This is a genomic window from Rhizobium sp. 10PS4, from assembly GCF_032464805.1.
In the GTDB taxonomy this organism is placed as follows: domain Bacteria; phylum Pseudomonadota; class Alphaproteobacteria; order Rhizobiales; family Rhizobiaceae; genus Rhizobium; species Rhizobium laguerreae.
Window position 1 is genome coordinate 1 of the sequence record NZ_JAWDIW010000023.1, and the last position, 55,893, is coordinate 55,893.

54 protein-coding genes and 1 pseudogene are annotated in these 55,893 nt (G+C 57.9%); 29 read left to right on the forward strand and 26 right to left on the reverse strand.

The window, feature by feature from the left end:
* The 7 genes and pseudogenes from RWJ89_RS31805 to RWJ89_RS31835 all read right to left on the reverse strand — a co-directional run.
* Window positions 1-246, reverse strand: a 246-nt coding sequence (locus RWJ89_RS31805; protein ID WP_003542090.1) for a hypothetical protein, incomplete at its 3' end; no start/stop codon positions are given.
* 103 nt (window positions 247-349) lie between these two features.
* Window positions 350-1,057 (reverse strand): TfuA-like protein, encoded by a 708-nt coding sequence (locus RWJ89_RS31810; protein ID WP_131667019.1) that lies wholly within the window; start codon window positions 1,055-1,057, stop codon window positions 350-352.
* Window positions 1,054-2,262, reverse strand: a complete 1,209-nt coding sequence (locus RWJ89_RS31815; protein ID WP_221942856.1) for a YcaO-like family protein — start codon at window positions 2,260-2,262, stop codon at window positions 1,054-1,056. The genes RWJ89_RS31810 and RWJ89_RS31815 overlap by 4 nt, the downstream gene beginning before the upstream one ends.
* A gap of 42 nt (window positions 2,263-2,304) precedes the next feature.
* Window positions 2,305-2,517: a hypothetical protein gene (locus RWJ89_RS31820; protein ID WP_003561841.1), complete on the reverse strand. Its 213-nt coding sequence runs from the start codon at window positions 2,515-2,517 to the stop codon at window positions 2,305-2,307.
* Between the two features lie 20 nt (window positions 2,518-2,537).
* Window positions 2,538-4,385 (reverse strand): peptide antibiotic resistance protein, encoded by a 1,848-nt coding sequence (locus RWJ89_RS31825; protein WP_131667017.1) that lies wholly within the window; start codon window positions 4,383-4,385, stop codon window positions 2,538-2,540.
* A 6-nt stretch (window positions 4,386-4,391) separates the two neighbouring features.
* On the reverse strand, window positions 4,392-4,817 hold the full coding sequence (locus RWJ89_RS31830) for a helix-turn-helix domain-containing protein (RefSeq protein WP_011653108.1): 426 nt from the start codon (window positions 4,815-4,817) through the stop codon (window positions 4,392-4,394).
* Window positions 4,818-4,989: 172 nt separating this feature from the next.
* A pseudogene (locus RWJ89_RS31835) lies at window positions 4,990-5,187 on the reverse strand (class I SAM-dependent methyltransferase); the annotation flags it as partial.
* 124 nt (window positions 5,188-5,311) lie between these two features.
* On the opposite strand from RWJ89_RS31835, the gene RWJ89_RS31840 reads away from it, so the two are divergent.
* A complete protein-coding gene (locus tag RWJ89_RS31840; RefSeq protein ID WP_221943248.1) occupies window positions 5,312-6,202 on the forward strand; it encodes a DUF6030 family protein in 891 nt (296 codons plus the stop codon).
* 30 nt (window positions 6,203-6,232) lie between these two features.
* Here RWJ89_RS31840 and RWJ89_RS31845 read toward each other — a convergent pair whose 3' ends face one another.
* A complete protein-coding gene (locus RWJ89_RS31845; protein WP_221942866.1) occupies window positions 6,233-6,673 on the reverse strand; it encodes a hypothetical protein in 441 nt (146 codons plus the stop codon).
* Window positions 6,674-6,812: 139 nt separating this feature from the next.
* Here RWJ89_RS31845 and RWJ89_RS31850 point away from each other — a divergent pair, with 139 nt between their 5' ends.
* The 14 genes from RWJ89_RS31850 (at window position 6,813) to RWJ89_RS31915 (ending at window position 20,253) form a co-directional block, all read left to right on the forward strand.
* Window positions 6,813-7,886 (forward strand): endo-1,4-beta-xylanase, encoded by a 1,074-nt coding sequence (locus RWJ89_RS31850; protein ID WP_168272591.1) that lies wholly within the window; start codon window positions 6,813-6,815, stop codon window positions 7,884-7,886.
* Between the two features lie 31 nt (window positions 7,887-7,917).
* Entirely contained in the window at window positions 7,918-9,069 is a 1,152-nt protein-coding gene (locus RWJ89_RS31855; protein ID WP_131665158.1) for a glycosyltransferase, read from the forward strand.
* The gene (locus tag RWJ89_RS31860) at window positions 9,069-9,575 is read left to right on the forward strand and encodes an acyltransferase (protein WP_003542119.1); all 507 of its coding nucleotides are present in this window, start codon (window positions 9,069-9,071) and stop codon (window positions 9,573-9,575) included. The genes RWJ89_RS31855 and RWJ89_RS31860 overlap by 1 nt, the downstream gene beginning before the upstream one ends.
* On the forward strand, window positions 9,572-10,474 hold the full coding sequence (gene pssM / locus RWJ89_RS31865) for an exopolysaccharide glucosyl ketal-pyruvate-transferase (protein WP_222062021.1): 903 nt from the start codon (window positions 9,572-9,574) through the stop codon (window positions 10,472-10,474). Before RWJ89_RS31860 ends, pssM begins: the two co-directional genes overlap by 4 nt.
* 151 nt (window positions 10,475-10,625) lie before the next feature.
* On the forward strand, window positions 10,626-12,128 hold the full coding sequence (locus RWJ89_RS31870; protein ID WP_222062019.1) for a lipopolysaccharide biosynthesis protein: 1,503 nt from the start codon (window positions 10,626-10,628) through the stop codon (window positions 12,126-12,128).
* 30 nt (window positions 12,129-12,158) lie between these two features.
* Entirely contained in the window at window positions 12,159-13,190 is a 1,032-nt protein-coding gene (locus tag RWJ89_RS31875) for a polysaccharide pyruvyl transferase family protein (protein ID WP_222062017.1), read from the forward strand.
* A gap of 12 nt (window positions 13,191-13,202) precedes the next feature.
* Window positions 13,203-14,024, forward strand: a complete 822-nt coding sequence (locus RWJ89_RS31880; protein WP_131665162.1) for a galactosyl transferase — start codon at window positions 13,203-13,205, stop codon at window positions 14,022-14,024.
* Between the two features lie 83 nt (window positions 14,025-14,107).
* Window positions 14,108-15,052, forward strand: a complete 945-nt coding sequence (locus RWJ89_RS31885; protein ID WP_221998002.1) for a glycosyltransferase — start codon at window positions 14,108-14,110, stop codon at window positions 15,050-15,052.
* A 167-nt stretch (window positions 15,053-15,219) separates the two neighbouring features.
* Entirely contained in the window at window positions 15,220-16,188 is a 969-nt protein-coding gene (locus RWJ89_RS31890; protein WP_221998004.1) for a glycosyltransferase, read from the forward strand.
* Between the two features lie 91 nt (window positions 16,189-16,279).
* Complete coding sequence (locus RWJ89_RS31895; protein ID WP_222062027.1) at window positions 16,280-17,254, forward strand: glycosyltransferase; 975 nt, start codon at window positions 16,280-16,282, stop codon at window positions 17,252-17,254.
* Entirely contained in the window at window positions 17,251-18,135 is an 885-nt protein-coding gene (locus RWJ89_RS31900) for a glycosyltransferase family 2 protein (protein WP_025395608.1), read from the forward strand. Before RWJ89_RS31895 ends, RWJ89_RS31900 begins: the two co-directional genes overlap by 4 nt.
* A complete protein-coding gene (locus tag RWJ89_RS31905) occupies window positions 18,132-19,112 on the forward strand; it encodes a glycosyltransferase family A protein (protein WP_168284577.1) in 981 nt (326 codons plus the stop codon). The genes RWJ89_RS31900 and RWJ89_RS31905 overlap by 4 nt, the downstream gene beginning before the upstream one ends.
* Before the next feature lie 209 nt (window positions 19,113-19,321).
* Complete coding sequence (locus RWJ89_RS31910; RefSeq protein WP_011653119.1) at window positions 19,322-19,780, forward strand: glucuronosyltransferase; 459 nt, start codon at window positions 19,322-19,324, stop codon at window positions 19,778-19,780.
* The gene (locus tag RWJ89_RS31915) at window positions 19,777-20,253 is read left to right on the forward strand and encodes a glycosyltransferase (RefSeq protein ID WP_017961662.1); all 477 of its coding nucleotides are present in this window, start codon (window positions 19,777-19,779) and stop codon (window positions 20,251-20,253) included. Before RWJ89_RS31910 ends, RWJ89_RS31915 begins: the two co-directional genes overlap by 4 nt.
* A 42-nt stretch (window positions 20,254-20,295) precedes the next feature.
* On the opposite strand, the gene RWJ89_RS31920 is transcribed toward RWJ89_RS31915, so the two are convergent.
* From RWJ89_RS31920 to RWJ89_RS31935, 4 genes are all read right to left on the reverse strand, one after another.
* The gene (locus RWJ89_RS31920; RefSeq protein ID WP_168284611.1) at window positions 20,296-20,991 is read right to left on the reverse strand and encodes an SGNH/GDSL hydrolase family protein; all 696 of its coding nucleotides are present in this window, start codon (window positions 20,989-20,991) and stop codon (window positions 20,296-20,298) included.
* A gap of 147 nt (window positions 20,992-21,138) precedes the next feature.
* Window positions 21,139-22,446, reverse strand: coding sequence for an HlyD family type I secretion periplasmic adaptor subunit (locus RWJ89_RS31925; RefSeq protein WP_131639691.1), 1,308 nt, complete (start codon window positions 22,444-22,446; stop codon window positions 21,139-21,141).
* 15 nt (window positions 22,447-22,461) lie between these two features.
* Window positions 22,462-24,228, reverse strand: coding sequence for a type I secretion system permease/ATPase (locus RWJ89_RS31930; RefSeq protein WP_131665167.1), 1,767 nt, complete (start codon window positions 24,226-24,228; stop codon window positions 22,462-22,464).
* 465 nt (window positions 24,229-24,693) lie between these two features.
* Window positions 24,694-26,304: a right-handed parallel beta-helix repeat-containing protein gene (locus RWJ89_RS31935; RefSeq protein ID WP_165504445.1), complete on the reverse strand. Its 1,611-nt coding sequence runs from the start codon at window positions 26,302-26,304 to the stop codon at window positions 24,694-24,696.
* A gap of 689 nt (window positions 26,305-26,993) precedes the next feature.
* Between RWJ89_RS31935 and RWJ89_RS31940 the strand changes: the two genes are divergently transcribed.
* On the forward strand, window positions 26,994-27,689 hold the full coding sequence (locus tag RWJ89_RS31940; protein ID WP_017961667.1) for an Ig-like domain-containing protein: 696 nt from the start codon (window positions 26,994-26,996) through the stop codon (window positions 27,687-27,689).
* 147 nt (window positions 27,690-27,836) lie between these two features.
* Here the strand turns inward: RWJ89_RS31940 and RWJ89_RS31945 are convergent, their stop codons facing one another.
* The 5 genes from RWJ89_RS31945 to RWJ89_RS31965 all read right to left on the reverse strand — a co-directional run bounded on the left by RWJ89_RS31945 (window position 27,837) and on the right by RWJ89_RS31965 (window position 34,582).
* Complete coding sequence (locus RWJ89_RS31945) at window positions 27,837-28,541, reverse strand: hypothetical protein (protein ID WP_168284579.1); 705 nt, start codon at window positions 28,539-28,541, stop codon at window positions 27,837-27,839.
* A complete protein-coding gene (locus RWJ89_RS31950; RefSeq protein WP_025395618.1) occupies window positions 28,541-30,817 on the reverse strand; it encodes a polysaccharide biosynthesis tyrosine autokinase in 2,277 nt (758 codons plus the stop codon). The genes RWJ89_RS31945 and RWJ89_RS31950 overlap by 1 nt, the downstream gene beginning before the upstream one ends.
* 54 nt (window positions 30,818-30,871) lie before the next feature.
* Entirely contained in the window at window positions 30,872-31,576 is a 705-nt protein-coding gene (locus tag RWJ89_RS31955; RefSeq protein ID WP_043294748.1) for a hypothetical protein, read from the reverse strand.
* An 80-nt stretch (window positions 31,577-31,656) separates the two neighbouring features.
* Window positions 31,657-32,868, reverse strand: coding sequence for a polysaccharide biosynthesis/export family protein (locus RWJ89_RS31960; RefSeq protein ID WP_131665170.1), 1,212 nt, complete (start codon window positions 32,866-32,868; stop codon window positions 31,657-31,659).
* A gap of 289 nt (window positions 32,869-33,157) precedes the next feature.
* Window positions 33,158-34,582, reverse strand: a complete 1,425-nt coding sequence (locus tag RWJ89_RS31965; protein ID WP_131665171.1) for an O-antigen ligase family protein — start codon at window positions 34,580-34,582, stop codon at window positions 33,158-33,160.
* Between the two features lie 307 nt (window positions 34,583-34,889).
* On the opposite strand from RWJ89_RS31965, the gene RWJ89_RS31970 reads away from it, so the two are divergent.
* The gene (locus tag RWJ89_RS31970) at window positions 34,890-35,489 is read left to right on the forward strand and encodes a transglutaminase-like cysteine peptidase (RefSeq protein WP_168284581.1); all 600 of its coding nucleotides are present in this window, start codon (window positions 34,890-34,892) and stop codon (window positions 35,487-35,489) included.
* Window positions 35,490-35,758: 269 nt separating this feature from the next.
* A complete protein-coding gene (locus RWJ89_RS31975; RefSeq protein ID WP_077979043.1) occupies window positions 35,759-37,087 on the forward strand; it encodes a UDP-glucose dehydrogenase family protein in 1,329 nt (442 codons plus the stop codon).
* A gap of 116 nt (window positions 37,088-37,203) precedes the next feature.
* On the opposite strand, the gene RWJ89_RS31980 is transcribed toward RWJ89_RS31975, so the two are convergent.
* Window positions 37,204-37,995 (reverse strand): metallophosphoesterase, encoded by a 792-nt coding sequence (locus RWJ89_RS31980; RefSeq protein ID WP_131665173.1) that lies wholly within the window; start codon window positions 37,993-37,995, stop codon window positions 37,204-37,206.
* Window positions 37,996-38,385, reverse strand: a complete 390-nt coding sequence (locus tag RWJ89_RS31985; protein WP_376776733.1) for a TolC family protein — start codon at window positions 38,383-38,385, stop codon at window positions 37,996-37,998.
* Between the two features lie 283 nt (window positions 38,386-38,668).
* Between RWJ89_RS31985 and RWJ89_RS31990 the strand changes: the two genes are divergently transcribed.
* Entirely contained in the window at window positions 38,669-38,911 is a 243-nt protein-coding gene (locus tag RWJ89_RS31990) for a KTSC domain-containing protein (protein ID WP_003542164.1), read from the forward strand.
* Window positions 38,912-39,015: 104 nt separating this feature from the next.
* Here RWJ89_RS31990 and RWJ89_RS31995 read toward each other — a convergent pair whose 3' ends face one another.
* From RWJ89_RS31995 to ung, 3 genes are all read right to left on the reverse strand, one after another.
* The gene (locus tag RWJ89_RS31995) at window positions 39,016-39,621 is read right to left on the reverse strand and encodes an alpha/beta hydrolase (RefSeq protein ID WP_131665174.1); all 606 of its coding nucleotides are present in this window, start codon (window positions 39,619-39,621) and stop codon (window positions 39,016-39,018) included.
* An 11-nt stretch (window positions 39,622-39,632) separates the two neighbouring features.
* Window positions 39,633-40,565, reverse strand: a complete 933-nt coding sequence (locus RWJ89_RS32000; protein WP_131665175.1) for a VOC family protein — start codon at window positions 40,563-40,565, stop codon at window positions 39,633-39,635.
* Between the two features lie 135 nt (window positions 40,566-40,700).
* On the reverse strand, window positions 40,701-41,402 hold the full coding sequence (ung, locus tag RWJ89_RS32005; protein WP_168284583.1) for a uracil-DNA glycosylase: 702 nt from the start codon (window positions 41,400-41,402) through the stop codon (window positions 40,701-40,703).
* A 239-nt stretch (window positions 41,403-41,641) separates the two neighbouring features.
* Between ung and RWJ89_RS32010 the strand changes: the two genes are divergently transcribed.
* From RWJ89_RS32010 to RWJ89_RS32020, 3 genes are all read left to right on the forward strand, one after another.
* On the forward strand, window positions 41,642-43,066 hold the full coding sequence (locus RWJ89_RS32010; protein WP_168284584.1) for a phosphomannomutase: 1,425 nt from the start codon (window positions 41,642-41,644) through the stop codon (window positions 43,064-43,066).
* A 39-nt stretch (window positions 43,067-43,105) separates the two neighbouring features.
* Window positions 43,106-44,533, forward strand: coding sequence for a mannose-1-phosphate guanylyltransferase/mannose-6-phosphate isomerase (locus RWJ89_RS32015; RefSeq protein ID WP_131665177.1), 1,428 nt, complete (start codon window positions 43,106-43,108; stop codon window positions 44,531-44,533).
* Window positions 44,534-44,651: 118 nt separating this feature from the next.
* The gene (locus RWJ89_RS32020; protein WP_026158824.1) at window positions 44,652-44,957 is read left to right on the forward strand and encodes a hypothetical protein; all 306 of its coding nucleotides are present in this window, start codon (window positions 44,652-44,654) and stop codon (window positions 44,955-44,957) included.
* Window positions 44,958-44,993: 36 nt separating this feature from the next.
* Here RWJ89_RS32020 and RWJ89_RS32025 read toward each other — a convergent pair whose 3' ends face one another.
* Complete coding sequence (locus RWJ89_RS32025) at window positions 44,994-45,950, reverse strand: endonuclease/exonuclease/phosphatase family protein (protein WP_316031976.1); 957 nt, start codon at window positions 45,948-45,950, stop codon at window positions 44,994-44,996.
* 282 nt (window positions 45,951-46,232) lie between these two features.
* Between RWJ89_RS32025 and RWJ89_RS32030 the strand changes: the two genes are divergently transcribed.
* The gene (locus RWJ89_RS32030) at window positions 46,233-47,249 is read left to right on the forward strand and encodes an NAD-dependent epimerase/dehydratase family protein (protein ID WP_168284585.1); all 1,017 of its coding nucleotides are present in this window, start codon (window positions 46,233-46,235) and stop codon (window positions 47,247-47,249) included.
* A 107-nt stretch (window positions 47,250-47,356) separates the two neighbouring features.
* Here the strand turns inward: RWJ89_RS32030 and RWJ89_RS32035 are convergent, their stop codons facing one another.
* Window positions 47,357-47,671 (reverse strand): hypothetical protein, encoded by a 315-nt coding sequence (locus RWJ89_RS32035; RefSeq protein ID WP_221942903.1) that lies wholly within the window; start codon window positions 47,669-47,671, stop codon window positions 47,357-47,359.
* A 260-nt stretch (window positions 47,672-47,931) separates the two neighbouring features.
* The gene (locus RWJ89_RS32040; protein WP_009988813.1) at window positions 47,932-48,084 is read right to left on the reverse strand and encodes a hypothetical protein; all 153 of its coding nucleotides are present in this window, start codon (window positions 48,082-48,084) and stop codon (window positions 47,932-47,934) included.
* Between the two features lie 446 nt (window positions 48,085-48,530).
* Here RWJ89_RS32040 and RWJ89_RS32045 point away from each other — a divergent pair, with 446 nt between their 5' ends.
* From RWJ89_RS32045 to RWJ89_RS32070, 6 genes are all read left to right on the forward strand, one after another.
* Window positions 48,531-49,235 carry a CerR family C-terminal domain-containing protein gene (locus tag RWJ89_RS32045; RefSeq protein WP_168284587.1) on the forward strand — a complete coding sequence of 235 codons (705 nt, stop codon included), beginning with the start codon at window positions 48,531-48,533 and terminating at the stop codon, window positions 49,233-49,235.
* On the forward strand, window positions 49,232-50,245 hold the full coding sequence (gene hlyD, locus RWJ89_RS32050) for a secretion protein HlyD (RefSeq protein WP_168284588.1): 1,014 nt from the start codon (window positions 49,232-49,234) through the stop codon (window positions 50,243-50,245). Before RWJ89_RS32045 ends, hlyD begins: the two co-directional genes overlap by 4 nt.
* On the forward strand, window positions 50,242-51,987 hold the full coding sequence (locus tag RWJ89_RS32055) for an ATP-binding cassette domain-containing protein (protein WP_168284589.1): 1,746 nt from the start codon (window positions 50,242-50,244) through the stop codon (window positions 51,985-51,987). Before hlyD ends, RWJ89_RS32055 begins: the two co-directional genes overlap by 4 nt.
* Window positions 51,984-53,111: an ABC transporter permease gene (locus tag RWJ89_RS32060; RefSeq protein ID WP_168284590.1), complete on the forward strand. Its 1,128-nt coding sequence runs from the start codon at window positions 51,984-51,986 to the stop codon at window positions 53,109-53,111. Before RWJ89_RS32055 ends, RWJ89_RS32060 begins: the two co-directional genes overlap by 4 nt.
* A gap of 1 nt (window position 53,112) precedes the next feature.
* On the forward strand, window positions 53,113-54,222 hold the full coding sequence (locus tag RWJ89_RS32065; RefSeq protein WP_316028702.1) for an ABC transporter permease: 1,110 nt from the start codon (window positions 53,113-53,115) through the stop codon (window positions 54,220-54,222).
* Between the two features lie 130 nt (window positions 54,223-54,352).
* A complete protein-coding gene (locus RWJ89_RS32070; protein WP_017961691.1) occupies window positions 54,353-54,748 on the forward strand; it encodes a DUF1236 domain-containing protein in 396 nt (131 codons plus the stop codon).
* A gap of 93 nt (window positions 54,749-54,841) precedes the next feature.
* Here RWJ89_RS32070 and RWJ89_RS32075 read toward each other — a convergent pair whose 3' ends face one another.
* Entirely contained in the window at window positions 54,842-55,885 is a 1,044-nt protein-coding gene (locus RWJ89_RS32075) for a Gfo/Idh/MocA family protein (protein WP_131665183.1), read from the reverse strand.
* Window positions 55,886-55,893 lie beyond the last annotated feature (8 nt).

Below are 55,893 nucleotides of genomic sequence, written 5' to 3' on the forward strand. Positions count from 1 at the left end.
ATGACTTCTCACACTCACTTGCGGAACCGGAGAACTCAATTCAGCCAGTTCCCTGGTCAAACCCTCCCCCACCTCCTGCTTCACTGCCTCGAGCGCAAGGTCGAGGCAATTCGTCGCGAACGGGAGTTTGACATCCTGAGCGACCTGTCGCGCATAGGCGATCATCCGCGCCAACGCGACGAGCTCTTCCAGACCGTCTTCCGCCCCTTGGTCTGCATCTATCTTGACAACCGATGTCACGCCCATGCCCCATTTCTCCAATGAATTGAAGAAATGATACGCGTGTGGAGGTGATCCAGCCCGTGAAAAAAGCGTGACACAACCCTCGGTGACTATTGCCGATTTCAGTTCACAATGCAGGGCGCGTGGGGAATGAGGTGTTGTGCAGTTTCCAGGGCAGATCGGCAGTCGAGCGAATGTCGCGGACGTCCTGCACCACTTTCAATAATCCCAAGGCATCGATGCGTTTTTGATCGACGGCGTTCGACAGAAGTGTCGCCAGCAGTCGCTGACGATCCGGCTCGGCCAGCCCTGCACACTGCTCGACGACCGCCCGCCACGTTCGCTTCTTGAAGAATATCGCGCTTGCGGCATCGTCGAGCTGTTGGCGCAACCGACTTTCCAGCAGCCCGCGATCCTCCATCGCATCGAGCGTTGCGCTGACATTGACGAGCGGTACCGTCAGTGGCTTGCTGCCCAGCGCGCTCGGCGCGTGCGTGAGCGCGACGGCGGCATCGTCGACCAGCCGGCCGGTGCGATAGTCTTCGAAAATGCGGCCGATTCCGATCATGCCGAACGGATGACATTCGGCAGCGCGCAACGCGCCCATGCTTGCCGCCCCGAGAACCGCGACACCCAACGACAGAGCATGGAGAATTTCCTTGTGCCAGACCGGTGCGGCATATTCGAAGCCGCCGTCGATCAGGCCGATGACATTGGCACCCTGCTCCACCGCGGCCAGGACATCGCCTTGCGTGGCAGGCGGCAAGACGCGTATCCCCTCGCCGGCAAGCGACGCCGCATCGGGAAGACTGGGACCTGCGAAAATGAGCTTCAAAACCCTATTGCCCTGGCAAGCGCCCTCGTTCCAAACCGCCGGGCGCGCTCCCCCTCCGGATTTTCGAGCTCGGGAATGACAATCTTGACAACACTGAACGGAAGCGTGTTCTCGCTGAGGCGCACGGCGATCACCGAAACGATCCGCCTGTTTCTGAGCGCGTCGAGCACATGCTGCAGCAACTGCGCCAGATCCTGTTGCCGATGTCCTACCACCCCGTCACGGCCGATGGCGGCGGCGGGCGGGCCGGCAACCGCATCGAAGGCCTGTCGCAGCAGCGGCGGCAGGCGTCGTGAGAAAGTTACAGGCGAAATATCGTCCCTGGCTCCGCTGATATAGGTCAGACGGGATTGCACGGCTTCCGTCACCGCCCGAATGGCCGCGCGGACAGGAGACGGATGAGCCCCGGTACCGCCGGTCACCTCGACGAGGCGAATGTCCTCAAGCCTAATATCCCCGGCGCCGTGAATATCCCGGGGGCCCAGAAGGGGATTCCCAGGACCCAGCATGGCGGTGAAACAGGGGACCCCGATGTCGCTGGTGATATCGAAGAGCTTGAGCGCCAATCCCGAGGTTTCGATCTTGTCGATCAACCCGTCCAGGGCGCCGTCCTCAAAACCGCGGGGATCGGTGCAGCCGGCATAACGATCCGCTTCCGCGCCCACCTGCCACAACACATGGGCGTCACGCTCGATCCGCTCCAGAACCCCGTGAAAGATTGCCTCCTCGACATTGTTTCCCGAGGCTAGGCCATCCGACGACATCCAGTATCGCGCGTCACGTGTGCGGTCGAGCACCACCGCTTCAAAGGGGATATAGACCTCCTCGCCGTTGAGGATATTGACGCCGCAAACCCATTCCGTCTCCTCGTCCGGTCCGAGATCGGGTTTATGAAGAGCGGTCAGGCAGTTCAGCGCGTCGGTCTTGTGCCCCATTGCCTGCAGACGGGAAGAGGTGCCGCGGACGAGATCGACGGTGGGCTCGCCGGCGACCGCCCGTTCGAGGGCTTCCATGACGGTGGAAACTTTGGCATCGAGATCGGTCAGACCCTTTCCCTGGGCAATCACGATCGAGCGGGAATTCGGGGCGTATGCGCACCAGACCGGGATTCCGATATCATCCAGTCCGGTATGTCGCGCAACCCTGGTGATGCCGAATCCGGCCAAAAGAGGTTCGACGCGGGAAAGGGTTTCCCGCGGCGACATGACCCTGTCGGAATATATGGACCGATGCGTCAGAATGCCGGCTCAGCCGTCGACGTGACCGGAAAGGGCAACCTGCGCCGAGGAAACCGCGACGGCGAGGTCGACGCCCTTCACGAATGTGCCGCCGGCCTTGCGCAGGCCGTTTGCAGTCGCCAATTCCCCCGTCGGATTGAGAGGCTTGACCGTACCCGCGTCGAGATCGGCAAGCCAGAGACCCGCCTCACCAGGTATACCTATAATGACAGCTTTCGCCATGTAATGCCCCTCAGCTATTGTTAAAAACCGGCCTTCAGCAGGCCCTCTCGATAAAGCTCTTTTTGCCACTGTTCCTTGAAGGGAACGATGGCGAGCCACTTCTCGACGTCGAAGACCGGGTTGATGCTTTCGGCTCGTTGCCGATGGAATAGCGCCCGTTTTCGATCGCCGATCATTGCGCAACTGGCCGCGGCGATGCGATGGGCCGGCGCTTTGTCTTTCATCGCCTCGACATAGGCGATGGCCTCCTCGTACTGTTCCAGGAAGAAGCTCGCTCCCGCAGCGCACCAGAGGTAGGCGTCGGGCGCGATCGGATTGAGCAAAATCGCTTTTTTGATCTTAGCGAGCGCATCGCCGGGGCGGGATGCATGCACGAGCGTGTCGGCATGGCTGTAGATGACGTCGGCAAAATGCGGGCTGAGTTGTTCGGCCAGATCAAGTGCGGCGACACTGGCATCGACATCGCCGAGATAGAGTTTGGTGACGCCAAGCTCGCGATGGCCCGCCGCTGATGCCGGATCCCGCTCGATGGCCCGAAGCGCGTTCTGCTCCGCCAGATGCAGCAGCTCATTGTTTCCCTGCGCCGTCACGAGCCACTCGCTGGTGAAAGTTCTCGCCAGCCCGGTAAATGACGGAGAGAAATCCGCCTTGTGCGACAGCGACTGCTTGAAAGCTTTTCGGGCCCGGCGGATATGCGGCAATGTCAATTTGCTCATCAGGCTCGAGCCGACCAGATAGGCGTGATAGGCCTCAGGATTGGCCTCGAAGCGTAAGCGCTCTTCCTCGTTTTCAGCCAGTTCGCGGGCCACAGACATGGTCAACTGCTGCGCAATCAGCCGTCTCTGACGCGGCAATATATCGGGCGTCATCGTAAAGCGATTAGCCCAGATGATCTCGTCCGTGGGAAAATAAACCAGCTGGGCGAACAATCCCTCTTCGGAAAGCCGTGTATCCAGAAGATAGGCGATCGAGTGACGGGCGACCACGGCGGCCTTCTCGGAGTCACGGCGGATCTGGCCGGCCGTATGGGGCGCTACGATGGAAATGTTTCTGAGCGCGCAGAGTTCGATCGTGACGTCTTCGATCAGGGCGTTGGCAAGCGCAAGCCCGGCATCGGCATGTTTCGATGTCGGGGGAAGCAGCACCAGCCGAGGTAGGATCAGCGGCGCCTGCGATACGCGTTCGATATCGGCAGTTGTCTCACCGCCGGCCTCGGAACGCTTCACCTGCACCCTGGCATGGCCGTCGCCGTTCGGCAATCTCTCGCTGAGGGACGAACCGCCGGATAGTCGGTGCAGCAAGGCTCTGACCTGCTCGTCATTCGGATCCCGTTCGAGGATCTGCAGGGCGGCGCCGGAAATGGAGCGCGCAGCGCCGGGCTTTTGCGCATCCGGCAACGCATCCAGCAATGCCTGCCGCAATTGCAGCGCCTGAGCGTCCCGTTGCGCCCTGATCCACGCCTCTATCAGCTTTGTCGCTGGCTTGATATTTCCGATGAACCCACGCTGGGTCAGTTCGGCGATCGCGTTCAGCCGCTCCAGCGGCGAACCGCCGGCGCGAAAAATATCCAGATCGCTGGAAACCCCCTGCGTGTTGAGGCGAACCGTGTTGGCGGTGAAATCGAAGGGCATTTCGGCGCGTCCGCCGTCTGTCTCGCGGATGCGGGAAAGCAGTTTGCGCAGATTGAGCCGCGCCAGTTCGGGTTCGACGTCATTCCATAGAAACTGAGCCAATTCATAACGGCTGAGTTCATGGCTCGCGCCGGCATAGAGATGGGCCATCATCAACAGGCCCTTGATCGGATAGCGAACCGGGTCGCCATTCGTCTCGATCAACCGCAGATCGCCGAATGTCTGCAGGTGCACGATCCGTCCTCAGCTGTTCACAACCGAATCCTGCAGCTCACTGTCGCTGTCAGGCAATCCCGCGACTGCCAGGCTTTTGGCCAACGCCACCAGCTTTTGCCTGATATTCGGATCCTCGATGGCGATGAATGCCTTGTTGAGTGCCAGCCCCTCCTTCGAGGACAAAAAGCTGTTCAATTCATTCGTCGCGCCGTCGATCGGCCCGGAGCCGCCGTTCTCGAAGAAAAAGCCGACGGGCACGCGAAGAATCTCGGATATGCGCTGAAGACGGCTGGCGCCTATTCTATTCGTTCCCTTTTCGTATTTCTGGATCTGCTGGAAGGTAATGCCCAGAAGTTCGGCCAAGCCGTTCTGGGTCATCCCGAGCGTCTTTCGCCGAACGCGCACGCGGTTGCCAACATAGACGTCAATCGAATTCGGCGATTTAGCCTTCATGTGAATAAGTCTCCCGCTTGATCAGCACGCCCGGCTGTATAATGGAGAGTTTAAGCAAGAATGCAACTAAAAGTAAATATTTCCTAAGGTTTTTTTTCAGCAGCTCACTCAGTAAAAAACAACCTGTGGATTATCGCAGCGGCGCCATTTGGCGCGGGTGCACCCGCGCGCTCTATCGCGCACTTCGTAGCGGACGAATGCTATCCGAAATCGTTGCCGCTCCGACACCCTCTCTGAGAGGTTTTTGCGCAACGGCAATCATCGACTTGGCGAAAACCGGAATTCTTCCGACATACTCAAAACGAACATTGTCGAGGCCGGCATCCAGCAGCGTGCCCAGCGTGTTTTTCGACCAGAACTTGATATGCCCAATGACGAGGCACAAAGGTGCCCAATTGCCGCCAAGAAGCCAAAGATATTTAACGGATAAATGTATACTGCTGGATTTAGACAGCCCGATCGAAACCCCTTCTCGCGCGCCGGAGAAGACAAGCTTGCCCGATAATTCGTCGTCCGCATATGCAAAACAGCCGGTGGGGAAACCGCGGGTTCCCGTGGTCTTCTGGTTGCTGCTGACGATTTCCCTCTCGCTGGTCATGGGAACGGTGCTGCTTTCCAACAACATGAAACACTTAAAGACGGTTGGCCATTATTTTGGCTTCGATCTCTTTCCCCCGGAGGTCAGACCGCCTCCCCCCAAGGCCCTTCCCCGCCCGACACCACCGGCCACCTTCATGCTTCCATTGCATGTCATCGAACCGCCGGTGGTGCAGACCGCGTCGACTTTCCTGCGGACATGGCGGATATCCGGCGCCGCAATGTGTGCGGCGCTGCGCAATGCCGGCATCGAAACCAGCGATTGGGCGGCAGCGAGTTTCAACGCCGATACATTTGAATGCTTTTTCGAGCAGAGCGGCAAGCGGAAGAAGGATCAGCTCCCGAGCTCCATCTTCGTCATCGTTCGCGGCGACGCCGCCGGCACGATCAACAATATGCGCGTGAAAATCATCAATCCCGAGACCGATGAAAATGGCCAGCTCGATCCTGGCATTCTGCGAATTTTCGAAATCATGCTGCAGCAACCGCAATGGCTCGATTTTCACGAGACCCTGAACGCGATCAAGAATCTGAAGGACATCAAGGAAGACGGCTTCGGAGCCAGTATCGGCTTCACTCGCGAGGTACTCAATCCCGGGAATTACAACTTCACGCTCTCGCTGGATGCGACTTCAGGACCTCAGAAAAGTACCAGAAATTATTTTTCCGGCAGAAGATGGCTGCCGTTGCCGGACCCCGCAGTCGAGATCGACAGCGCGCAACCGGAATCAGTCTCCAAACCTTCCCATACCGAAACGCCGGCTGAAAGTCAGGAACATCGGCATTAGGTCTTCGGCTTCATGCCATGCACGGACTGATCACGCCATGTGACTCGCATCGTCGTGATGTCTGGCCATTATCTTGTAGAGCTCTTTCAAACTGTCCGCACTCGGCCGTTCGGTGCTGTCCCCACCCGCCAGACGCCAGACACGCTCGACATTGAGGTCCTGCGTGACTTGCGCAAGGTCTTCGTTCAGCGAGCGAATGACGATTTCCGATCGGTGCAACCGCCACGACATTCTGACCAGCGCTGCGGACGGGAGGGAAATGATGCCGATGATGCCGAGAACAAGGACCGCGAACTGCCAGTCATCGAGAACAGACAGACCGTTTCGAACGGTCGCCATAAAAAAAACGGCATTTTGAAATGCCATGTGAAAATAGCTCATCACATAGCTGGACCAATCTTCCATCACGAGCGCCCTCCCCGAGCGGTTTATATCTTGGAGTATGCTGAAAAGTCTAGCAGACACTGACAATATCCCCTGCCGGGAAAGTATATTTGAGGTTGTATTACTCTGCTGAATTGAACGCGAATCTCGTGATGGTTCGGTGCCGACGAGTCCGGCCTTTCAAATTCCACCGCGGACATGAAAAAAGCTAACAGTGAGAGATAGGATGAATAGAAGACGTTTCCTCGCCTCGGTTCCGCTCGCTCTGTTGTATGTCCGTACGGGCCAAGCCCTGGCACAGGTGCCTGCCGCTGCAGGGCTGCGCGTCCTTGCCGACAGCAAGTCGTTCCGATTCGGATCGGCAATCGACCTGCAAAACATCAACGATCCAATCGCTGCCGAGATCTACATCGACAACGTCAATTCGATAACGCTGCGAAACGAGCTGAAGTGGAATTCGACGGAAAAGAGACCGGGTGTTTTCAGCTTCGGCAGCGCCGACCGCATGGTTGCATTTGCACGAAAAAACAACATGAGGGTTTATGGCCACACGCTGATCTGGTATCGCGTCCCGGGCTGGGTGTCGGACATCACCGACGCAAAGACCATTCAGGCTACCATGAACCGTCATATAAAACAGGTTGTCACTCGCTATAAGAACTCGATAGATGCTTGGGATGTGGTGAACGAACCGTTGGAGTATGATGCACCGGATCTGCGGGATTGCGTTTTCCGACGCCTTCTTGGCGACGATTATATTCGTATGAGTTTCGACATGGCGCACCAGGCCAATCCGGGCGCGACGCTGGTGCTCAACGAAACGCATCTGGAGAAAAAATCCGACGTGTTCGAACAGAAGCGTGCGCGCATCCTGAAAATCGTCGAGGATCTCGTCGCCAAAAAAACGCCGATCAATGCAGTGGGTCTGCAGGCGCATTTCCGCCCCGGCCTCGACCGGATCGATCCGGAAGGAATGGGGCGCTTCTGCGCGGCGCTGAAGGACATGGGTGTCGGTGTTTTCATCACCGAACTGGATGCGTCCTGTCACTTCCTGAACCGCGACAAAGCCTTCACGCCGGCATCCTACGCCGATATTTTCAGCGAGGTGATCACTGTCGCGGCCGAACATGGCGACTTGAAAGGCGTGACGGTATGGGGCATGTCGGAAAAATACGGCGCGCCCGATGAGAAAGCGACCGATCCCGCTGCGGCTTGCACGAAGCGCGTTAATCTGTACGACGAAAGCAATGCGCCAAGAAGTGCGGTTGAAGGGATCCGGCGGGCAATAGAGGCGATGTGATGCACAAGACAACGGAGACGCAAACAGATTCATGAAAAAAGCCGTTATTTATGTGGAAAAATTTTTGCCTGCCAGCCAGGCATTTGTTCTCAACCAGGCGGTAGCGTTTCGTTCTTTCGAAGCTGAAATTCTTGCTGGCTCGCGAATTTCTTCGGCCCATACGAAAAAATCCACTGTTCCGGTTCATGACATCCGTCGGTCGCCCGTTGCACGGGCCGGTGAACTGCTTCTGAAAATCCCGCAGATCGGCCTTCCCTTCCTCTTTCCCGCGATCGGCAAAGCCGATCTCGTTCACGCCCATTTTGGCAAGAACGGGTATGTCATAGGTCCATTGGCACGTGCCGCCGGCAAGCCGCTGGTCACGACGTTCCACGGCTTCGACGCCACCTATCGCGGTGACCCGAAAAAGCCGGGTGGCTTCAATCAGGTGCGCTTCTTTGCCAAAGGCCGGAGCGAGATGGCCGGCTGGAACAGCTGGAACATCGCCGTTTCCGATTTCATCCGCGACCGGCTGCTGGCGCTCGGCTTTCGCGCCGAACGTGTCTATCGCCATCACATCGGCATCGATCTCGATCTCTTCAAAATAGAGCCCCGTCCGCGAAAAAAAGGGCTCGTGGTTTCAATTGCCCGCTTCGTCGACTATAAGGGCCATCGTTTCATGATCGATGCGCTTTCGCGTGTGGCTGCTGCCGGCACCCCTGTCGAATTTGTCATGGTCGGCCAGGGTCCCTTGAAGGAGGAAATCGAAGCACTGGCGCGTCGTTCCTTGCCAAGCGTCACGATCCATGAAAATCTGTCGCAGACTGAGATAAGAGACCTGCTCGCCAGTGCGGAGCTTTATCTCCATGGAAGCGTGACCCTCGACAATGGTCACGCCGAAGCTTTCGGCCTTGCCAATCTCGAGGCGGAAGCCGTCGGCACTCCGGTCGTCGCATTTCGCTCGGGAGGCGTGGGCGAAGCGATCGAAGAGGGGAAAACTGGTTATCTCGTGGAGGAGCGGGATGTCGCGGGAATGGCCGAGGCAGTCGGAAGGCTGCTCAACGACCAGGCTCTGTGGACAGCCTTTAGCGCGCGGGCACCGCTTCTGGTGGCCGAGCGTTTCGACTTACGTCGCCAAACGGGGATGCTCGAGGACTATTACAGTTCCGTGCTAGACGAATTTTCCAGCCGGGGTCGGACTTGATGGTGCAGACAGGAAAAAAGCCGAAGTGGGGACTGAATGTATTTCGGCCGCTGCGGAACAGCATTGTGACGGCCAAATGGCTCTACTATACGAAATTCTGGGGAATGGACATCGATCCGACGGCAAGCTTTTCCTTGAGCGTTCGTTTCGACAAGACCAATCCGAAGGGATTGCATATCGGCGCGGAAACTTACGTCGCCTTTGAGGCTGCGATTCTCACCCACGATCTCACACGCGGGCTCTACCTCCACACGAGGATCGGCAAGCGCTGCTTCATCGGCGCCCGCAGCATCATTCTGCCCGGCGTCGAGATCGGCGACGAATGTGTCATCGGCTCGGGCTCGGTGGTGACCAAGAACGTGCCGCCGCGCTCGCTCGTGGCGGGCAATCCGGCAAAGATTATCCGCAGCGACATCAAGATCATTTCGCGTTACGGACGCATGGCACGCGAAGACGAGACGGTCTCGCAGATCGTGACGCACCTGCCGACTGGAGAAGCACGATGAAGATGTTTGCCTACCGGGGGAAACACGAGAATTTTGGCGACGAACTGAACCATTGGCTCTGGGAGCGTCTGCTGCCCGGCTTCTTCGATGAGGACGAAAGCCAGCTCTTTCTCGGCATCGGCTCGATCCTCTACGACAATTTCGACCCGAACATGCAGAAGATCGTCTTCGGCTCGGGTTACGGCGGCTACACCAACCCACCGAAAGTCGACGGCAACTGGACCTTCTATTTCGTGCGTGGAAAGAAGACCGCCGAGGTCCTCGGCATCGATCCGAGCTACGCCATCGGCGATTCGGGCATCCTCACGCGCAGCTGCTGGGATGCGAAAAGCATCGAAAAGCGTTACCCGGTCTCCTTCATGCCGCACTACGAAAGCGCCATGTACGGCAGTTGGGATAAGGTTTGCGAACTCGCCGGCATTCACTATATCGATCCCCGCTGGTCGGTGGAAAAGGTTCTGACCGAAATCAGCGCATCGCATAAGGTCGTCTCCGAAGCGATGCATGGCTGCATTATATCAGATGCGTTACGCGTTCCCTGGCGGGCGATCCGGCCGATTGCGCCGGGCAATCGCGCCAAGTGGTATGATTGGGCGAGTGCGCTCGATCTGGAGATCGATTTCGATCCGATCGGCCCGTCCAACCTCGTTGAAGCAGGCGCGTCGCTGGCGCGGAAAAACACATACCTGTTGAAGAACATAACGTTCCGTCACCGCCGCATCCGGCAGCTGACCGGCAACTATGTCTTCGGCTCGACGATCAAAACTTTGCAGCGGGTGGCTGAAAAGCCGGGACAGCTCAGCTCCGACGAGGCTATCGTAAGAGCGCACGAGAAAATGCTGGTCGAGCTGGATCGGCTGAAGCAAGATTTTTCCAAGAAGGCGGTAAGCGCCCTGTGATGTCGCAAACCGGGTTTCCGACGAGGCAAGAAGGCATGATGCTTTCCGACGCTACCAACGCTCTTTGCTCCCGCAAGGGTAAGAGGCATTCTGGAGGGGCCTGCGCGCCCCTCAAATCGTCAATATCCCAGACCTCAGGAGCCGTTCGCCCATGAGCAGCGTTACCGACCGATTGATTCGGGGTAGCATGTGGCTGAGTCTGTCCCGTGCCATCGTCAACGGGCTTTCGGCACTCAGCACCTTTGTGCTCGCCTGGTACCTCGTGCCGGCTGATTTTGGTCTCGTCGCCATTGCAACGACGATCCAGGTCATCTTGAGTTCGGTGACCGAACTCTCGCTCAATCAGGCACTTATCCGCCACGAGTCTCCGAGCGAAACTCACTTCAGCGCGGTGTGGACGTTGAGCGTGACAAGAAGCGCGGCATTGGCGCTGCTGTTTGCCGCCGCGTCCTATCCGATCGCCGAGTTTTATAACGAGCCGCGGCTGACGAGCGTGATGCTTGCCTTGAGTTTCAGCCTACTTCTGAGTGGCCTCGCCAACCCACGCCGCGTCATGCTCCAGCGCGATCTGATATTCTGGCAGGAGTTCGTACTCAACGTCTCGCAAAAGCTTGTCGGCTTCGTGGTGACGGTGGCAATTGCCGCGATCTACCAGAGCTATTGGGCTCTCGTTATCGGCACGCTCGCCTATCAAGTGACCAATATCATCGTTTCCTACACCGTTCTGCCGTTCTGGCCGCGCATAACCTTCCGGCATGCACGCGAACTGTTTTCCTTCTCGCTCTGGCTGACGGCAGGGCAGATTGTCAACACGCTGAACTGGCGGATCGAATATCTGCTGATCGGCAAGATGCTGGGCGCCACGCAGCTTGGCCATTATACCGTCGGCAACACTCTTTCGACGCTGCCGACGCGCGAGGCCACGGCACCGTTGAACCAGACCATTTATCCAGGCTTTTCAAAGGTCCGCAACGATCCGGTCCGGCTTGTCGCAGCTTATCAGCGGGCGCAGGCGCTGCTGGCGGCGGTGGCGCTTCCGGCCGGTATTGGCATGGCTGTCGTGGCTGATCCGATGATGAGGCTTGCCTTGGGAGAGAAGTGGGTTCCTGCGATCTTCATCGTGCAGGCGCTTGCATCGGTCTTTGCCCTGCAGACCCTCGGCTCGCTCGTCCAGCCTCTGGGCATGGCAAAGGGCCATACCAAGATGCTGTTCATCCGCGATACGCAGATGCTGGTGGTTCGCATTCCGATCATCATCGCCGGCTTGATGATGTACGGTCTTCCGGGCGTCGTTTATGCACGCGTGTTGACCGGCCTGATTTCCACCGTGGTCAACATGCTTCTCGTCAAGCGCTTGATCAAGCTGCCATTCTTCCGGCAGCTCGCAGCAAACTTCCGCGCGCTTGCCAGCGTCGCCTTGATGGCCGCCGGGATCTGGGGATTGTCGAATATTCTCAGCATGCCAACCGACAAGCTGCACTTGGCCCTTCATCTCGCCGTTCTGGTTATCACCGGCGGCATCATCTATGTCGGATCGAGCTTTGTTCTTTGGCTTGCGATGAAGAAGCCGGACGGCCCAGAAACCGAAGTTCACCGCATTATTGTCAAGTTCCTGTCAAAAGCAAAACGTATTGCCGTACCCAAGTCGGCCTGAAGCTAAACGAACATCAACAAGAGAGGCAGAATGACCAGCCAATCCAGATCGGAGCTGATCGCAAAACTCAATGGCATGATCCATGATTGCCTGAAGGACTACGTCTCGCGCGACGAACCGCTTGCGATTCTCGACTTTCCCGACATCCGCAATTGCGGCGACTCGGCAATTTGGTTAGGGGAGATGGCCTATCTCAAGGATCGCTTCGGCAAGCGCCCGGACTATGTTTCGAGGCTGTACGACTTCTCCGCCGACGAACTGAAACGGCGGGTACCGACCGGCCCGATCTTCATTCACGGCGGCGGCAATTTCGGCGATATCTGGGTTGCCCACCAGGATTTCCGTGAAGCCATCATGGAGCGTTTCCCGGATCGGCAGATCATCCAGTTCCCGCAGTCGATCCACTACAGTTCGCCTGAGCGCATCGAGCAATCCAAACGGGCAATCGGGCACCACAAGAATTTCGTGCTGCTCGTGCGCGATGAAGAATCGAAGGAGTTTTCCGAGAAGCACTTCGACTGCACCGTACGACTATGCCCCGATATGGCTTTTGCCATCGGCCCGCTTCCGGAAAGGGCGACACAGATTCCTGTCCTCGCCATGTTGCGCGAGGACGCGGAACGGGTTAGCGGTACCGATCGGAAGGTCCCTGCCGATATTCCTGTGGAAGACTGGATTACCGAGTCGAAACGGAAGGTGGATATCGCCAAGAAGTTGGGGGTAGCTTCGGCTTATCTCGCATTGAAGCCGAGCGAAGTTGCCTTGCGCAGGCTTGACGCTGCGGCACACAACCGCTTCGAGCGCGGCATCAGTCAGATTTCGCGTGCCCGCGCAATCGTGACCGATCGCCTGCACGTCCATATCTGCTCGCTGCTGCTCGGCCGCCCGCATGCCGTACTGGACAACAGCTATGGAAAGATTCGCCGCTTCATGAATGCATTCTCCGGCGGAACCGACCTTTCATATAAGGCAACCTCGCTCGAGGACGGAATCGAGTGGGCGCGTGTTCAGGCGGCCAAGGGGCGTGTCGATCAAAAAGAAGCTGTGAGCTTGCGGGCTTAAGGGGGTCATTCAATGCCACTTGTCACCTTCATTATCCCGGTCCGACATCAGGACAATGCCCGCGACTGGAGCAGGCTGAAGGCAAATCTGACCCAGACCGTGGCTTCCATTTCCAACCAGACCAATGGGGACTGGCGCGGCATCATCGTGGCAAACGAAGGTGCCGATCTGCCTGACCTGCCGGAAAAATTCTCCGCCCTGCGTGTCACCTTTCCGCCGAACGACCTGCATGAGCTTGGAAAGGGCAGCAAGGAAGACTTCCTTGATGCCTTCCGGGCAGACAAAGGCCGTCGCGTTCTGAGCGGCATGTTGAACGCCGCCGACAGTCGCTTCTTCATGATTGTCGATGACGACGATTTCGTTAGTTCGCGAATCGTTCAACACGTGTCCGAAAATCGGGACGCCAACGGATGGACGATCGACCATGGTTATATCTGGGACGATGGCGGCAACTTCCTGTTTGGCCATGACGACTTCAGCCATCTCTGCGGTACCTCATTGATCATTCGTACCGATCTCTACGAACTGCCGACCCGCTTTGAGGATGCTTCGCTCGACTGGATCAAGTCGATGCTGGGCAGCCATGTCCGAATAGCGGATATTCTTGCGCAACGGGGAGCGCCGCTCACGAAGCTTCCCTTTCGCGGGGCGGTCTATCGGGTCGCCCACGGCGGATCGCATAGTCAGGCACCGAGCCTGCTGCAACAGTATTTCCTGAACCGCGGCGTACTCACCAAACCGCGGCGATGGTTGCGCAATCTTCGTAGGCTGAGGATACTCGGCGAGGGTCACAGGCGCGAGTTTTTCGGTAAGACTCGGTCGAACCCCGCGTAAGCGCCGATCCCATTCGAACATCGCACAGGCGGTCAAAATATGAAGATCTTCTCTTTCGAGTTCACCAAGAGGGTTGTTAACTGATGTCGGATCTATTGGTCAGCGTGCTCTTTTCATCCTACAATGGCGCCAGCCGCCGGCTGCGCCATACTTTGGATTCCTTGGTGCGCCAGGAGCTTCCCCATGATCGGTGGGAACTGATAGCTGTCGACAACAATAGCAATGACGGCACGTTTGATCTTTTGGAAACCTATAGCGACAAGCTTCCCATCACCATCCTGCAGCAGCGCAAGCCGGGAAAGTCCGGCGCGCTGAATATGGCCTTGGATCGGGTGAAGGGGGATCTCGTCGTCTTTACGGACGACGATGTTCGTGCCGAACCGAACTGGCTGAAAGCGATCGTCGACTGCGCCGCAGCCCATCCGAGTTATGGCGTCTTCGGCGGCAGAATCGTCCCTGAATGGGAGAAAGAACCAAAAGACAGGTTTATCGAATGGATTCCGATGGGATCCACCTTTGCGATAGTCGATGACACCCAAAGCGGACCGTGTGACCCGACGAAAGTCTGGGGCCCGAATACGATCGTCCGGCGAGAGCTGCTCGGAACAAGCGTGCGCTACCGCGAAGATATCGGTCCTCTTCCCGGAAAGATTTTTGCCATGGGTGAAGATGCGGAAATCATCATTCGCCTGGCGGCCAATGGCGCCAAGTCCTATCGATGCGCCGAGGCCGTGGTCCATCATTGGATTCCGGCATCGAGCGTGACGGAGGATTGGGTACAGAAAAGAGGCGAGCGGCTTGGCTACGGCATGCCGGCGCTCTTTCCCGACGAGGTGCCTGGAGGGGTGAGGTTAAGCGGAGTTCCGCTTCCGACTTGGATCGAAAGCGCACAATGGGCTTGCCGGGCAGCAATGCTTTATCTCATGCCGCGATCGAAGAAACGTTTTTGGGCGATCTGGAAATATTACTACATGCGCGGCTATCGCGCCGGAATTCGCCGATACGTTTCTCAGACGATGACACAGTAATTCATTGCCGAGGAGGCAGTAATTTAAAATCTACGGTGCCCATCGGCAATTTATGGCAGTATGCGGCCACGCAGCGACAGCGTTCTATGGCAGGCCAAGTCATCGGTAAGGCGTGACCCAATCCGCACTGGGGAGCGATCAGACCAAAATGAGGTCCGGAGCATCAAATGAGCAAAGTCAAGGTCACAATACTGTTCTCAACTTATAACGGCGAGAAAACCCTGCCAACGATGCTTGACGCACTATGCGCTTCGACCCTACCGAAGGAAGAATGGAAAATCGTCGCGGTCGACAACAACAGCAGCGACAACACTGCATCAGTCTTGAATTCCTTTAAGGCGCGGCTTCCACTGGAAGTTTATTTTGAGCTAAAACAAGGCAAACAACACGCATTGACTTCGGGCTTCCGCCATCTGGAGGGTGAACTCGTCATTTTAACCGATGACGACGTCATTCCCGCGCCGGATTGGATCGAGCAGTTTCTCACCTTGGCGGATCAGCAGCCACAGTTTGCCATATTCGGCGGCCTAATAACGCCCGAATGGGAGGAAAGGCCGGCATCGTGGCTCATCAAATACGGGCATCTGGGGATTCTTTATGCGCTAAATGACGGTTTACCCGAGGGGCCGATTTCAGCGGCATTGATATCTGGGCCGAATTCGGCCTTCCGTCGTTCCATTTTAGGATCCGGTTATATCGTTCACGACGGCCTCGGCCCGGATGCCACTGTCGCTCAGTTCCCCATGGGTGAGGATACTGCTTTCGCTCTCAGGTTGGAGAAGAATGGAGCCAAGGCTTTTCACTCGCGACGTCCCAGGGTTCGGCACATTGTCAGGAAGGGCTATGTGAACGAAGGCTGGGTTTTGCGGCGCGGCGAGCGCTATGGCATGGGCTTGGTTATCGTTCGGCCGGACCTCTTCGACAGCAAAACGAAAATTGGCGGTCTGCCCATCGCTAGCGCATTGAGATGGCTTCTGATGGTGCCGGCCAGCGTTGTCGTCAAGAGATTTCCGCCAAGCGGCGTTCGCTTCAAATTGCTCTGGGCGCAGTCGGTGAGACACGGGATCCTGCGCCAATTTCTCAAGCAGCGATCTACGATGAATAAAACGATCTACTCTCAGGTCGGTGCCAAATGACGAAAGTACTAAACCGCGGCATCGACAGGAAGTGCTCCAACTGCGGAGGCAGCGGGCAGGATTTTCGCGCGTCAGGAGGCGAGTGGGTTTGATGACGGATCCGAGAATTAGTGTCATCTTTTCGTCCTTCAACGGCGCCAGCAGACGGCTTCAACAGATGCTGGATTCGATGTTGGGGCAAACCCTTCCAGTCGAACAATGGGAACTGATTGCCGTCAACAACGCCAGTAAAGACGAAACACAGGAGCTTCTCGATCAATATGCAAAGAAGCTTCCAATTGTTGTTGTTAATCATACCCGCCCAGGCAAATCAGGCGCTATGAACGCAGCTCTGGCGATCGCTCGAGGAGCGCTGATCGTTTTTACGGACGACGACGTCGAGGCAGATGCGAACTGGTTGAGTTCGATCGCTGCATGCGCGGAGGCGAACCCGGATTTCGGCGTTATCGGCGGCCGAATTCTTCCAAATTGGGAGCATTATCCCCATGGGGATCCGCTGTTGGACTGGATTCCCATGGGATCAACCTTCGCCATAGCCGACCAGGAATCCAGTGGCCCATGCGACCCGACAAAAATTTGGGGTCCGAACACGACTGTGCGTCGCGAATTGCTTGGCAGCAATATTCGATTCCGCGAAGATATCGGGCCGCTTCCAGGAGGTCTTTTCGCAATGGGAGAGGATACGGAAATCGTCAGCCGCCTATCCCGAAGCGGCGTGAAAACCTGTCGGTGCGCTGAGGCCATTGTTCATCACTGGATTCCAGCCTCTAGCGTGACAGAGGCTTGGGTACAGAAGCGTGGGGAACGTCTTGGCTATGGAATGCCAGCGCTCTTCGCCGAGGATATTCCAAAAGGTATAAGGATCGGGGGAATACCCTTAAGAACCTGGATCGAGAGCGCCAACTGGGCGATTCGGGCAGCCCTCCTTTATCCGTTGCCGCGATCAAAGAAGCGGTTCTGGGCCATCTGGAAGTACTATTACATGCGTGGCTACCGCGCCGGACTTCGCCGATACGCACCGGCAGTAAATCATTCTGGTCGACTAGCGCAGGAGGTGGTGCATTGAAATTATCGGTGCTTATCAACAATTTCAATTACGGCCAGTATTTGCGCCCATGCATCGACAGTGTTCTGTCGCAGGTCTATCCCGATTTCGAAGTGATCGCGGTCGACGATGGCTCCACCGATGATTCCCATGAGATTCTTGCTTCCTATGGCGAGCGGATCCTGACCGTCTTGAAGGAAAATGGCGGCCAGGCCTCGAGCTTCAATGCGGGTTTTGCGGCCGCAAGCGGCGATATCCTCTTTCTCCTCGATGCCGATGATGCGTTTTTGCCGGGCAAACTCGCGCGCATCGCCGAGATCTACGATCGCAACGAGATCGACTGGTGCTTCGACCGCGTGACGACCAATGAAGACGACCAGCCTCCCGCGGAGCTGCAGGTGACGCTGTTCGACAAGCGGGACACGCTGCGCAAAGGCGGCTTTCCCTCGCTTCCGGTGCCGACCTCCGGCTTGAGCTTCCGCCGCGAGCTGCTGTCCCAGATCCTGCCAATGTCTGTCGCGAAAGACGTCGTCCTCAGCGACAATTACATCAAATTTGCAGCCGCCTATCTGGGTCGCGGCGCCATCGTCGAAACACCGCTGACCTTTCAACGCATTCATGCCTCGAACCGCTATACGGGCACAAGCAGGGCAAAAACACTGCGCCCGCGGATCATGATCGCGACAGGATTGGAACTGGCACGCCGCTATGACGGCCTCCAGGCACTCGGCAAGAGCCTCGTGGCCGGCGGAATTGCCGAAACGACATCGCTTCTGAAGCTCCCGAGCGAAGCTCGCAACACAGTGGCCGGCGGTCCGTTCGGCGATGCTGCCGCGACCGAAGTGGCCTTGATGGCGGCGCGCAAGCGTTTGGGAAATATGCTGCGGAGAGGACAGTCATGAATCAGCAAGAGACTTTTCCGCATTCATCCGTCGGCACAGAAGCAGGCGCCGCACCGCTGAAGATTGCCGTCGGTGTGCTGACCTATCGGCGCCTCGACGGGATCGCCAAGCTGCTTGACGTCATGACCCGCCAAATCCGGCATCCGGACCGTCCCTATCATCTCACCATGGTGATCGTGGATAATGACGCGGCCGGCAGCGCGAGGACCACGGTAGAGAGCTTTGGCCAAACAGGTGCCTACGACCTGATCTACGTCATTGAACAAAACCAAGGCATACCCTTTGCACGCAATCGCGCACTGGACTCGGCACCTCCAGGCACTGACCTCTTCTGCTTTCTCGACGATGACGAATGGCCCGTCGACGGCTGGCTGGATGCGATGCTGGAGACACGGGAGAAAAACCGCGCCGATTGCGTCTATGGCCCCGTCCAACCGGTCTATCCGGAAAACCCACCGGAATATTTCATCAAGGCAAGAGTGTTCGAGCGCAAGAAGAACAAGGACGGTCGACGCATTTCTTATGCGGCCTCGAACAACGTCATGTTCGACTATCCCCTGATCCGCTCCTGGAACCTGCGTTTTGAAGAGAAGATGCGCTTCACCGGGGGCACGGATTACCTTTTCTTCAACCAAGCCATCCGCCGGGGCATGCAGGTCTTCTGGGCTGACAAGGCGCTTGTCCATGATATCGTTCCGGCCAGCCGGATGACCTGGAAATGGGTGTTGCAAAGACAATACCGGCTCGGCAATACCTTCGCAGTCAGCGAGGTGCTGCACGGCAACCTGAAGCGCCGGATCTACCGAGCGGCCTATGGCGCCACGAGAGTCATGCTTGGGCTGGCCATGCTGCCGGCGATCCTGATTTCACCCTATTGGGGCATGCGTGCCCTCACCCATGTTCTGCGCGGCGCGGGCATGGTTAACGGGATTCTCGGACATGCATATCAGGAGTACAAACCCAATGCCGCTCACTGATCATTTGCGGGGACGCGCTGGGATAAGATTTGGCCGTTATGCTGTTTCAGACGAAAACATCATGCGTAATTGCCGGTTTATCAACTTCATGGCTTCAACCAACCGGGCCAGAAATGGTACACTTCTACTGAACTATCGTGACACAACCGCTGTTCGAACAGAACGGTTTTCGCCCTTATCCATCGGTCAAATATAGGAGATGCCTGTCTATGACTGAGAAAAAATTGAAGGTTCTCGCTGCCTCGTCAGGAGGCGGCCACTGGGAACAGCTGATGGCCATGCGCGGCGCGTTCGAGGGCTGCGATATCGTCTTTGCAACGACCATTCCGGGACTGCTTGCAAAATACGACATTCGCGGCGGACTAGTCCTTCCCGATTGCAGCCGCGACTCGATTACCATGTCGATCCGGTGCTTTTTCACCGCCTTTTCCATCGTCATCAAGCACAGGCCCGACGTCATCATCTCGACCGGTGCCGCACCCGGGCTTTTTTGCCTGCTGGCCGGCAAATTGACGGGCAAGCGGACGATCTGGATCGATAGCGTCGCCAATGTCGAGAAGCTGTCTCTATCGGGTAAACTGGCCGGCCATATTGCGACGCTCTGGCTCACGCAATGGCAACATCTGTCGAGGCCGGATGGCCCCCATTACGCAGGAGCTGTCCTTTGATCCTTGTCACCGTCGGAACGCAACTGCCGTTTGATCGCCTCGTCAAGGCTGTCGACACCTTCGCAAACGAACTGTCGAAACCGGTTCTGGCGCAGATCGGCAAGGGCACCTACACGCCACAGAATATGAAATGGATCAAGAATATCGAGCCCAAGGACTTTGACAACGTCTTTCGCGATGCAAGTGTCATCGTCTCTCATGCGGGAATTGGCACCGTGCTTACGGCCAAGCGTTTTGGAAAGCCGATCATTCTCGTTCCCCGACAGGCGGCTCTTGGCGAGCACCGAAACGATCATCAGCTCGCCACGGTGAGCCAACTCGTGGGCCGGCCGGGCATCTATGTCGCACACACCGATGACGATCTCCGGAACTATCTGCTCGAAGAGCTGGATAGCCCATCTCACGAAGATTCGTCGGAAGCCGGTCGGGCTTCACTGGTCACCTACCTGAAAAACTATATTACGGCAGTCTGACCCCGAGAGCCGTCATAGCCTCTGACGCTTACGAGCGAATTTTCATTCTCCGCAATTGTTACCGGCGATACGTTTGACAAGCTCAGGAGCAATGATTTTGGAGGCTATGTCGGGCAGAGGATGCACGCCATCAGGAATTGCCGTGGCCAGATCATCCGGCGTCAGGCGCTCCCAATTGGGCCGGTGGTCGACAAACTCCAGACCACGTTTTTGCGCCTCCGCCTCATGTGCGGAGACATAACTGTCGACAAAGGGACGGATCAGCCCACGCAATCCTGAAAACGGATTCATGGCCATGACGATGATCCGCGCTTGCGGCAGGCGCTGCTGGAGTTGGTCGAGGATGTCGCCAATATTCTTTCGGCTTTGCGCAAGCGACACGAACCGATGCAATGTCGCATCATTGGCGTAGAGCTCAATCAGGATGATATCCGGCTGCTCGGCAACGACGCGATCGATCTGGGTCAGAGCCCACAGTGACGTTTCACCGCTTTTTGCAACGCTCTCGATCTTCACCGGCTTCTGCAGGCAGGCTGCAAGCTCCGTCTCAAGGGCAGGCTGCCACCCCCCCCGCGCCGTCAAGGATGTTCCGAAGGCCACTATTTTCAGCGGCACGGGACTATCGGCATAGCCGTTCCTGACCGCCGAAAGCATCAACAGACACGCCAGAAACAGAACCAGTCCATAGGCCGGTCGCCTCTCAGTCGGCACCGCTCGCCAAAACTGCAAACATATCATGAGGAGACCTTGCAGCAGGCTTGAGACAATTTCGTGAAATGGCCGCGCATGCCTGTTCGAGCAATGCGAAACCATCCAATCCCCCTGGCGGATGACAACGGCAGCTTTGAAACGTCGGAGCTCTTAACGGCGTGAAACAGCCGCCAATCACTCCTGGCGAAATACGTGCTGCATCTGATCGGTCAGCGGCTTCGTCAGATAGGATATCACGGTCCGATCGCCGATCTTGATGAAGACCTCCGCCGGCATGCCGGGATAGAGTTTTATCGTCTTCAATTTGGCAATGCTTTCAGCTTTCGGCTTGACGCGCAGGGGATAGTAGCTGATGCCCGTGCGCTCATCCTTGACGATATCGGGCGCGATCGAGGTAATCTCACCGGCCACATCAGGCGTCGTGCGTTGATCGAAAGCGCTGAAACGCACATCGACTGACTGGCCGACATGAACCTGATCAATATCGCGGGTGGCGACTTTCGCCTGGACCGTAAGCTCGTTATTTTCGGGAACGACAAGCATCAACGTCTGACCGGGATCGATGACACCATTGACGGTGTGAACCGAAAGTTCGTGAACTCGCCCAGTCAACGGTGCGGTAATGTCGAGACGGTGCAGCTGATCGACTGCGGTTCCGCGGCGTTCTTCATATTCGGCGATCTGCGCCTCGACGTCGGTCAGGTCCTTTGCAATCTCCGAACGACGATCCTCATCCAGCTGGATCGACTGGCGATCGATCTCGATTGCCTTACCCTCGGCCTCCGCCTTAGCTGCGATTTCCTGGCCGCTGTTGCCCTGGAGATCGGCGCGGGCGCGCTTGAGCGTATTCAAACGCTGAAGCGTGACGAGGCCCTTCTTGTAGAGCGTATCAATGCCCTCGAGCTCCTGTTCGATCAAGCCCAAGGCATCGTTGGTGGCATTGATCTGAACGACCAACCCCTTTACCTGCTCGCCCAGTTGGTCCTTGCGCGATGCCAACTGGCTCTTCATTCCGATAAGCGCCGTCCTGCGACTGTCGAACAACTTCTGCTCGCCATCGAGAAGCTTCTCTGCAGAGGTGCTGGATGTCAGATCCCTGATGTTTTCCTCGACCTCGAACGAATCTGCGCCGATTCGTTCCGCCTTCAGACGGGCGCGGCGCGCATAAAGCTGAGCGAGCGTGCTTTCCACAATCGAGAGATTCGCTCTCGTCGTCGTCCCATCGAGCCGTATCAGCACCTGCCCGGCCGTCACATGGTCGTTTTCGGAAACCAGCAATTCCGACACGATACCACCTGTCAGGTGCTGGACCTTCTTGACATCGCCGTCGACGACGATCACGCCCTCGCCGATGACTGCGCTCGAAAGCTCTGTCGTCGCCGCCCAACCGCCAATGCCGCAAACGAGGGCTATCGACAGCACACCGACAACGGCAACATGCCGATTGAGGGAGCGTTTCGATTCACTGATAACTTTACTCACGATCTTCCCTCTGGCCTATTCGGCCGCATTCATGCCGTCGACCACGACTTTAAGCTGAGCCACGCGCTCGGCAATCGGCGTGCGCGCCGCTTCCGGCCGGCTGACTCTCGCCAGAACTTCTTCTTTGGGACCGAACGCGATCATGCGGCCGTCCTGCATCATCAGCACGAAGTCGCAGACCGCCAGAACCCCGGATCGATGTGCGATGACGACCACAATGCCGCCCCGCGCCCGCACGCTCATGATCGCGGCACTCAGCGCCCGCTCGCCTTCTTCATCGAGATTGGAGTTTGGCTCGTCGAGCACGACGAGGAATGGGTCGCCGTAAAGCGCTCTTGCAAGCGCGATACGCTGTCTCTGGCCAGCCGAAAGCGCAGCACCGCCTTCGCCGATTTCGGTTTCGTAACCGTTCGGCAGACGAAGAATGAGATCGTGAACACGCGCCGCCCTCGCCGCAGCAACCACCGCCTCAGGTGACATCTCCTTCGCAAAACGGCAGATATTCTGGGCAACAGTCCCCGAGAAAAGCTCTACATCCTGTGGGAGATAACCAATATGCCGGCCAAGCGCGTCACCGTCCCACTGATCGAGTGCTGCGCCATCAAGGCGAATGGATCCTCTGACGGTCGGCCAGATGCCCATCATCGCCCGTGCCAAGGACGACTTACCCGAGGCACTGTAACCAATGACCCCAAGCGCGCTCCCCGCCCTTAGGCCGAAGCTGACATCGGAAATGACCAGGCGCTGACCCGCCGGCGGCCCGCTCGCCAGTCCTTCGACAGTGACTTGCTTGGTAGGAGCCGCGAGCGCAAGAGGGGCCGGAATCTCAGGAATGGCTTTCAGCAGGCTCGAAAGTCGCGCCCAGCTCTGCTGAGCAGAAACGAAACCACGCCAATTTCCGATCGCCGCTTCGACAGGCGCCAGAGCGCGAGAGGTCAATATCGAGCCGGCGATGATAATTCCCGAAGAGGCCTGCCCTTGAATGACCAGTATTGCGCCGGTCGCGAGCGTTCCCGATTGCAAAGCAATACGGAAAATCTTCGACAAGGTCGCATATCCATTGCCAACATCCGATGCCTGCCGAGTGATTGTCCGGTATTCACTGTTCTTGCGGTCCCAGATTTCGGCCATCGTCCCCGCCATGCCCATGGCGTGAATAACTTCGGAGTTGCGGATCGAGGTCTGCGCGAAGGCATTTCGCATGTTAGCGGAGTCAGACTGCTTTTTTGAGAGCGTACGCGTTCCCTGATTGGTCATGAACGTCAGGATGGCGAGAACCAGCGCTCCACCGATCGCGATATACCCGATCGCCGGATGAAAGAGGAAGCAGATCACGATATAGAACGGCAACCATGGCAGATCGAACATCGCTGTCGGGCCCTGGCCGGACAGGAAGGTTCTGATCTGGTCGAAGTCGCGCAACGGCTGAAGCCCGTCGCCGCCGATTTTGACCTTCAACGGAGCCTTGATCAGCGCGCGGAACACACGCCCGTTCACCATCTCGTCAAGCGCACCGGCAACACGCACAAGCATCCTGCTTCGCAGAACCTCGAACGCTCCTTGAAACGAGTAAAGCATCAACGCAAGTATTGCCAGGACAGCCAGCGAAGGTATGCTTTTGCTGGGAATGACCCGGTCATACACCTCAAGCATAAAAAATGAACTTGTAAGGTATAGGATATTGATAAGCCCGCTTGCTATTCCAATGAAAACAAGCCCTCCCTTGCATTTCTTTAATGCTTTGGATGGCTCGCTGACATCAGCTGCTGAACTCTGAAACACGAAGTAATCCCTCTCTTACCGCATCGCACGAAAGCAAATATGCCGGCGCACACTCCAGCTCCGGGTCCATCACGCCCGATCAATGACACGACTGCCTTGGACCCCCGAACCGGCGCCGGACCCGCTTGCAAGCCCACGACCTATTACATGAATCCAACCAAAAAGTGACCAAAAATTCCAATTTATAACGAGCGGCCTCAGGGATTCTGACTTGACGCTACGCTAAATATACCAACCTAAGCAAGTGAAAATCGCAAATTGCTCAACAACGGCGCAGAAGGATGAACGTATCGCGCGCATATTAGCGGCGTTTACTGGGGCGTTAACTACAAATTCAATCTATAGTTCATTTTTCCTATGAACGCCGGAACTATTTTTTATCCGCGCCCTCGACCGCCGACACCCCTTCATCATCAAGTTTTCAAGTGTTGAACAGCGGGCCGTCGCTCTCTAATTTGGCTGGATTCAAACCAGCAGGTGCGACGCTTGGCTGCTATGGAACGCGTCCACATTGATATACACGCCGAGCGAGTCGGTATCGATGTGAGAAGCGCCGTCAGAAATCTTATATTGGAAGGATTCGCTGACCTTTCCGCTGAGACCGGCGATTTTCACCGCATCGACCGTATAGGTGTAATCACCATCGCTCTCCACATGGATGACGCCGTATTTCCCGGTCAGCGTCAGGCCATGCTTATCCACGGCACTGTCACCGAAGCGACGAAGAAGCACGGTTCCATTGATTGCGCTATCGTTTTCGAGGAGGTTGCCATGATAGGCGCTGCCCGTATCCGTGGAGATTTTCAGGCTGTCATGGGCTGCAACAATCCTGGGAACGGCGACGGTGGGTGCGGTCGGAACCTGCACTTCGTCCGCGGGCGCCGGAGTGCTTGTCTGCGTCGGTGTTGACGGTTCGACAGGCGGCTCAACAACCGGCGTGGTAGGCGTCTCACTGTTGGACGGGGTGTCGCCACTCGTGGCGTCGAGTTCGGCCTGCGCTTGCTCCAGGGTCTTATTGTCGTTGATCAAGAAGGTGCTCTGGAGGGCAATTGCGACGGGCATCGTCAACGTCGACACCGCGCTGTCGATGATATTATCATGGAAAGAGCCGGATGCAGGCCTGTCGACCTTCAGCGCCGAGGACGACAGGTCGTCAAAGACATTACCGTAAATATCGATATCGGTGCGTGCATAACTTGGGTAACCTGCAGCGCTGATCGACACGCCCCAGACGCCGTCATGAATATAGTTTCCACTGATATCGTAATTTGTCGCATTGCCCTGATCGCCAAGGCCGATACCGTAGGACCAGCTATAGCCGCCATATCCCGAGATGTCGTTGTCGTGGATGGCGATATTCGTGCCCGCGTTGGCACCGATCCCGAAACCGCCGCCGATCACGGTGTTGTCCTCGACTGCTGCATTTGCAGCCCGAACAAGCACCAGGACGCCCTTTGCGCTATTAGTCTCCGTCTGCTCTAGGTGGTTACCCTTGATCAGGATATTGCTGCTGTCGTTCAACTGAACGGCGTCTGCCGCAGCGCCCTGGCTGTTGATGACGAGATTATTAACGATGGTAACGCCAATCACTTTATCCATCCAGATGCCGTCTCCATTTACCCCGGAAATCTTGCTGTTCTCGATGGTAATGTTCTGGCTGCTCTGGAAATTGACGGAACCGGGCTTGCCGGCAAGTCCGGTATTTTCGACCTCGACGTTGCGGACGGTCCAGTTGGAGACATTTCCCGCATATATCGCCGCACCGCCGGTATCAGCAATCTTGATGTTCTCCACGATGATGTTTGAAGCCTTCGAGCCGTGGATACCGTCATTGCTACTGTGAATAACCGGCGCATCGCCAACGCCGTAACTGCCAATTGTAATCGGAGAGCTGACAGTGCCGGAGTATTTCAGGTCGAATTGCTCGTTAAACACGCTTCCGGCGGCAAGCAGCACGCTGTCTCCCGGCTTTAGCCTCAAGGATTCGACAGCGGAAAGTGTCGCGAAAGCCGACTGCTCGCTCACTCCACTGTTCTGATTGGATCCTGTTGCCGAATTTACATAGTAGACGGTCACGCCGTGATCTCCCAAAGATACTGGAAAATCTTTTACCCGCGGATCTCTCTCTGCCTCCTAAAATGGAACACTAAAATGCGTTCTATCTCGCGATAATTCTTACGCTTCCCACAAAAGATCTTCGTTTCTCGAATATTTTGCATTGCAACAAAAATTGCATCGCGCAGTTATGACGATGTTACCCAATATCTCTAGTGTAAATAAGATTATTCTCCACGCATCGCATATTAGTTTACGCCAATTGCGTTTCGCGAGAAACATTACTTGATAAACAAATGTTACAAAATCATGATATCAGTTACTTTGTCGAAAAGCAGACGCCGGTACAGAAACCGAAGCAAGACTGAGATTTCAGCCTGTAGCCCGTAGTGATTATATCAACATCTCATCTGCGCATAAGCAGCTCGGCGTATTCTTATAAATTGCGCCCGAATAAACATTCTTCTCCTCTGAAGAAACAGGGGGCAGAATCTACCATTTGGTATTTTCACTTATTATTAACGTAATAATTGCCATGCGTTTCATCGCCTTATGCGTGTTACAGGTGTGTCATTATTGTATAATACACCCGAAAATGTTCACCTGCTGTTAATTGCACCCTTGACTCTCTGTATTAAGATATCCTTAATCGACCCGCTCGCTAAAGGTCAGAATTGACCTGGCAAAGAATAATTCGAGGAGAGACAGTAATGGCTATTCATGCAACAGATGATAGTGCAACATTCCTGGAAACCGACGCTATTTCCGGAAATCTGCTGGCGAACGATACATCCGATGGGAACTTGTTCCTTCGTTTCTTCGATCAGCAGGGCGTTGGCTCCAAGCAAGGCAACAGCCAGGTCACCGAGATCCAGGGCGATTACGGCACCTTCTTCGTCAAGCCGGACGGCAGCTATACCTATGTTCTGAGCGACGCTGCCAAGGTCGGCTTCACCAATGGTGAATTGCTCCAGGAGAAGGTCTCGTACAAGATCTCTGATGGTGCCGGTAACACCGATGTCGGCCTGTTCACCCTGAATATTCAGGGCGTAAGTCAGGTAAAGCCGATCGCTGTCGACGACAACTACAGCTTCACCGAAGGCGACGCCATTAGCGGCAACGCCCTGGACAACGACATTGCCGGCGACAATGGTCATCTCTTCCTCCGGCTATTCGGCACCACGACCGTAAACGGCGATCCAAGCGCAACAACCGACGTCGCCGGCACGTATGGCACGTTCCATGTCAAAGCGGATGGATCATTCACCTATGATCTGACAGCAGATATCGCTCCGGGGGATCAGGTCACGGAGACTATCCAGTTCTACAAGATCTCCGACGGCGAAGGCCACACCGACGCCGGCGTTCTGACACTCAACATCACTGGTGCGGACGCAGAAGTCTGATCATCAATAGCCAACCAAAAAGCGACGCCCGCCGCGCAGGCTGCGGGCGTTTTTTTATGCAAGTTGAATTCGCCCAGAGAAAGAGCCGTAGCTGCTCAGCCTGCCGGCCACGATCTCGGAACTGTCCTTAAAAACCAGCCTTGATGATTACTTGCTGCAGCGCTGTCGGAACCGCGCCGTCGCGGCCTCTCCAACGTTTATCCAGCTTCGATCGAAGATCGGGCGGAGCTGTGGGCTAATCTCTTTTATCGTGGCGTTGACCCTGCAACGATCGCCCAGCTTCAGCATCGTCGTAAGATCGCTATCGAGCGCGCGCTTTGCCGCGGCAAGCGTTGCATCGGTAAAATCGTTCCAGAAATAAAACCGCGTCAGGATCATCACCTGGTCGTAGGGCGCGAGCACAACCGAACGCTTCATCATTCCCGCAATCGCGACCGGCTCTTCTGCAATTGTCGACTGCACGGCCGCAAGGCGAAGCCAAAAATTGCTGTTCGTCGGCATGCACGAAAGCGCATGCCGCAGATACTGGCGCGCACTCGATGCCGCAGCGGCCCAGCCATCGTAATTGACATTGACATTCTGCCGATCGAGTTGCGCCAGAACGAGGGTTACGCCAGCAGCCACGATGTCGGATCGACAATAATGTCCGTCAACGACGTCGACACTGCGCGAGGCATATTTGGTCACGACATCATCCGCAACGGTCTCGCCCCGCTCGATCCTTTCGGCGACGATCGAGATGCTGGCCGTTCTTATCGAAGCGTAGAGCTCACGACCGGCCAGCACCACCAAGACGACGGTTACGATAACGAAGGCGATCCTGGTAATCGAAACGGACTGACTGCGGATCATCAGCTTTCGGTATAGTATCGCGAATAACGCTTATAATAATATTCGCTCGAACCGAATGTCCGGTAGAGTTTCATCTGCGACGGGTCGACCTTGGTCAAGATAGTACCGACGCATTTCGCATAGAGTTCCGGCTCGGACAGCAGGGTCGACTGCACGACCTTGCGCGATGTTTTTCCCCACTCGATAACGAAAACCACCGCATCGAGCTTCGAATTGATAGCGCGCGCATCCACAACCGGCGCCAGGGGTGGCAGGTCGACGATAATATAGTCGAAGCTTTGACGCGCCGTTTCAAGAAGCTGATCCATGCCGCGTGACGCGAGTAGCTCCGACGAATGCGGAACACGATATCGTGCCACCGTCGGCAAAAATGCGAGCTTTGTTTTTGGATCGAGAAGGATCAGATCCTTGAGCGGACGGCTGTCGACGATCGCCTCGAGCAAGCCGGCCTCGGCATGGCGGCCGATCGCCCGGGTGGCGCCGGGATTGCGCATATCGCCATCGATAAGCAGGCAACGCGCACCCTGCATCGCCAGGAGCTTGGCAAAATTGATGGATGTCGTCGACTTCCCCTCGCCGGGCAAGCTCGACACGACACCGATGACCTTACAGCGCTGATCGGCAGCACTGAGGTCGATGGCAATCTTGGCGCTTCGAAGCGTCTCGGCAAATGCCGAGAGCGGATGCTCCTCGACATAGGTCGTCGTCTTTCCACCCCTGGCGATGCTTCGCGGATTGCTGGGATCAACAAGCGTCGGATCATCGACGTTGTTTTCAATCAGCGGCATGACACCGAGAGACTCGACATCGAGCACGTCCCGGACATCATCGCCGGTGCGGAAGAACCGATCCCGGAATTCGCGGAAGGCAGCTATACCACTTCCAAATGCACATCCCACGAACATCGCGAAAGCAACAACGAGAGCTCTCTTCGGAGCGCTCGGCTTCGTCGGCGTCTCCGCCGTCGTGATGATGCGCGCAGCGGTAATCGGAAAGCTCTGCTGCTGAATTGCTTCCTGGTAGCGCGTCAAGAAGCTCTGATAGAGATTCTTATAGGTATCGCGCGTACGCTCGAGCTCGCGAAGCTGCACCTGCGTTTCGCCAGCCGTTGCGGCAACGCCCGTCGCCTGCGTAACACTGTCGCGCAAAGAATTTTCCCGCGACTTTGCGACCTGCAACTCGCTTTGGTAGCTCTCGGCGATGCGGTTCAACTCGTCGAACATGAGCCTTTTATACTCTTCCATTTCCGCACGAAGCCGAACCGCCTGGACGTGATCGGGACCGAGCCGTGCCTCGATTTCGGTCTCGAGCTTGGAAGCCTCCAGATATTTCTTGCGCAGGTCGTTCGAAATGGAGCTATCGAGCACATCCGTGACGATCGCATCGGTCTGCTTGGCGTCGATGATCGACTTGACGCGTGCATATCTTGCCTCGGCCTTCGCTGTCTCGGCCTGCGCATTGATCAATTGGGTATTGATCTCGGAAAGCTGCTGCTCGCTGATCAACGTCCCGGATCCGGCCTCGACAAGCCCATGCTCGCCGCGGAATTTCTGAACCGCAAGATCGGTGTCCAACGCCTGCTGCCGGAGCTCTTCGATACGCTCCTGCAGCCACTGGCCGGCCCGGCGTGTCGCCTCGTATTTCGAATTGAGCTTGTCGACGAGATAGACGTCGGCGATGGCAGCCGCGATATCACGCGCCAGATCGGGCGACTGCGCGGTATAGCTGACATCGAGGACATAGGAGCGACCGACGCGTTCGACGTCGATATTGCCCGCGACGGTCTCCGCAGCGCTTCGCCGCTTCCTTTCCGGATCGGGTGCGACGGCTGCGTCATCGGCAAACCATGACCGAAAATTCACGAAGGATTTCAACGTTGAAACAGAAAAAAGTGAGCTTTTCGGTGCCGTGAACACCGGATTGTCGACGAGTTTCAGTTTGTCGACAACAGCATAGGCGATGGTGTCGGACTTCAAAAGCTCGACCTGACTGAGGACAGTACCTTCGTCATCGTCCATCTGGCCGAAAGCCGCCAGCTGGTTGATCACCTGACTATCGCTGCGGTCGATCAGCACGCTGGTGTCGGCGGTGTAGACAGGCACCGAAGTCAACACATACACAATGCCGAGAATGGCAAAGGCGAAACCGCACGCCGCAACCATCCGCCACTGTCGGCGGGCGATTGCGATGAGCTTGTCGAAATCGATGAAATCAGCATCATTTCCGGTATCGCGGGAGGGGTCGATACGCGGTGTAAGTTTATCTGGCGATAGCAATTTCGATCTCCAACAAATGCGTCAAGCGCTAAGATCTAAGGGCAATTCCAGCTATTATATGACCGGGACACTCTGACTCGTCGATTCCGTCGTATCGGTAGACGACTGCCCTCCCGCTCCGGTGCTGAGGATCGTCGTCGTTGAAGTCGACGATGAATCATCTGCGCCGGCATTCGAAACCTTCAGCGTACCCGCTGTTGTCGCAGCGCCGTCGAACGGCGTACCATCGTCCGCTCCAGGCCCAGTTTGTCCAACTTGCCCGTCATTGCCGATGCCGGATGCGGCGGCGGCAGCACTTGCACCCGGGCCGAGCGCCGCGGTCCCGCCTTCGGCAAGGACCTTTGCAAAGGCTGCAAGCAGCGGCGCCAGATTCGGATCGGCACTCGCCGCCTCGGCAACAGCCTTTTCGATCGCCAGCTTGAATTGCGGATCCGTTACCTGGCAGCTGTTTGCGGCCCGTCCGAGACCGGAGCCGATAGCCGCCATCTGTGCGGCACTGGCCTTCTTGGCCTGCTCAATCACTGGCGATAGCGCATCATTGCTGCTTCCAACCAGCGCGCGAACGCGCGATGACAAAACCAACGGATCGGACATGTCGAGCAGAACGGCCGGGCTAGCCGTAAATCCGCTGACATCGACGGAAGTCAGATTTGCCGGACCCAAGCAAGCTGCCGCAAAAGCGCTTGAATTCATGCCGGCAAACATCGCGACGACAATTCCGCTATATGCAAGCTTACGATAAACACCTGACCTTGCCATAACCGTAGCCCTTCATCAAATCCGCTATATAGGCCGCCGGCATTGATCATCCGCGATCGATGCCGGCACGCCTATTTCAATCAATTTCCAAGATCCTGTACCGCGTTACTGGTATCGTTCGCATCGTCGGCCACGCCGGAAACAGTGGACGATACCGAGTTTACGATGTCAAGGAACTTGACCAGTTCGACAGAGTCCGAATTGGAAATATAGATAATATCCTTGTCTTCCATCTTGAATTGCTGAACAGCAAACAAGGTTGCCGGGTCGCGCATATTCGCACGAATGATCACCGGAACCATTTCACCCGCAAATCTCGTCGTGTCCACATGCATCGCTTGAACCGTTTTCTTCGGAACAAGACGATAAAGCAGGACCTGAGCCGGATCGGCGCGGTCGTCGCGTAGGCCGCCCGCCTTGGCGATTGCCTCTCCAAGGGTTAGATCAGACTCTTCAAAATCGAAGCGACCGCTGGTGCCTGCGGCACCGAGCGCCAGATAGGTGCGGCGCTCATGATCGATCGAGATCGTATCATCCGGCGCAACGTAGATATTTTCTGCCGGGTTCTTCAACAGCGTAGTGTAGGCGACGGTTGCCGTCTTGCCGCGGCGCTGCAGCGTCACATTCGTTTCGATATTGTTGGTCGTCAAACCGCCCGCGGCGGAAATGATATCGAGAACACGCTCGCCGGCCGGGCTGATCTCGACGCGCTGGGGATTGTTGACATCGCCGAGCACAGCAACCTGGCTGGAGCGGCTTGTTGTTGTCGTAATAACCACCTGCGGTTCGATCGCGCGGCTCGCCAGGCGATCCTCGACGTCCTGCTCCACGGTCTCCTTCAGGCGACCGGCAGCCGGAACCCGGCCCGCATAGGGAATTGTGATTGTTCCGTTTCTATCGATGGTCTGCTCCGGCAGCGAGATGTAATTGCCGGGTCGGCTACCTGCATCGGACGGAATGAAGAGGCCGCCCGACTGAGCTTCGAAGATGGCGACCTGAACGACATCGCCGTAACCGAGCGGAATTTCAGGCGCCCCGCCTCGACCACCACCAAACCCTTTGAACGAGGTCGGCTGGGGGGCGGTAAAATACGACAGGACGTTCTTGCTGAGATCAACCAGGGCGTAGTCGATACCGACGCGACGTTCCTTGGTTGTCACTTTGACCGCCGCATCTCGATCAACATCTTTGTGATCGGGACCGGATCTTGGCAACGACGTGCAGCTTGCCAATATAGTCGTTAGCGCTACAACAATGGCGACGCGTGTACTACCGATACGAGAACAACCCATAGAATACCCTGCGTTTACGCCCCTGAAGCTACTGCCCCGCAATCTGACAAAATACAAGACAATCCCCGATCAATAACACTTAAAGCCGATTAACATTCCCCTAACTGTGGCAGGCTGGCAACGCCGAGCCCCTTAGGAAGCGAAAAACGACTTCGGTCCGACTTTTCTTGCGTCGCAACAATCCGAAGGCTGCACCCGCTATAAAATTTCTAGGGTTTCAGAGTCAACCGTTCGCACCTGCACAATCGATCTTTTCCGAAAATCTTATTAAAATCCATCCATTTAAACTTTACGTGGTTAACGGCCGCTCATATGCCATGTCCGCCTCTCCGTTGCTGCGTCCCAGGCATATCGCGACAACAGCACTCAGGAAGGCGGAGTAAAACACCGCAAAACCCGGTATCTGCAGCGAAAAATCGACCGCCGCATGAAGGGCGACCAAAACGGTCGCCGCCAGGCCAAGAAGAACATAATGCCTGAGACGCCGTCTTTGGGCGAACCCGCGCCGGAACACTCTGGCAAGCACCGAGAAGGCAAGGACCGTCGCAATCGGGAACAATATTCCGAGGCCCAGAAATCCTTCGAGATAGAAATTGTGCGCGCGGTCGAAGACTCCGAAAATTCCGCAGGCCGGATCGCGGTAGGCGGAAAACACGGTCCGGAAGGTTCCGAGCCCCGTTCCCGTCAACCAATGATCCGAAATGGCACGCCATATGCCAGGCAGAATGCAAAACCGATCATCATCCTCGAGTCGCCGCTCTTGCGCGCGCAAAATCGCCTGGCCCGCAAACAGTGTCAGCAGCAGTACGACGAAACCAATCGCCGAGAGGAGTATCAGCAACGAACGCCATCTTGGCGCCGGTCTCAGATAACGCCTCGAGCCGTTCCAATTGAGGACAAGCCATGGAAAATAGATGAGAGCGGCAACAAAGGTCGCAAATATCCCGGCGCGCGAGCGGCTCAACATCAGCGCGGTGAAGCATGCGCACAAGAGCAGGATATAGATCCACGATCTCAAGAGAAGCGCGTTTCGGCCCGGTTCGCCGGGCGGATAGTTTGAATAGGAACGAGCTATGTCCCTGACCAGGGTCAGCATCAGCAGCGTTCCAAGCCCGAGGAAGGTCGCGGCGGTATTGCGGTTAACGAAGACCGCAGTCAGGCTGTCGAGGTAGGCGCGTTTCTCCACGACGATCAGAATGTTGGGAAACAGCAAAAACTGCAGAAGGCCGAAAACAGCGACAATGCCCGCCGTAAGCCCGAGCCCCGTCAGCACTTTCCGCGCGCGCTGATCGGTATCGCATAAGAGCAGCCCGGTCAGAAATGTGACGAAAGGCAGGGCGATCCACAGGATCGACGCAAGCGTGTCGGCCGGTTCGACCGAGATCGCTGCGTACTGGACACCTGCCAGATCACGCGCAGCACTCCAGGCAGGATTGGCCAACCAATTGGAAGGCAGTTCGATGGTCTGGATGAACGCCCAGCCTGTCAGCACGACGAGTAGAAACAAAGCGATGCTGAAAACCGATCTGGTCTGCCTCGGCTCCCCGAACAACAGCGCGGAAATAATCGCCAGCACAAACATTCCGATCGCAGCGAAGGCGAAGGGAAAGGGCGTGACGCTTCCGAACGGAATAAAAGTCAATATCACCAGGCAAATGAAGACAACGAGGATCACCTCCCGCATGATCTGCCTGTTGATGAGGTTGGATAACATTTGAATTCGCTCACCGGCAGCAGCGGGAATGAGGGGCCTACAACCAGTACGGTTAATATTCCCGTACTAACATAAGTTGCATATCAAGCGCCTGCGTGTTAAAGTGCAACAGAATTCCACATCATTTAAAATTGTCGCGAAACGTTTAAATCAATCGAGACAAGCCCTGGCTATGCTCCTTGAAGCAGCAGGAACGGGACAGACGTTCTGCAGCCAATACTTGGCAGATCACTAAGTCGCCATGCCATTGACTGAGACAAAAGGCAAGCCTGATCTCAATCGGTTGCCCGTAACGGGGATTTAAGAGATGAAGAAAACAGTCGTTACACTTCTGGCACTGGCCTTTACAGCAGGCAATGCATGCTCGGCATTTGCCGCCGGTCCCGCAGGTTTTGCCCGCGGTCTGACCGATAGTTCGGCGGTCAGTTATATCTCTGAAAAAGGCACGATCATTCCACCTTTCGCCCAAGTGCTGTTCTGCGCCCAGAACCCGACTGAATGCCGCGATAACAATGGTTTGGCGGTCGTTGCGATGACTGACAAGCAAATGCTGCAACTGAAGGACGTCAACACCGCCGTCAATCGTACGATGATCGGCCGGAACGACCCCCGCAACGAACTGAATGGCGACGTCTGGAAGGTGAATGTGCGCAGCGGCGACTGCGAAGATTTCGCATTGACCAAACGCAGCCGGCTGATCGCGAAGGGCTGGTCGTCGCGCGCTTTGCGGATCGCGACGGCATATACGCCCTCCGGTGAAGGACACGCGGTCCTCGTCGTCAGAACCGACAAGGGCGATCTCGTGCTCGACAACAGGAAAAGCAGCATCAAGAACTGGCGCGATACCGATCTGCGCTGGGACAAGATCCAATCGGGAACAGACCCCTATGTCTGGTACCGGCTATAACAGCCGAGGCAGCGACATAGACTGATTGATCCTGTTTCCGGATTGAAGTCGAGCCTGCTCTGACGAGCCGCTCGACTTGTCATATCGCCCACACAAACCTATGTTTGGGCTGTCGACGGGGCAGCGCGCGGCAAGTTGCGGTGCCCGGAGTTCGATTTCCGATGTGGGTTTCAGGCGATCTTCGGTATTGTCTTTTCGTCCAGATTAACTATGACGAACGTCATGCTGCGACGCAGCATGACGTTCTACTCTAATGATTTGAGGGAAATATGCGCATCACGATGATTGGATCAGGCTATGTCGGCCTCGTTTCAGGCGTTTGCTTTGCGGATTTCGGCCACGACGTCATCTGCGTGGACAAGGATCTGAGTAAGATCGAAGCCCTTCGCGAAGGCCGCATTCCGATCTACGAGCCGGGCCTGGAGCAATTGGTCGCGGAAAATACCAGCACCGGCCGGCTATCGTTTTCGACGGATGTCGGCGAAAGCGTCCGCAGCGCCGATGTCGTGTTCATCGCAGTCGGCACGCCGTCCAGGCGCGGCGACGGCCACGCAGACCTTTCCTATGTCTACGCCGCGGCACGCGAGATTGCCACCTATGTGGAAGGCTTCACCGTTATCGTCACCAAGTCGACGGTGCCGGTCGGCACCGGAGACGAGGTCGAGCGCATCATGCGCGAAACCAATCCTGCGGCGGATGTCGCCGTCGTTTCCAATCCGGAATTCCTGCGTGAAGGTGCGGCGATCGAAGACTTCAAGCGTCCCGACCGTATCGTCGTCGGCCTGAACGACGACCGGGCGCGCGAAACCATGACCGAGGTCTACCGCCCGCTCTATCTCAACCAGGCCCCCTTGGTCTTCACCACCCGCCGCACCTCGGAACTGATCAAATATGCGGCCAATGCCTTTCTCGCGATGAAGATCACCTTCATCAACGAGATTGCCGATCTCTGCGAACGGGTCGACGCTAACGTCCAGGACGTTTCGCGCGGAATCGGTCTCGACGGCCGTATCGGCTCCAAGTTCCTGCATGCCGGCCCGGGTTACGGCGGTTCGTGCTTCCCCAAGGATACGCTTGCCCTTGCCAAGACGGCGCAGGATTACGACGCGCCGATGCGTCTCATCGAGACGACGATCTCGATCAATGACAACCGCAAGCGGGCGATGGGACGCAAAGTCATTTCGGCCGTCGGTGGAGACATTCGCGGCAAGAAGATCGCGATCCTCGGCCTGACCTTCAAGCCGAACACCGACGATATGCGCGACAGCCCGGCGATCGCAGTCATCCAGACCCTGCAGGACAACGGCGCGCAAGTGGTCGGCTACGATCCCGAGGGCATGGAAAACGCCCGCAAGGTGATCGAGAACATCGAATATGCGAGCGGTCCCTATGAAGCGGCCGCTGGTGCGGATGCGCTTGTCATCGTCACCGAATGGAACCAGTTCCGCGCGCTCGATTTCAATCGCCTGAAGCAGTCGATGCGCGCTCCGATCCTGGTCGATCTGCGCAATATCTACCGCAGCGACGAGGTCCGCAAACACGGCTTTACCTATACCGGCATCGGCACCAACTTTTATCAGGAAGCGACCGGCGCCTGAGATAGCCTCCTGAACATCTGATCGTCCTGACGCCGCGGAGCATAATCCGCGGCGTTTGGTCTTGAGCATGACGCCGAAAATTGTAGGCGTTTTCGGACGACACCATGCTCACCGATTTAAAGAATTCCGACCCGCGTCCCCTTTATCGTCAGCACGGTCAACCGGCCCGTCGCCGAAACTGCGGTGTCGATACCGATGCGCTGCGGACCGAATGTCGGGATTCGCGCCGGGGTGTGCCCATGAATCACCAGGACAGGAAGCTGCGGCCCTTCATCCAAGAAGGGCTGACGGATCCACATAAGGTCGCTGTCTTTCTGCCTCTTGAGCTCGACGCCCGGTTGGATGCCCGCATGAACAAAGAGGATCCTTCCCATCCGCAGCATGACCGGCAGCGATTCCAGAAATTGGATATGCCGCTCGGGTATCATGTTGCGAATGACGCGGGCGATTGTTTCGCTTCCAGCCGCCGACTGCAGCAGATACTCGATATCGATACCGTATGAGTGCAGCGTCTCCGTTCCGGCAAAGCCGAGCCATTCGAGAATGCGCGCCGGTTTGCGATAGAGCTTCGCCAGCTCCGCGTCATGATTGCCGCACAGGACGAAACGTTGAAACCCCGGCGGCGGGGTCTTGCTCAGGAATTCCAGCACCGCGCTCGAATCCGGCCCGCGATCGACATAATCGCCGAGCATGACGATGAGTTTCGGCCCCGGAATGCGGGCGGCATCCTCCTCGATGCGGCGATGTGCCTCGACGAGTTCTTTATAACATCCGTGAACATCGCTCATCGCGTAGACCGCAGCGAATTCGCCTTCGGCAAATGTCAGCCGAGCGCGTCTTTTACGGTTGCCAGCCAGTATCGGTATCTGTCGTCGCCACGGCGCTAGATAGTTAAACATGGAACCCATTTATGAGACCCGACCGAATGGCGGGTTGCGGAATAATCCATCTCTTATCCATCGCTGAAACGGCATGAGGCTCTCAGTGTTCATAAGAATTTGGCCTGATCGCGGCCCACCGAAGTTGTAACCCGAACCAATTGCCACATTCAGAGTGACATAGTCCTTCGCCATTTGCTGCACCGCCTGCGCCAGGTTGGCCTGACTGGTCGCGGCCGAACGCTGCGCATCCAGCACATCAAGCAAGGATGATTGTCCATCCTTGTAGCTCCCGATTGAAAGCGCAAGAATCTCCTGCGTGGTCTTCACCTGAGCACGCAGCGCCTGCGACTCGGCAACGCCGATATCGGCCGTTGCAGCGGCGAGGTCACGCTCCGCTTTGCGAATGTAATCATTCATACGTCAGAGGGTGCTGCGGTTAATAATACGCTATAGTTTGCGATATGATGGTTAATCCGGCGTTAAGCCGGCGATTATTGTGTTTCTCGCGACATTCTCGGCTAATATTCCCCAAATGGAGAAGCCACAGGTATCGGATTTCCACAGGCCACACCTTCGAAAGAGCTGCAAAAATCAACTATAACGAGAGCCATCAGGAAAAAATGAACGTTAAAGAAGATGACGCTTGACGCCCCCGCAGCGCAGCATAATGATGGCACGTTGCGAGTGTGAATGACATTTCTTGATCAGGAATCTCAGATCCAAAATTGCGGGGTGCAAAGTGGAAACTGCGGTTGATTCGAAACTTATCGAGGCGATCACCTACGACGAAGACAGCCGGCATCTACGGGTCTATCTGACCAACGGTCAGAGGCGAGAATATGAAGGCGTTCCCAAGGGCGTCGTCGTCGGGTTGACGATGGCGGAATCACCGGGAAATTTCTACATGAAGGCAATCAGGGGCAAATATCCTCCTCGCCCCTAATGTCCTATCGATCACGACGATAGGATCCTTGTTTCAGCAAAGATGCGGGACCGGCAGTCGCCGGTCCCGCAAACCAGTTTCCCGCCGACCGATGGTGCACGCCGTCAATAACCGCCGAGAAAATCGCGGACCGCATTGATCTCGAGTGGCGCAATCTCGTGACCGCCGGGGTGCCAGACCACCCTGATCTCCGCCCCTCGTTTTTTCAGATGTTCGGACAGCGCCTCGGTCATGGAGACGGGCGCGATAGGATCCCTTTGCCCGGCCGTCATCAGCACCTTTCTCCCCGCCAGCGTCGACTGGGCTTCGGGTTGAAACGGGATGAGCGGGTGCATCAGAACCGCGGCATCGAAGATACCCTTCTCGATCAGGACATTGGCAAGAATATTTGCGCCGTTCGAAAAACCCAGGCCGAGAATATGGGAAGCCTGGTACTCGTCAGCGAATGCCTTGACGTAGGCGGCCATCTTCTCCGTCGCGCGTGAGAGATCGGGCATGTCGTAGACCCCCTCCCCGGTGCGGCGAAAGAAGCGCGCCGCGCCATGTTCGGAAACATCGCCGCGCGGCGAGACAATCGTCGCTTCAGGCAGCAGGCGCCGGCCGAAGTCGAAGAACTGGTTCTCGTCGCCGCCGGTGCCGTGCAGCACCAGCAGGATGGGTTTATCAGGTGCGCCGGCATGCAGCCGGTGCACATATCCGGTTTCGGTCATATCGCCCCTCCTCACACTTCGAGCGGCTGCAGATGCTGCTCGAGCAGCGCGCGAAGATGGGCGTGCTGTTGCGGCAGTTTCAGGGCTTCGCCGAGATGGGCCGTATCCTCGTCGCGGTCGAAGCCGGGCTCACTGGTCGCGACCTCGAACAGCACGCCGCCCGGCGTGCGGAAATAGATCGCCCAGAAATAATCGCGATCGATCACCGGCGTGACCTGATAACCGGTGTCCATCAGCGCCTTGCGCACTTCTAGTTGCTTCTCGCGGTTTTCGACGGCGAAGGCGACATGGTGGACGGAGCCGGCACCCGGAAGGGCACGGGCAATGTTCGGCATGGTCTCGAGATCGATGAGATGCGCGCCATTGCCGGAGGGCTTGATCAGCCGCTTGACGCCGTCCCTTTCCTCGGCGACCTCATAGCCCATGAACTTCAAGAGTTCGGCCGTGGCGCCTTCGTCCCTCAGCCGCATGGCGACGGAGTGGAAGCCGTAAATGGCATGGTCTTCGCTGATGCCGCCCTGTGTCCAGGCCTGGCGGGCGTCATCCTTGACCTCGACGAGCGCGAAGCCATCGCCATCCGGGCCGGAGAAGTTCAGCCGTTTTTCGCCGAAACTTTCCTCGGCCTTCAGGCCGCCGACACCAAGCGCGGCAAAGCGATCGCTCCAGAAGCCGAGCGAGCCCTGTGGAACGGAAAACACCGTCGTGCCGACCTCGCCGGTACCGGGACGGCCCTGCGCCATCTTCGGGAACGGGAAATAGGTCATGACCGTGCCGGGCGCACCAGTCTCGTCACCATAATAGAGGTGATAGACATCGGGCGCGTCGAAATTCACCGTCTTCTTGACGCGTCGCAGGCCGAGCGCATTGGTGAAAAACTGGTTGTTGGTGCGGGCATCCTGCGCCATCGACGTGACGTGGTGCAGACCCTTGATCTGATCGAGCATGTCAAACCCCTTTCATGCCCGCCGTTGCGGGCTTTCGATGAGGCTAAGATGCGCGCTGAAACCCCCGTAGAACAGACCCGTAGACCAAAACGCATTGTCTTCTTTTAGTGAACGAACGCCAAAGTCCGTTCACATCTACGCCCCATGGGGATCGGCCGGCAATTGCCACTCAATCGGCGCACGTCCGCGCGACTGCAGGAAGGCATTCGCCTTCGAAAAATGCCCGCAGCCAAAAAAACCGTTATGGGCCGAAAGCGGCGAGGGATGCGGCGCCCGGAGCACGAGATGCCGCGTCGTATCGACAAAGGCAGCCTTGCGTTGGGCATAGGAACCCCACAGCATGAAGACCACGGATTCGCATTCATCGTTGACCTTGCGGATGACGGCGTCGGTGAAGCGTTCCCACCCCTTGCCCTGATGAGCAGCCGCCTGCCCTTCCTCGACGGTCAGCACGCTGTTCAGCAGGAGGACCCCCTGCTTTGCCCAATGTTCGAGAAAACCGTGACGTGCCGGCGCTATGCCAAGATCCGTCTCCATCTCCTTGTAGATATTGACCAGGGAGGGCGGTATGCGCACGCCCGGCCGGACACTGAAACACAGTCCATGGGCTTGCCCGAGTCCATGATACGGGTCCTGGCCGAGGATGACGGCCTTGACGTTGGAGATCGGCGTCAGATCGAGGGCGCGGAAATATTCGCTGCCCTTGGGGAAAATCCGCTTGCCGACCTGCTTCTGCGCGACGAGGAAGGATTTGAGCTGTTGCATATAGGGGCTTGAAAACTCCCCCTCCAGCGCGGCTTTCCAGCTCTCCTCGAGACTGACGGATGTATCGCTCATCTAGGAAAATCCTTCGCATATGACGAAACAACGGACACACGGTTCTAACAAAATCGATCTACGCTGCAATGCCTGCCGGCGCGGCAATGGGTCTACACCTCCAGAATTCGGTGAGAGAAGATTGCAAGAGGCTGTCCCAGGCACCGTCGTCCGTATTTAACTATATGATGGCTTTGGTATTTACGCCGGCAGGCGGCCTGAGTAGAACTTTGATCGTGAAATCGGAGCCATGTCTTCCCATGAAATTCGGCACGAGCGGCCTTCGCGGACTTTCAGTCGACCTCAAAGGACGCGCCTCCGCCCTCTACGCCACCGCGTTCGGCAAATATCTGCTGCAGACCGGCAAGGCGCGGGCCGGCGACGTCATTCTGATCGGCCGCGATTTTCGCGATTCAAGCCCTGAAATCTCGGGGAATTGTGCCGGTGCGCTTGCCGCGCTTGGCTTCCGGATATTCGACTGCGGCACCGTCCCCACACCCGCCCTTGCCCTCTATGGCCTCGAGAGCAACGCCGCCTGCCTGATGGTTACGGGCTCGCATATTCCGGCGGACCGCAACGGCATCAAATTCTACCGCCCGGATGGTGAGATCGACAAATCGGACGAGGCTGCTATCACCGCATTGGCGGCCGAGATCGAGCGAACCGGTGAAGCGGTGACGCAGGCGCCAGCCGAGACGGAGGAGCATGAAGCGATCTGCCGGCAGCTCTTTTTCGAACGCAATGCTGCCCTGCTTCCGCAGGGCGCGCTGTCTGGCATGAAGATCGGTGTCTACCAGCACAGCAGCGTCGCCCGCGACCTGTTGGTTGATGTTCTCGCCCATTACAGCGCCGAGATCACCGCTCTCGGACGTTCCGAGAGTTTCATTCCCGTCGACACCGAAGCCGTTTCCGACGAGACGATCACGCTGATGAAGCGCTGGGTGTCCGAGCACAAGTTCGATGCGATCGTCTCTACCGATGGCGACGGCGACCGCCCGCTGGTCACAGACGAAACCGGCACGCCGTTGCGCGGTGACCTTCTCGGCCTTGTGGCAGCCAATTTCCTCGGTGCCGGCACGGTGGTGACACCGGTTACCTCCAATTCCGGCATCGAGGCCGCGGGCTCTTTCGCCGTCCGGCGCACCCGCGTCGGCTCACCCTTCGTTATTTCAGGCATGGAAGAGGCCGTGGCGGCCGGCGAAGATCATGTCATGGGCTTTGAAGCCAATGGCGGCCTGCTGACTGCAACCGCCTTTGATATCAACGGCCGGAACGTGCGTGCCTTGCCGACACGCGATTGTTTTATCCCGATGCTCGCGATCCTATCGCTCGTCGCCACCCGCAAGCAGCCGCTTTCGGCCGTTGCCACCTCCTATCATCTGCCCTTTGCTGCCGCCGACCGCCTGGAGAATTTTCCGCTGGAAACGAGTGCCGCGCTGATGGAGCATCTGCGCGCTTCGGACGAAAATCTCTCGGCTTTCCTGCAGCCGATCGGCGAAGTGGCGACGAAGTCCGACATCGACGGACTTCGGGTGACGCTGAGGGATGGCGGCATCATTCATTTCCGCCCCTCCGGCAATGCCCCGGAAATGCGCTGCTACACGGAGGCCGGCAGCGAAGCAGCCGCCCTGAAGCTGCTGGATACAGGGCTCAATCGAATAACAGACTGGGCAGGCGCCCGCTAACATGCGACGAACAAGCCGTTTATTTCAAGGAACCCGCCTATGACGCAGAAAATCGTTCCCGTGATCATGGCCGGCGGCAAAGGCACGCGGCTCTGGCCGCTTTCCCGTGCCACCGCACCGAAACAATTCATCCAGTTCGTCGGCGACAAGACGCTGTTTCAGGAAACCCTCGAACGCGTTTCCAATCCGGACCTCTATGAAGCCCCGATCGTCGTCACCAATGAGGAATTCCGCTTCCTGGTCGCCGAGCAGGCCCGCGCGCTCGCCGTCCCTCTCGCTGCCGTGCTGCTCGAACCGGTCGCCCGCAACACTGCCGCAGCAGTGGCCGCCGCTGCAACGCTCGCTGGCGAGCTGTTCGGCAAGGGCACCATCATCCAGATGCTCGCCTCGGATCACGAGATCCTCGCCGATGAGAGCTATTTCGATTGCATCCGCATTGCCCGCGATGCCGCTGCCGAAGGCAGCCTCGTCACTTTCGGCATCAACCCGACGGAGCCGGCGACAGGCTACGGCTATATCGAGATCGGCGACGCGCTCAAAAACGGTGCGCACAAGGTCAAGCGCTTTATCGAAAAGCCGGCACTCGAGAAGGCCGAGCAGATGCTCGCCGACGGCGGCTTCTACTGGAACTCGGGCATCTTCATGTTCCCGGTGACGGAACTCATCGCCGAGCTGCAGGAATATGCGCCCGATGTGCTGAAGGCGGCCAGCAAGGCCGTTTCGAAGGCAAGCCGCGACCTTGATTTCACCCGCCTCGACGCCGACCATTTCGCCAAGAGCCCCGATATCTCCATCGACTACGCGATCATGGAAAAGACCTCCAAGGCCGCCGTCGTCCCCTCGCCGTTCAAATGGTCGGACATGGGAAGCTGGGATGCCGTCTGGAAATCAGGCGCACGCGACAACAACGGCAATGTCGCCGCTGCAAACACCACCGTCGTCAATACCCGCAACTCGCTCGTTATGACCCATGGCGTGCATCTTGCCGTCCAGGGCATGGAGGATGTCGCCGTCATCGCCAGCGAGGACGCCGTCTATGTCGGGCCGCTTAAAGACAGCCAGAATGTTGGACAATTGGTTAAAATGCTGGCCTCGTCTTCCACTACTGCGAAATTCGCCGAAACCCATCCGACATCCTATCGCCCGTGGGGCGGCTATACCTCCATCTTCAACGGCGATCGCTTCCAGGTGAAGCGCATCTTCGTCACGCCGGGCAAGAAGCTTTCGCTGCAAAAACACCACCATCGCTCCGAACACTGGATCGTCGTCAAGGGAACGGCTGAGGTGACGGTCGGCGAGAACGTGCGTATGCTGCGCGAGAACGAAAGCGTCTACATTCCGCTGGGCGAAGTCCACCGCCTCGCCAACCCCGGCAAGATTCTTCTCGAGCTCATCGAGGTTCAGACGGGCTCCTACCTCGGCGAGGACGACATCATTCGTATCGTCGATGAGTTTGGAAGGACGTAAAATCGCAGCCGGAGCGATGGTCGGGCCTTTTCGGCGCGACCATCCTCGCTGTTGAATTTCCTCTTGGGGTTCTCGTAGAATGGATGTACCGAAAGACATGACCGGAGAGATCCCCCTGATGCGTACCTTGCCCGTCCTCGCCGGATTTCTTGCAATTATGGTGCCAGGAATGGCGTTTGCCGAAACGGCAAGCATGCGAACCGCAAGCGAGTCGGAAATTCGCCAGCACCTGCCCGGTACGTCCGAACTGAAAGAAAGCAAGAACGGCTACGAATATCGCGACGGCAATAAGAATGGCTACAAGATAACCAATGGCCAGGTGTGCGTCCTGTTTCCCAGCAAGAAGACCGATTGCGTCAACGTGAAGACCGACGGCAAGAGGTTTCAAATGATCGACAAAAAAGGCGGCCGAACCAGATTCTGATCTGTAGCCCCGGCAGGATTTTCTTGCGCAGGTAAGTCATTTTGCCGTTGAAGTTCCGCCGTCCTTGTCGAGAGCGAAGTCGGCGATCAAGCCCGAATGGTTCGAGCCGAGATTGGCGTCGAGACGTTTCAGCGATGTCAGATGAAGCGGCGCGCGTGCAAATACGTGGTCGATGGCGATCCCCAGCGCGCCGGCGCCGATCGGCCATGTTGCCGGTTCTGGCGTGATCGTTTTCAGCTTCTGCTCGCGCAGGAAAGCTTGGATGCTCGGGGCGATCGCCGAGGAGTTGAAATCGCCTGACAGCACCAGCGGGCCGTCGATCGAGCCAAGCGCTTTGCCGAGATCTTCCAATTCAGCCATCTGGAAATCGTCGAAATATGGTTTGGTCAGGTGCGCCGAAACGAGATTGATAGTTTCGCCGCCGAAGTCGACGCTTGCTACGACCAGCCTGTTTTTTCGAAGACTGCCCATGCTCGCGACCTGCCGGCTGACAAAGGGGCGTTTGGACAGCACCAGCGTATCGCATGTATCCTTCCCGGCATCGCAGCCGATATGGTAGGGATAGGTCTTGAACAATTGCTGCAGGTGAAACGTCAGCGGCTTGGCTTCGAGCAGATTGACGACGTCGGCATTCGACGCGATCACCATGTCGGTGATTTCAGTCGAGTTTTTCCAGTTGTCGATCGCGATGTTGAACGACATCAGACGAAAAAGCGGCGGCCTGTCGGCGCCTCTGTCGTCCTGCGAGAACTCGCGCAGCATGATGACGCCGTGAGCGATGAGAAGAAGCGAGGCAAGCAGAAGGATAAAGCCGTAAATCTGCCTTTTGATAGTCAGAACGACGAGACTGGCGGCGACGAACACGACGCCGAGGTGAAATTGAAAGCTGTAGACGAAGGACAGAAGCCAGAAGTTCGTGACATAGCGTAACGACACGATGGCGATGGCAACGGTCAGAAACGCGCAGAGAATCCAATAAATTATATCTCTCATCGATCCTGACCTGCTTGCAGACGACCGGCCGGCCATAACATGCAAGCCACCATGTTGCAATGCAGCATAACGGCCGGGGAGTTGCGGCTGACCGACAGACGATATCGATGGTCCCGCCCTCATCCGGCAAGGCAACAGCGGACAGTCCGCCGACAGTAGAGACGGTGCTGTGGCCTTCTCGTTCAAAGACCTATCGACTCGGCCTCTTTTTATCTTGTAAGTGGGGTCACTTGATACGGAATCGGCTCTTTGCCGTCGGCGGGAAGTCGAGAAAAGGTGGGAATGCGCTACTTCATTACAGGGACTGCCGGCTTTATCGGTTTTCATCTGGCCAGGCGCCTGCTGCAAGAGGGGCATGACGTCACAGGCTTCGACGGCCTGACTCCCTATTACAACGTCAAGCTCAAGGAGATGCGCCATGCGGCACTCTCCCAGTTTCCGGCCTTCAAACCCGTCATATCAATGCTCGAGGACCGGCCAGCGCTGGAAGCGGCTGTTCTGGCGGCCAAGCCCGATATCCTGATTCACCTCGCCGCACAGGCCGGCGTGCGCTACAGCCTGGAAAATCCCGAGGCCTATCTTCGTTCGAACGTCGAAGGCTCGTGGAACATCATGGAAATCGCGCGGCGCGTCGAAATCCGCCATCTGATGTTGGCCTCGACATCATCGATCTATGGCGCCAATGCAACCGTCCCCTTTCGCGAGACCGATCGCGCCGACGAGCCGCTGACCATCTATGCGGCGACGAAGAAATCGATGGAACTGATGGCGCACAGTTATGCCCATCTTCACAAGATTCCGACCACGGCTTTTCGTTTTTTCACCGTTTATGGCCCGTGGGGCCGGCCCGACATGGCGCTGTTCAAATTTACCAAGAACATGCTTGAAGGTCAGCCGATCGAGATCTACGGCGAAGGCAATATGAGCCGTGACTTCACCTATATAGACGATCTGATCGAGGCGATCGTCAGGCTATCGGCGGTCGTTCCCTCCGAGGATAATCGCCTCGAAAACACGGCTGTCGAAACGCTTTCGCGCCAGGCGCCCTTTCGCGTCGTCAATATTGGCGGAGGCCAGCCGGTCAGCCTGATGGATTTCGTCGAAACGGTGGAAAAAGCGCTCGGCCGTCCTGCCATCCGCAAGATGCTGGGGATGCAGAAGGGTGATGTGCCGCGTACCTTCGCGGCCCCCGATCTGCTCGTTGCGCTGACGGGCTACAAGCCGGATACGACCCTGGAGATCGGCGTCAAGGCCTTCGTCGACTGGTATCTCGATGTGCGCGGCGAACTCGACGCCTAGCGGATGTCGCGTAAAAGTGCGTAGCGGTTGTTTTGCGACAACGACATACGACGCGCTTTAGGTGCGGATGATCTCAGGCCCTGATCGGCCTAAGATCTGGCTAGGTATCAGCGAAGAAACGTAACTGCCTGCACGGCCTCGACCGCCGTCGAAAACACGTAACCGACGACAACGGTCAGGCTCTGCGAATAGGTCTTGAGCCGATAGCCCTCGCCCTCGACCGCAGCCGGGCTGCGCAGGACGAAAGGAACGCCTGGGCGCACGAAACCGGCGCGAGTCGTCAACGGAACTTCGGGCGCATGGCCGATGGCGGAGGTGTACATCAGGTCGCGGGCAAGGCTGGCGGGGCCGACGGCGAATGCCGGCTCGGCAGCGGCAGTGATGCTCAGGGTCAAGGCGATAGCGGCAAGAGTTCTGTGCATGTTGAAGTCCCCGTTTGCGGATCAGCGGGCGTTCGGTTTGCCCGGCTCCAAACGATCGACGCGTCTGTCCACGCTTCGGTCGCTTTCATGAGACCACTCTACACATCAGTATTTTCAGGGCTTTTAAGCAGATCGGTCAAATTTTACGAAATTTGACTTTCTGTCCGGAAGGCTCACGAGCGCATAGCAAAAACATTCGCTGGCCCGATGTCGAGAATGCGACATCAATTGTACCGCTGACCTGGACACTTCATCGCAGTTTATAGAATGCGATCCAGCTTCTTGTTGATGTGCAGGTTCGGCATCAATCCCGCGCTTTGCGCGGCATGATAGGATTCTCGCGCCGCATCGAACGAGATCGACCACATGATGGCGCTGAGCAGCAGCGCGATAATATAAATCTGAATACGCATCGAACCGGCGATACGGAAAGAGCAAGGCAGTTTTGTGTCAAAACAGTGCCGCAGGGATCACGAAAAAGTAGCGGCTTTTTTTGTTTTGCGGTCGGTCGAGACCAGACATATTAGTGTCGTGAAAATTAGCGATATTGTATCGCTACCTGTTGGCAGCCGACCCCGAGGCTTGGTTCCTCTTCCCAGCCCGAGAACCCTGAGAGACCCGTCCCCACGGGTCTCTTTGCCTTGTTTCCGAACGTTTTCCAGAACAGCTGAGATCGCCCTGATCCGAATTGACGCTGAACCGCTGAACGGCACATCTCGCCCCCCAATCAAGCCACGCATCCAGCCATGAGCGATGTCACGCTCTTGCCTTGCCTCAGCAAAGGCATTGGTCGATAACATCCACCTACAGAATATATCAATCGATTGACTTATTTCTCCATCGGCGTTATAAACCCGTCATGACTCAGGAACGCGATAACCAACCTTCACCAGCCTCCGCCCGTGCCGAGATCGCGCGTCAGAAGATGCTATCCGCCGCCCTCGACGTCTTCGGCCGTTATGGTTTCGACGGCGCTTCGACGCGCCAGCTCACGGAAGCGGCCGGCGTCAACCTGCAGGCAATCCCCTATTATTTCGGCAGCAAGGAAGGTCTCTACATCGCCACCGCCGAATATCTGATGATGCGGATCAATACGCATGTCGGTGACATGAGGGCGCGCGTCGGCGAGCATCTGCTGGCGCTCGACGCTGCAGGCAAACCGCTTGGTGAAGCGGAGGCTCGCCATTTCCTGACCGAGATTTTGCAGACCATGGTGACGCTGTTCGTCGGCAAGGAGTCCGAATCCTGGGCGCGCTTCCTGATCCGCGAGCAGATGGAGCCGACAGAAGCCTTCACACGGATCTATCAGGGCCTCATGCGGCCGATGATCGAGATGAGCCGGCGGCTGATCGGCGCCATCCTTCATGAGGACCCCGCCTCGGAACATGTGCGCCTGCGCACCTTCACCCTTCTCGGCAGCATTCTCGTCTTTCGCGTCGCCCATGCAGCCGTGCTCGCCCAGATGGAGTGGGATGGCGTCGGCCCGGAACAGGTGGAAACCGTGCGCGGCCTGGCTGCAGAGCTGGTCGATGCCATCGGCGCATCGAAAGGAAGTGCAGCATGAAACGCATCCTTCCCATTGCCATCCTTCTTCTCGTTGCGGCGGGTGCCGCCGCCTGGTGGTACGCCCTGCCCCAAAAGCTCGGCTGGTTGCCTGAGCCCAGCCGCGAATTCGTCCTTTACGGCAATGTCGATATCCGCCAGGTCTCGCTCGGGTTCCGTGTCAGCGGCCGTCTCGCCGAACTCCATACCGACGAAGGCGACGTCGTCAAAACGGGAACGGTTCTGGCAAAGCTCGATGCGGCACCCTATGAATTCGCGGTCCGCTCGGGCGAAGCCAATGTCGCAGCCCTCCAGGCAACGCTCGACAAGCTGAAGGCCGGTCCGCGGCCGACAGAGATCGCCCAGGCGCGCGCCGCCTATGACGAAAGTATCGCCGATCTCCGCAATGCCAATCTCGCCTATGACCGCGCCCGCCAGTTGCGCCCGCAGGGCACGATCTCCGAGGCCAGCCTTGATCAGGCGACCGCTGCAAGGGCCATGGCCGCCGCACGCTCCGACTCCGCCAACGAGGCGTTGAAACTGCTGCTGGAAGGCTCCCGTGTCGAGGATATCGCCGCCGCCGACGCCCAGTTGAAGGCGGCGCAGGCAACGCTTGCCTCCGCCCGCACCTCGCTTGATGATACCGAACTGCGCGCGCCGAACGACGGCGTCATCCTCTCCCGCGTCAGAGAGAATGGCGCGATCGTCTCGCCGGCAGACACTGTGTTCGTGCTGTCGCTGACAGAACCCGTCTGGGTGCGCACCTATGTCGCCGAACCCGATCTCGGCCGCATCCATCCCGGCATGAAGGTTGCGGTCACCTCCGATACGGCGCCCGACAAACCCTATGAAGGCACGATAGGCTTCATCTCGCCGGTTGCCGAATTCACCCCGAAATCGGTGGAAACGCCGGAACTTAGGACCGACCTCGTCTATCGCCTGCGTGTTGTCATCGACAAGCCCGGCCCGGATCTGCGCCAGGGCATGCCGGTCACCGTGCGTTTTCCAACGCCGACGGCGGGCGGACAATGACCGCCGCCGAGACCGGCCGGGGCGACAAGCCGCTCGTCCGGATCGACGGTGTCACCAAGCGCTTCGGCGATGCGCCAGCCGCTCTTGACGCCGTCTCCGGCATGATCGGCGGCGGCGCAATCACCGGTCTCGTCGGCCCTGACGGCGCCGGCAAAACGACGCTGATCCGCCTGATGACCGGCCTGATGCTGCCCGACACGGGAACGATGGAGGTTCTCGGCTTCGACACGCGCAAGAACCCCGCCGGCATCCAGGCGGCGATCGGCTACATGCCGCAGCGCTTCGGTCTCTATGAGGACCTTTCGGTGCAGGAAAACCTCGATCTCTATGCCGATCTGCGGGGCCTGCCGAAGAGCGAACGCGCAAGCGCCTTCGACGAGCTGCTCACTTTTACCGACCTCAAGCGCTTCACCGGTAGGCTCGCCGGAAAGCTCTCCGGCGGCATGAAGCAGAAGCTCGGCCTTGCCTGCGCGCTTCTGAAGAAGCCGCGCCTGCTGCTGCTCGACGAGCCGGGCGTCGGCGTCGACCCGATCTCGCGCCGCGACCTCTGGAAGATGGTCGAGAACCTGACGAAGGAAGGCATCGGCGTCCTTTGGTCGACCGCCTATCTCGACGAAGCTGAAGCCTGCGACCATGTGCTGCTCTTGAACCAGGGAAAGCTGCTCTTTTCGGGAAAACCTGATGACATGACCGGTCGCGTCAACGACCGGGTTTTCCGCGTCTCGGGCATGACAGGGCGCCGCCGGCAGGTGCTCGCCGGGCTTCTGCAGGCCGATGGCGTCATCGACGGCGTGATCCAGGGCGAAGCGATCCGCCTCGTCGCCGCCAGGGACAAGAAACCGGATATCGGCTCGGCCGGCGATGGCGCAACGCTCACCCCTGCCCCGCCGCGCTTCGAGGATGCTTTCATCGACATGCTGGGCGGTGGTCCTGGCGGCCGTTCGAGGCTGGCCGAGGCGCAAGAGCCGACGAAGGGCGATGACGACCGGCCGGTGATCGAGGCCAAGGGGCTGACCAAGCGCTTCGGCGATTTCACCGCTGCCGACAATATCAGCTTCGATATCCGCCGCGGCGAAATCTTCGGCCTGCTCGGCCCGAACGGCGCCGGCAAATCCACCACCTTCAAGATGCTCTGCGGCCTGTTGAAGCCGACCGGCGGAGAAGGCCGCGTTGCCGGTTTCGACCTTCGCCGCGATGCCGCCGAGGCCCGCAACCAGCTTGGCTATATGGCGCAGAAATTCTCGCTCTACGGCGATCTGACCGTCATGCAGAACCTCGAATTCTTCTCCGGCGTCTATGGCCTTCGCGGAAGACACCGGCGCGAGCGCATCGAGCTGATGGCCGGCATCTTCGATTTCGGGCGCCATGTCAGCCAGCCGGCCAAAGACCTGCCGCTTGGCCTGAAACAGCGGTTGGCGCTTGCCTGCGCCGTCATGCACGAGCCACGCGCCCTCTTCCTCGACGAACCGACCTCCGGCGTCGATCCGATCGCCCGGCGCGAATTCTGGACGCATATCAATGCGCTGGTCGAAAAGGGCGTCACCGTGCTCGTCACCACCCATTTCATGGACGAGGCGGAATATTGCGACCGCATCTCGCTGATCTATCGCGGCCGCTCGATCGCGCTCGGGTCGCCCGATGAATTGAAGGCCCGCGTCGCGACCAAGGAGCTGCCCGACCCGACGATGGAGGATGCCTTCATCGCCCTGGTACAGCAATCCGAGAAGGAGGATGCCGCATGAGCACCTCTTCCGGCCGGATGCGGCGTCTCCAGGCGCTCGTGCGCAAGGAAAGCTTTCAGGCGATCCGCGATCCGAGCAGCATCCTCATCGCCTTCGTACTGCCGCTGATTCTGCTTTTTCTTTTCGGCTACGGCGTCTCGCTCGATACCACCCGCACCCGCATCGGCCTCGTGACCGAGGAGATGACGCCGCTGACGCAGGATCTGTCGGCCAGTTTCCAGGCTTCGCGCTATTTCGATGTGGCCATCGGCCGCGACCGGCGTCTGTTCGAGGAAGACCTCGTGCTCGGCAAGCTGCGCGGCATCGTCGTCATCCCCGCCGACTTCACCACGCGCTACACCGCCGGCAACCGCCCCGATATCCAGGTGATCGTCGATGGCTCCGAACCGAACACGGCGAATTTCGTGCAGAACTATGCCCAGGGCACTGTTGCCAACTGGGAGCGGCAGAGGCAGGCGGACGTCGCCTCCCACAGTCCCGCCATTTCAGTCGAGCAGCGCTTCTGGTTCAATCCCGAACTAACCAGCCGCAATTTCCTTGTGCCCGGCTCGATCGCCATCGTCATGACGCTGGTCGGCACGCTTCTGACCTCGCTCGTCGTCGCCCGCGAATGGGAGCGAGGCACGATGGAGGCGATGATGGCGACGCCGGTGACGGCGGTCGAACTGCTCGCCGGCAAGATCCTGCCCTATTTCCTGCTCGGCCTCACCTCGATGACGCTTTGCGTGCTGCTTGCGGTCTTTCTCTTCGGCGTGCCGTTCCGCGGCTCCGTCGCTGCTCTTTATGCACTGTCGGCCGCTTTCCTGATTCCGGCGCTCGGCCAGGGCCTGTTGATATCGACCGCCACGAAGAACCAGTTCCTTGCCTCGCAGCTGGCGCTGATCTCGGCCTTTCTCCCTGCTTTCCTGCTGTCTGGCTTCCTCTTCGAGATCAATTCCATGCCGACCGTGATCCAGTGGATCACCTTCATCGTGCCGGCGCGCTACCTGATCCCCAGCCTGCAGACGGTGTTCCTGGCCGGCGACATCTGGCCGATGTTTCTGGAGGCGATCGGCGTGATGCTGACGATCGGCGCCATCATGTTCGTGCTGGCGGCCCGCAGCACCAGAAAGAGGATCGGTTGAGATGTGGGCAAGGCTCTACGCCCTGATCGTCAAGGAACTGCTCGCCGTCCTGCGTGATCCCAAGGGCCGCGCCATCCTGATCGGCCCGCCGATCGTCCAGCTTCTCGTCTTCTCCTATGCGGCGACGCTCGAAGTCCGCAATGTCGACGTGATGATCCTCAACCGCGACAGCGGTCACTGGGGCCAGGAACTGATCGAGCGCATCGACGGCTCGCCGACCTTCCGGAAGATCGAGATTGCAGGAAGCCAAGCAGACGACCGGGTGGCGATCGACAACCAAACTGCCATTGCCGTCGTTCAGATCGGGCCGGACTTTTCGCGCAATATTGAGGCGGGAGCGCCGGCCGACCTGCAGGTGGTGCTCGACGGCCGCCGCTCCAACGCCTCGCAGATCGTCGCGGGCTATCTCTCCCAGATCGGCGCCGCCCTCGCCGCCGAGACGCCGGCCGGCAAACGTGCCGGCGCAGATATCGTCTCGACGGTGCCGCGCAACTGGTTCAACCCGAACCTCACCTATCAATGGTTCATGGTGCCGAACCTGATCGCCAGCATCGCGCTGCTGATCGGCCTCATCGTCACGGCGCTGTCGATCGCTCGCGAGCGCGAGCTCGGCACCTTCGACCAGTTGATGGTCTCGCCGCTGCGGATCCACGAGATCCTGATCGGCAAGCTGATCCCGCCGATGATGATCGGCCTCTTCCACATCACCGTCTATATCCTGGCCGCCGTCTTCCTCTTCGACGTGCCGCTGCGCGGCTCGCTCTTCCTGCTTTACGGCAGCGCAATCTTCTATCTCGGTTCGGTCGCCGGCCTCGGCCTGTTCATTTCGGCGCTGTCGATGACACAGCAGCAGGCGATCCTCGGCGCTTTCCTGTTCATGGTCCCCGCCATGCTGCTCTCAGGCTTCGCGACGCCGATCGAGAACATGCCGGGGTGGCTGCAGCCGATGACACTGATCAATCCGCTGCGCTATTTCCTGGTGATCGTCAAAGGCGTCTTCCTCAAGGATATTCCGCTGAGCGAGGTGGTGAACCAGACAATCCCACTAGCGCTGATCGCCACTGTTACGCTCAGCGCCGCCGCCTGGCTTTTCCGCCGGCGGCTTGAATAATGCCTTCGGACCCATGCTTCAGCTGCCTCACATTATGTGAACCGGCCGTCCAAAGCGTGACTCTCTCCTGCCGGAACCTCGGATTGGCGCGGTCGTTACCCAAGCGCAACCCCAGCAAAGGAGAAGCAAAATGTACAAGATCCTACTTGTCTCCAGCGCCCTTGCGCTGTCGTCGCTCGCCACCAATGCGCTCGCTGACGGAGCCGTCACCGGTGCAGCCGGCGGCGCCATCACCGGCGCAATCGTCGGCGGTCCTGTGGGTGCTGCCGTTGGCGGCGTGGCCGGCGGTGTCGCCGGCGCAGTGATCGATCCGCCGCCGCGCGAGGTCGTCACCTATGTCCAGCAGCAGCCGGCCCCGACCGCTTCTGTGGTCGTCCAGGAACCGATTGTCGTCGGCAAGCCGCTTCCGGCGGATGTCGTCGTGACGCCGGTGCCTGACAATCCGAAATATGCTTACACGGTCATCAACGATCGCCGTGTGATCGTCGAACCCCGCACCCACCGCGTGGTGCAGGTGATTGAATAAACAGGAAGAAAGGGTACGGCTCCCACGGACCCTTTCTTCTAGCGAAAACCGCCGCCCCGAAAGGACGGCGGTCGTGCTGTTTGATCGGGCGGATCAAACCTTCAGCTCGCGCCGCTCGCGCTCGGTCACCATCGCAAGGTCGAGCACCTTCTGCAGGTTGGCGGCGTGGCGGAAGTTCGGGTCTGGCTGGATGCCGCTTGCCACGGCCTCGGCAAAACGTTGGTAGTTGGTCGCCACCGGTTCAACCTCGATCTTCGTCCAGGTGGCGGTTTCGACATCCTCGCCGAGGCAGCCATGCAGCTCGGAACCACTGGGACGATGGATGACCTCGAGGCTGCCCCTCTCGCCATAAATGCGCAGCTTCAACTCGTTCAGATGCCCTGTCGCCCAGCGGCTGGCATGGATGACGCCGAGCGCGCCGTTGGCGAAATCGACAGACATGGTGAAGCTGTCATTGGCATCGAGCAGATATTCGCCGATCTGGCCGCCCGGCGCCTTGTTGAAGGTCTTCAGCCGCGCAAAGACGTGATCGATGTCGGTCGCCGCGCCATAGGCGGCGAAATCGAGAATATGGATGCCGACGTCTCCGAGCACGCCGTTCGAACCGTGGCCGGTGGAAAGCCGCCACAGCCAGGTCGATTCCGTGCGCCAGTCGCCCCAGGCACGCGACACCAGCCAGCTCTGGAGATAGGAGGCTTCCACGTGTCTGATCGTGCCGAGCTCGCCGGCGAGCACCATCTCGCGGGCGCGCTGCAGCGGCGCGACGTTGCGATAGGTGAGGTTGACCATGTTGATGACGCCGGCCTTTTCGGCCGCCTCCGTCATCTCCAGCGCCTTCACATAGTTCTCCGCCAGCGGCTTTTCGCAGAAGACGTGCTTGCCCGCAGCAATCAGCGCCATCGTCGTCGGGTGATGGATGCGGTCGGGCGTGACATTTGTCGCCGCATCGAATTCACCCCAGGCGATCGCCTCCTCCAATGAAAGAAATCGCTTTTCGATGTTGAACTTGTCGGCGAAGGCCGAAAGCCGCTCGGGATCGGTGTCGACGGCGCCGACCACCGTCACGCCGTCGATGAGGGGGAAGCGGGCGAGCTGGTTTTTCGCCATCACCCCCGTGCCAAGAACGAGTAGTCGCATGGATGCTC

Coding starts and splice junctions, on each gene's coding strand:
- RWJ89_RS31815 (WP_221942856.1), bottom strand. CDS start 2,262: ATGTCGCCGCGGGAAACCCTTTCCCGCGTCGAACCTCTTTTGGCCGGA.
- RWJ89_RS31820 (WP_003561841.1), bottom strand. CDS start 2,517: ATGGCGAAAGCTGTCATTATAGGTATACCTGGTGAGGCGGGTCTCTGG.
- RWJ89_RS31830 (WP_011653108.1), bottom strand. CDS start 4,817: ATGAAGGCTAAATCGCCGAATTCGATTGACGTCTATGTTGGCAACCGC.
- RWJ89_RS31850 (WP_168272591.1), top strand. CDS start 6,813: ATGAATAGAAGACGTTTCCTCGCCTCGGTTCCGCTCGCTCTGTTGTAT.
- RWJ89_RS31855 (WP_131665158.1), top strand. CDS start 7,918: ATGAAAAAAGCCGTTATTTATGTGGAAAAATTTTTGCCTGCCAGCCAG.
- RWJ89_RS31860 (WP_003542119.1), top strand. CDS start 9,069: ATGGTGCAGACAGGAAAAAAGCCGAAGTGGGGACTGAATGTATTTCGG.
- pssM (WP_222062021.1), top strand. CDS start 9,572: ATGAAGATGTTTGCCTACCGGGGGAAACACGAGAATTTTGGCGACGAA.
- RWJ89_RS31870 (WP_222062019.1), top strand. CDS start 10,626: ATGAGCAGCGTTACCGACCGATTGATTCGGGGTAGCATGTGGCTGAGT.
- RWJ89_RS31875 (WP_222062017.1), top strand. CDS start 12,159: ATGACCAGCCAATCCAGATCGGAGCTGATCGCAAAACTCAATGGCATG.
- RWJ89_RS31880 (WP_131665162.1), top strand. CDS start 13,203: ATGCCACTTGTCACCTTCATTATCCCGGTCCGACATCAGGACAATGCC.
- RWJ89_RS31885 (WP_221998002.1), top strand. CDS start 14,108: ATGTCGGATCTATTGGTCAGCGTGCTCTTTTCATCCTACAATGGCGCC.
- RWJ89_RS31890 (WP_221998004.1), top strand. CDS start 15,220: ATGAGCAAAGTCAAGGTCACAATACTGTTCTCAACTTATAACGGCGAG.
- RWJ89_RS31895 (WP_222062027.1), top strand. CDS start 16,280: ATGACGGATCCGAGAATTAGTGTCATCTTTTCGTCCTTCAACGGCGCC.
- RWJ89_RS31905 (WP_168284577.1), top strand. CDS start 18,132: ATGAATCAGCAAGAGACTTTTCCGCATTCATCCGTCGGCACAGAAGCA.
- RWJ89_RS31910 (WP_011653119.1), top strand. CDS start 19,322: ATGACTGAGAAAAAATTGAAGGTTCTCGCTGCCTCGTCAGGAGGCGGC.
- RWJ89_RS31920 (WP_168284611.1), bottom strand. CDS start 20,991: ATGATATGTTTGCAGTTTTGGCGAGCGGTGCCGACTGAGAGGCGACCG.
- RWJ89_RS31940 (WP_017961667.1), top strand. CDS start 26,994: ATGGCTATTCATGCAACAGATGATAGTGCAACATTCCTGGAAACCGAC.
- RWJ89_RS31945 (WP_168284579.1), bottom strand. CDS start 28,541: ATGATCCGCAGTCAGTCCGTTTCGATTACCAGGATCGCCTTCGTTATC.
- RWJ89_RS31955 (WP_043294748.1), bottom strand. CDS start 31,576: ATGGCAAGGTCAGGTGTTTATCGTAAGCTTGCATATAGCGGAATTGTC.
- RWJ89_RS31960 (WP_131665170.1), bottom strand. CDS start 32,868: ATGGGTTGTTCTCGTATCGGTAGTACACGCGTCGCCATTGTTGTAGCG.
- RWJ89_RS31965 (WP_131665171.1), bottom strand. CDS start 34,582: ATGTTATCCAACCTCATCAACAGGCAGATCATGCGGGAGGTGATCCTC.
- RWJ89_RS31970 (WP_168284581.1), top strand. CDS start 34,890: ATGAAGAAAACAGTCGTTACACTTCTGGCACTGGCCTTTACAGCAGGC.
- RWJ89_RS31975 (WP_077979043.1), top strand. CDS start 35,759: ATGCGCATCACGATGATTGGATCAGGCTATGTCGGCCTCGTTTCAGGC.
- RWJ89_RS31980 (WP_131665173.1), bottom strand. CDS start 37,995: ATGGGTTCCATGTTTAACTATCTAGCGCCGTGGCGACGACAGATACCG.
- RWJ89_RS31985 (WP_376776733.1), bottom strand. CDS start 38,385: ATGAATGATTACATTCGCAAAGCGGAGCGTGACCTCGCCGCTGCAACG.
- RWJ89_RS31995 (WP_131665174.1), bottom strand. CDS start 39,621: ATGACCGAAACCGGATATGTGCACCGGCTGCATGCCGGCGCACCTGAT.
- RWJ89_RS32000 (WP_131665175.1), bottom strand. CDS start 40,565: ATGCTCGATCAGATCAAGGGTCTGCACCACGTCACGTCGATGGCGCAG.
- ung (WP_168284583.1), bottom strand. CDS start 41,402: ATGAGCGATACATCCGTCAGTCTCGAGGAGAGCTGGAAAGCCGCGCTG.
- RWJ89_RS32010 (WP_168284584.1), top strand. CDS start 41,642: ATGAAATTCGGCACGAGCGGCCTTCGCGGACTTTCAGTCGACCTCAAA.
- RWJ89_RS32015 (WP_131665177.1), top strand. CDS start 43,106: ATGACGCAGAAAATCGTTCCCGTGATCATGGCCGGCGGCAAAGGCACG.
- RWJ89_RS32020 (WP_026158824.1), top strand. CDS start 44,652: ATGCGTACCTTGCCCGTCCTCGCCGGATTTCTTGCAATTATGGTGCCA.
- RWJ89_RS32025 (WP_316031976.1), bottom strand. CDS start 45,950: ATGAGAGATATAATTTATTGGATTCTCTGCGCGTTTCTGACCGTTGCC.
- RWJ89_RS32030 (WP_168284585.1), top strand. CDS start 46,233: ATGCGCTACTTCATTACAGGGACTGCCGGCTTTATCGGTTTTCATCTG.
- RWJ89_RS32035 (WP_221942903.1), bottom strand. CDS start 47,671: ATGCACAGAACTCTTGCCGCTATCGCCTTGACCCTGAGCATCACTGCC.
- RWJ89_RS32040 (WP_009988813.1), bottom strand. CDS start 48,084: ATGCGTATTCAGATTTATATTATCGCGCTGCTGCTCAGCGCCATCATG.
- RWJ89_RS32045 (WP_168284587.1), top strand. CDS start 48,531: ATGACTCAGGAACGCGATAACCAACCTTCACCAGCCTCCGCCCGTGCC.
- hlyD (WP_168284588.1), top strand. CDS start 49,232: ATGAAACGCATCCTTCCCATTGCCATCCTTCTTCTCGTTGCGGCGGGT.
- RWJ89_RS32055 (WP_168284589.1), top strand. CDS start 50,242: ATGACCGCCGCCGAGACCGGCCGGGGCGACAAGCCGCTCGTCCGGATC.
- RWJ89_RS32060 (WP_168284590.1), top strand. CDS start 51,984: ATGAGCACCTCTTCCGGCCGGATGCGGCGTCTCCAGGCGCTCGTGCGC.
- RWJ89_RS32065 (WP_316028702.1), top strand. CDS start 53,113: ATGTGGGCAAGGCTCTACGCCCTGATCGTCAAGGAACTGCTCGCCGTC.
- RWJ89_RS32070 (WP_017961691.1), top strand. CDS start 54,353: ATGTACAAGATCCTACTTGTCTCCAGCGCCCTTGCGCTGTCGTCGCTC.
- RWJ89_RS32075 (WP_131665183.1), bottom strand. CDS start 55,885: ATGCGACTACTCGTTCTTGGCACGGGGGTGATGGCGAAAAACCAGCTC.